Here is a 57,671-nt window from a genome sequence, read left to right on the forward strand (position 1 = left end):
CGGGGTGTCCAGCAGCACCCGGCAGGCCTCGACCTGGGCTTCGCGCAGGGAGTCCCATTGTTTGCGGTAAATATATTCCTGTATGAACGGAGCCAGCCTGGAAAAAGAATGGTTTCCGCTCATAGGTCAAACTCCGCCAAAAAGTCGTCCAGTTCGTCCTTCGCCTCTTTGCGCGAAGCCCCACCGCCCGATGCCGCAAATTCCTGCTCCCGCTCTCCCATCAACGCCTCGAAGGTCAGCGACTCATGCTGGTGCAGCATATGCAGCACGTCCATGAAATCGCGGACGACTTCCCGGGTTGTCAGCAGCTCCTCGGCGCCCAGCCGGCCAACCGCCGCCTGCATAAACGCGATCAACTGCTCATCCGTTAGCTGCGCCGCATAGCCGAAATGCATGGCATGGATCTCCCGGAGCTTTTGCAGCAGAATCAAAATCTCTTCGTGCGACAGCATATCGAGCTTCAGGATCGGCGAGGTGTACGTCCGCCGCGTGCCGCTGCTATATCGCCCGTCCATGAGCCGGGAGCGCAAAGCGTCGTAGCTGAACAGTCCCCTCCGCTCATCCTCCACGAACTGCGGCGTCCCGCCGAGGTAAATGCCGAGGTACTGTGCCTTCCCCTGCATCGTGTCGTTGAACATCGTCAGCAATTTCTCATAGTTGCTTTGGCGGGAGATGCTGTTGGTGATTTTGTACAAATTCACGCCTTCATCGATAAAAAGCAGCAGCCCTTTATACCCGATCCGCACGGCAAACTCAGCCCACAGCTTCATATAGTCGTACCAGTTGTCATCGTCAATGATTACGCCGACGCCGAGCTCCTTGCGGGCTTCCGTTTTGGTCGGAAATTCGCCGCGCAGCCAGCGCAGGGCCGCCGCTTTCCGGTCATCGTCCCCCAGTTTGTAGCCGCTCCAGTAAGCCGCCAGCACCTTGGCAAAATCAAACCCGTGCACCAGGCTCTGCAGTTCCTGGCTCACCGCGTAAATCCGCAGCTCCACCGCTTCGAGCAGCTGCGGATCGCCGGGCCGCAGGCCCGTCGCACGCATCTCTTCCTGCTGGAGCGCGGCGATCCATTTCTGCAGCATCGGCTCCAAAGCGCCGCCGTCCGGCCGCGTCCGGGTGGACATATTCATCATCAGTTCCCGGTAGGTCGCCAGGCCCTGCCCCTTCGCACCGACGAGACGCCGCTCCGGGGAAAGGTCGCCGTCCGCGACCACAAACTCTCGGTCCATCGCATAGTTGCGCATCATTTGCAGCAAGAAGCTTTTGCCGCTCCCGTATCGCCCGGCAATTAACCGAAAAGCGGCTCCGCCTTCCGCGATATTGTCCATATCCTGCAGCATCGACGCCACCTCGGCCTTTCGCCCGACCGCGATATGCTCCAGCCCGACCCGCGGCACTACCCCGGCCGTCAGGGAGTTCACCAAAGCGGTGGTGAGCCGCTTCGGAATTTGCACCTGTTTCATCGAGATTTCACCTCATTGATCTTCTCTTCTTCGCACTTTCTTTAATCAGCCGCTCTCCCAAGAAGCTTGCCGAGCTCCGGCCGATATTCCTCCGGAATGTCCTCGCCGTCCACCAGTAAATCGCCGATTTCTTCCATCGCGATTTCATTGATTTCGTCGAGCAGCAGCTCGGGCATCGAGCCGGCCTGTTCGGCGATCGCATACAAGGAGGACGCGTCTTCCCCATTCAGCAGGGCCGACAGCATCTGAAGATGCGCCCCGCCAAACCGCGCATACATCCCCCGCCAAACCGCCGGCAGCCCTTCCGCTTCCGGGTTTCGATCGGAGAAAGGCGCCGGCGGTTCGGACATTTCTATCGCAGCCGCGGGGAACTCCCTCATTTCCGGCTCCGTTACCGGAATTTCGGACTCGGATTCATCCGCAAAGGCCAGCCAGCCCCGCTCGAAATCAAGCTCCGCCTGCTCCGGCCCGGCCTGCTTGCGCTTGCCCGGCTTCCGCCGGCCCGGCTCGCTGCCCGCGATGGGACCCGCCACCGGCGCAGGCTCACCCCACGGCGCTTCCCCGGCACCAGCCAGTTCCTCCGCCAGCAGCAGATCCCGAACCTCATCGGATTCCTTCTGCAATTTGCGCAGCTTAACCGTGTTGATTTTGACCTTGGGAGCCCGGGCCTTGGCTTCTTCGGCTTTGCGCTGTTCCAGTTCCTTCCGCAGAAAACGGTCGACAAGCTGCTCGACGTCCGGCTCCACCGCGATCCCCCGCAGCTTGCCTTTGAATCCCGTCAGCTCGCGGAGTTTGTTCTCCGTGAGCCGGACGAGCTGGGTCACATAATCGCGCAGCGGCGGATGCTCGCTCACCGGCAGCACGGTGACCGGCACGCTGCGTCCGTGCAGCTCGAAATCGTAGACGGCGCTGCGGAACAAATGACGTTTGACTTTTTTCTCCCGCGGCTTAAACCGGGCCAAAAGCCGATTTCCCTGCGCCTTGCTCATGTAGCCGTCTACCAGGGACACCACTTTCGGGGCATACTGCTGCAAGTCCTTCCGTCCTTGCCCCGTATAAAAACGGCTCTTCTCCACTTCGTAATCCAGGAGCGGCGTCAGCATGTCCCAGGAAAGCCCGAGCGGTTCGGCGGTAAATCTCCGGTACCATTCCAGTTCCCTCAGCTCGGTCGAAAGGTTCCGGGGAAACTTCAGCAAGGGTTCCATCCTAGGCAAATCCAGCCCGAACACCAGCGCAAAATCGTACAGCCATTCCCGCGCGTACAAATCCAGCTTCGGATACCGCTGACGGTATTCTTGCCAAACCCGGCGGATGAGCTCAAACCCCTGCGACGGCTCACGCCAGCCGATTCCGTGAATCAACTCGTACAAGTATACAAAAAGATACGACAGATCCGTATCCGGGTACCTTCCCGCACGAACCTCACCGCGCCAATGCAAATACCATTTCAGCTGAGCCGGCTGCATTTCCTCATAGGTCGGCCAATAATGTTGAAAAGGAACGAATTCGGCCGACTCGACCGTCTCTCCTTCCAATTCTTTAGCCTTCCGGACAAATTGCTCCTCGCGGGAAACATACCTGAAGTTCTCCCTCCAGTCGATTTCCCGTTCCACGCTTTCCGGCATCACAATCCGGCTGTACGCTTGCGGCTCCTCCCGGGCCACAGGCCTCGCATAATCCGCATGGTCCGCGAAGTCAAGCTCCAGTTCGGCGAACGTAAGACCCTGTTCCCGGGTCGTTCGCGGGTTCTTTTTTTCTTGAGACATGCCGTGCTTGTCCGCTCCTTCGTTCATCGTCCAACGTCCTCCATCACGACTCCATTATACCATCGAAGCGAAAATTTGTTCGCTTTTTTGAATGCTTTTTTGTTCTCTATTATAATTGAGTGGCAACCGGGTCTTCCAGGCTGAAAGATGGGAAGATTCAACTTCCGTTAAGTAAAGTAAAAGTGAAGGGAGCCCTTTATGAATAAATGGCTGAAAGCCTTGTTGTTTTTGCTGGGGGCTGCGTTTTTGACCCGGCTGATCCCTTTTTCCGACTGGTTTCGCATGCTCGACACGATGGTGCATGAGCTCGGTCATGCGGTGGCGACGCTGTTGGTCTCCGGCCGCGTGCTGCGCATTGAACTGAATCCCGATCACAGCGGGGTCACCTACTCCATGCTGGCTTCCGGATGGAGCCAAATTGCCGTCTCCTTGGCCGGTTACGTATCGGCTTCGTTGTTTGCCGTCGGCCTGTTTTACGGCTATGCCAAACAAAAGCAAGCCCTGGGGCTTGCCGTAGTCAGCGCGCTGGCGCTTGCGATGATCGTCTTTTTTGTGAGATCGGGGTACGGGTTAGGTTGGCTGATCGTCTTTATTTTGATCAACGCGGTAGTTTACTTTATCGGCGGAAAGATTCGAAACTTCTATTATTTACTGCTCGCGTTCCTATGTCTCGAGGAGTCCGTGATGGGGCCGGTCACCCTGCTGCAGCGCTCCATCATCGATCCCCGGCAGGCCGGGGACGCCGCCAATTTGGCCGGCCTGACCCTGGTCCCCGCTCTGGTGTGGTCGATGATCTTCATCGTCGTTTCCCTTTGGTGCGCCCTGTTCGCGCTGCAGCTGTACTGGAAACGGGACCGGGCGGCTAAACCGGGAAAGTCTGAAATGATGCCGAGTATGCGCTCTTGATCACGACTTTCGGGGAACGGCATCCGGGGCAAATGACAGCCCCTTCTCCTCTAACTCCCGGCGTAGAATCCCCACTGCTTTGGGGCCTACGCCATGCAGCTTGAGGAGTTCTCGCTCACTGATCGAAGCGAGCTGGTCCAACCGCCCATATCCCGCATGGGCAAGGGCCCGCGCCGCCGGTTTACCGATCCGGGTCGGAATGTCGCTTTCCATCACTGCCCGGTTCACGGAAATTCCGTTAAAATAGGCGCTAAACACCTCTTCCAACCGGTCCACCCTATCCGGAAAACGTCCTTCATCGGGAAGGCCCCGGATCGAATATTGGTCGTGAGGGCAAAAATTCCACATAAAACTGCGGTAAATATAAGAAAACACCTTACTCACCGTAGCGCTGATGCCCCGCTCCAGATACGGTTCCTGTTTCGTCGCTTCAATAAGATCAATCATCGCGTGATACAGCTCCCAGTAGGAATCCTCATGGAACGTATCTTTTTCGTGCAAATAGTAAATAAAACTGCCCTCTTGTCCATTACCATTAGCTTCCAGTACGCGGACGGCTTCACTTTTCACCGCTTTTCCCCCTCTTCTTGTAACTCTCCAACCGGTAATCCTCAATAAGGTCGATATTTCGCCGGTTGTGCGCATAAGCTTGAATCTGTTTGCTAATGTTCGGATACAGCGTAACCCCCGCAAGCTCGCTCAAACCGATCCACCTTACGCCAGTCCGCATCGGATCGGAAACATCGGGCAGCCTCGGACGGAACCCCTCTTTGGCCGCAATCATAGACCGAAGAGGCGCTCGACAATTTAGCTGGTTTAGCTGGAATTGTTCCCGCTAATTTACTCATTCAGGCTTTCTCCCAACAATTAGCGGGAAAAGCTCCAGCTATTCCGGGGCTCCGAGACACATCTAGCCGCTTTAGGCAAAATTAGCGGGAGGATTTCCATCTAATTGAACTGCCCTTGGCAAAATCTCAGCAATTAACAGGAGAATTTCCCGCTAAGCGGTAGGCCGCTTTACCTCAAGAACCCAGCCCGTGCATTTTCTTGAATTCCTCGGGACTCATCCCGGTATGCCGCTTAAACACGGCGCAGAAGTAGCTGGAGTTCTCATAACCCACCTTTTGGGCGATCTCGTAGATCCTTTTGTCTCGCTCGGTAAACATTAACTTTTTACTCAGATTGACGCGTTCTTGGTTGATATAGGCCAAAGGCCGGAGTTTCAGCGTTTTTTGAAAAAGACGGCACAAATATTGCGGCGAAACGCCCGCGATCTCCGCCAGTTCGCCTAGCGGCAAGGGTCGCGGCAGGTTATGCGCAATGTAGGTAAGCACCGGGCGCATGCGTTCCAGCTCATCGTTTTTTGCCTCAGCCGCGATCAGTTCTCTATTTAAGTCCAGCAAAAGGTTGTACAACTGCTTGGAGCATTCCGTTTCGAAATTCTCGTCCCCGTGTTCCTCCGCCTCGAGCATGCGTTGAAGGCCGTCCATCAAAGTCCGGGTGCGCAGCCGACCAACGCCTGAACCATTTACCCCGGCATACGCGAGCAGTTGGCTCGCCTCCCTGCCCTGGAATGAAACCCAGGCCAGCTCCCAGCGCTCACTAACCGGCATGTACCTGTGTGGAATATCCGGGAACAAAAAGAACACCTCCCCCGGACCCACGAGAAACTCCTCCTCGCCGAGGACCAGCTTCCCTTGCCCTTGAATCACCTGATGCACCTGGTAATCGGGAAAGCCTGCGGGACGGTGCGTTTCGTTCTGATGCTCCCAATAGCCCAGCGTCGTCATAAAAATAGGCAGCCGGGACGTCTCCTCCGTCTTTCCGAAGATGATCCGGGACTTCATCGGAAAATCCTCCTCTTGTTTCATATTTTAATACACAGGGCGAATATTCTTTTATTTTCTAAAGGCCAATGGAAACTTATAATGTTAATATATTATAACATAGCAAGAGGAGTTGTTACGTTACATGCGCAAAAAACTCGTTTACACGCCCCCGGCCAACGGCTATCCCGAGTGGAACAACAATCCGGAGCTGTTTCAATTGGGGCGGCTCGAAGCCCATGCGACCATGATGCCTTTTCCCACCGTTTCGGAAGCGCTCTCATCAGATCCGGAATCTTCCCCCTACTACCGATCGCTGAACGGGGTGTGGAAATTTGCGTTTGCGGAGACGCCGGAGCGGCGGAGCCGGGATTTTTATCGAACCGATTTCGACGCCAGCGGCTGGGAAGAACTGCCGGTCCCTTCCCATTGGCAGCTTCAAGGCTACGATTACCCGCAATATACGAATGTAAGGTATCCTTGGGCGGTCTCCGAGCCTGAGCTGAAGCCCCCCTTTGCGCCGGCCTTGTACAATCCGGTGGGTTCTTATATCCGCACCTTTACCGTGCCGCAGGACTGGAATGGGCGCCCCGTGTTCCTCAGCTTTCAAGGCGTCGAATCCGCGTTCTACGTGTGGGTGAACGGCGAGCTTGTCGGTTATAGTGAAGACACCTTTACCCCTGCCGAATTCGACATCACCCCCTACCTGGTGGAGGGAGACAACAAGCTGGCCGTGGAGGTCTACCGCTGGTGCGATGCCAGTTGGCTCGAGGACCAGGATTTTTGGCGGCTCAGCGGGATTTTCCGCGACGTGTACCTCTATTCGCCGGGCCCGGTACATCTTGCCGATTTCTTTGTGCGCAGCGACCTGGATGCCGATTATCGCGATGCCGAACTGCAGCTCGATATCAAAATCACGAACTACAACGCGGAAAGCACCGGGGAAATCACCGTGGAAGCTCAACTGTACGATGAAGACCGGCGGGCCGTTCTCGACGCGCCGCTGTCCTTCACCTCCATCCTTCAAGGCGAGGAATCCCACACTTTGAAACTTTCGGCGGCGGTGCGGAATCCGCTGAAGTGGAGCGCGGAGACGCCCCATTTGTATACGCTGATTCTGACCCTGAAGGACAAAGAAGGCCGCGTCCTCGAAGCGACCCGCTGCAAGACCGGATTCCGCAAATTCGAACTGAAGGACGGACTGATGAAGATCAACGGCTGCCGGATCGTATTCAAGGGCGTCAACCGCCATGAATTCTCGCAAGACTCCGGCCGGGCGATCGGGAAGGCGGAGATGATCCGGGACATCGAGCTTATGAAAACCCACAATATCAACGCGGTCCGGACCTCCCATTACCCAAACCAGTCGCTTTGGTACGAACTATGCGATGAATACGGACTTTACGTGATCGATGAAACCAACCTGGAGACGCACGGATCCTGGCAATACGGACAGCAGGAATTGAATGAATTCAATGTACCGGGCAGCCGGCCGGAATGGCGGGACAATGTGCTCGACCGCTGCAATTCCATGTTCCAGCGGGACAAAAATCACCCGTCCGTCATCATTTGGTCGCTCGGCAATGAATCCTTCGGCGGAGACAACTTTATCGCCATGTACGATTTTCTGAAACAGACCGACCCGACGCGGCTTGTCCATTATGAAGGCGTCTTTCATTACCGCCAATCGGAAGCGGCCAGCGATATCGAATCCACCATGTACGTCAAACCTCGCGATGTCGAGCATTACGCGCTGAACCATCCCAAAAAGCCGTATATCCTCTGTGAATACAGCCATGCCATGGGTAATTCCTGCGGCGGACTTCATCTCTATTGGGAATTGTTTGACAAGTACGACATTTTGCAGGGAGCCTTTATCTGGGACTGGATCGACCAGGCCATTCGAACGACCGCGGGGGACGGTACGGAGTATCTTGCCTATGGCGGGGATTTCGGCGAGTCGCCGCACGACGGCAATTTCTGCGGAAACGGGCTTATTTTTGCCGACCGGACCGTGACTCCAAAGCTGCATGAGGTAAAAAAATGCTATCAGGACGTCCGCTTCGAAGCCGTGGATTTGCGTCAAGGGCTCATTCGGATTCGCAACAAAGCGTTATTTACGGATCTGAGTCAATACGCCTGCGTATGGAGCGTAGCATTGGATGGCGTGCCTGCGCAGAGCGGCACCTTGGAAGCCACAGCGCCTCCCGGAGGAACGGCGGAGATCCGCATTCCGTTCCAGACCGCTTTCGCGGATGAGCGGGAAGCCGTCCTGACGGTTTCTTTCGTCACAAAGACCGAACATAAATGGGCCAAGGCCGGACACGAAGTCGCCTGGGAGCAGTTCGTATTGAAACCTCGCATGGTGCCGTGGGGTTCCCCAGAGGCTCAAGGACTTTCCCCGCTGAAAACGGAAACCGTGGCGGAGGAGCTTAGAATCACCGGGGACAACGTCTCGGTTACTTTTGACCGAAATTCAGGAAACCTGGTCTCCTATAAAATAGCGGGCCAAGAACAGCTCGCCGGGGACGTACGGCCGAATTTCTGGCGCGCGGTTACCGACAACGATCTCGGCAACAAGCTTCATGAGCGCAGCGCTTTTTGGAAAACCGCTCCGTTCAACCTGAAGCTAACCCGGTTCGAACACCGGACAGAAGGCGACGGCTGGGCCGTCTGTGCGGATTACGCGTGGGAGAATCAGCCTTCGTGTACCCTCTCCCTCGTCTATCGCGTATTCCCGGATGGAGCGATCGAGGTGGAACAAACCTTAGTGCCGGACGGCAGTCTGCCTGAAATGCCGGAGTTCGGTTTGCTGTTCACCCTGAACAAGACCCATGATACCGTCAGCTGGTACGGCCGCGGCCCCCACGATAACTATTGGGACCGGAAGACCGGGGCTCGCCTGGGTTACTACACCGGAAGCGTCCGGGACCAGTTCGTTCCTTATTTGCGCCCGCAGGAATGCGGCAACAAGACCGATGTCCGGTTTGCCGAAATCTCGCGGAGCGCCGGCGATGCGGCCATTCTTCGGTTCGACAGTCCGATGCCTTTCGATTTCAATGCGCTGCCTTGGTCCCCGGAAGAACTGGAAGCGCATGACCATGTCTATAAGCTGCCCGAAACCGGCCATACGATCGTAAGAATCAACTTCAAACAAATGGGCGTCGGCGGCGACGACAGCTGGGGAGCCCGGACGCATGAAGCTTACACGCTTCCCGCGAACCGGCCTTACTTCTTCAAGTTCCGGGTTCGCCCCGTGTAACGGGGTTGCTCTTGAGGTGATCTTGATCGGCCAAATGCTTATACAAAAAAACCTGCATATCTGCAGGTTTTTTGATGTTAAGATGCCGCTTTCTCCGTAATCACAATAAATTCTTGCACATTTGCGTGCCTTGTTCCCCCGATGCGAGCCCCAATTCGAGATTCGGCACGACTTCTCCAGCAAATAAAGTCCCATAGGTCAAGGTTGTATGATGAGGGCTAAAAGCTGCTCGAGAACTGCCGGGTCAGACTAATCAGCCTGTCTGCGGATGGCAGCAAATCTTCCGGCTTCCTCATCTCCAGCACCCAGGAGCCCCGGTATCCGCAGGCCACCAGCCAGGCCGCCATCGCCTCGACCGGCACGGTGCCGCCGCCCAGCCCCAAATGGTCATCCGCCTCCCCGGCGTTGTCGCTGAAGTGCAGCGCCACCAGCCGGGGCATCGCCTGCTGGAGCATCAGAAGGCAGCGGCCGCTGCCCGTCATATGGGCATGGCCGCAATCGAAGACGAGGCCGACCCGCGGGGAATCGAGCTCGTCGGCGATCGCCCGCAAAAAGGGGACCTCCGCGCCAAGCAAGCCCGGATAAGGCGGGACATTCTCCAGCGCAATCACCGTGCCGCTGCCGGCCGTTCGCTTTAGTACCCGGGCGAGAAAGCCGACGATCCGGCGCTTCGCATCTTCGGTTCCCGCCTCTATCCCGGTTCCGGTTTCGGCCGCGGCCCCCGCGAGTTCCGCCCCACGCCCAGGCTCCGCTTTAGCCTCGCTCACCGCCTTGGGGCCCGCCCCGGGAAGCTCCTCCGTGCCAGCCGGCTCCCCTCCCTCGCTCCCCGCATGGAGGACGACATGGCTACACTCCAAATGCTCCGCGACGAGCAGCGTTTCCACGAGCAGATGCTCGGATCGGGCCGTCTCCGCCTCGTCCCCGGCCGCCGGGTTGCAGCCGGTGATGGGCGCATGCAGGCTCCACCGGATGCCGTAAGCCTCGCCGATCCGCTTAAACTCCGCAAGCTGCGCTTCAGGCCAGACCAGGATCTCCTCATGGCCGCCCTCGCACATTATTTCAATCTGCTTCCAGCCGGCCTCGGCCAGGAGCAGCACCGCCTCTTGAAGCGGACGGTCGATGTAAGCATAAGTGGAAACGGAACAGTCTTCGCGTGTGATCATCCGGATCTCTCCTTCACATGGGGATGGTCCTTCTAAGTTAAAACCTCCTGAACATGCCACTTGGGATGAAATAACTCTCCTTTGACAGCTCCCGCGGGGTGGCTTTGCCCTATGGAACGATCCGGTGCCTGATGGAAGCTACTTAATCCCGGAATGAATGAAACTGTCGATGAACTGACGCTGAAAAGCCAGAAAGATCGCCAGCAGCGGTACGATGACGAGCAGCGTCGCCGCGCTGACTTCGGTCCATTGAACCCCGACTTCGAACGACTGGGCGAAAATCGACAGCCCGACCGTCAGCGGCCGGTTTTCCACGGAATTCGTGACAATCAGCGGCCACAAGAAATTGTTCCACTGATAGCTGATCGACACAAGCGCAAAGGCGACATAGGTAGGCCGGGACAGCGGGAAATACACTTTCCACAACACCTGCCACCGGTTGCAGCCTTCCATGAGTGCCGCCTCCTCCAATTCCAGGGGGATCGTCTTGAAAACCTGACGGAGCAGGAAAATCCCGAAGGAAGAAGCGAGATAGGGCAGCATAATACCCAGTTTCGTATCGAGCAGCGAGAACTGCTTCAGAATATTGTAGTTGGGAAAAATCAGCACATCGGCCGGAATCATGATCTGTGCCAGAAACACCAGAAACACGATCCCGCCCCCAGCGAACGGCACCCGCGCAAACGCGAAGGCGGCCATCGTCGCCGTCAGCATCTGTACGGCGAATACGCCGAACACGATAAGCAGCGTATTCAGGTAATACACGGTGAAGGGAGCCGCCGACCAAACCGTGGCAAAATTGTCCAAGGTGAAGTCCGCCGACCAGAATCCCGAAAGCGCCGTCTGCCTCGAGCGGAACGCGGTCGCCGTCATCCAGACGAGCGGCATCAGCCAGATAACGGCCAGCAGCAGCATGAGCAAATTGCAGATTTTAGAGACATATTTCTGCGGCATATCCTAAGCCTTGCCTTTCCTTCCGGACGATCCGTCCGGAATCAATGATAGTGAATTCGTTTGTCGAGCCCGAAAAATTGCACCGCCGCAAACAACAGCAGCAGCCCGATCATGACCACCGTCAGCGCGGAAGCCATACCCTGGTCCCAGAAGCTGAAGGCCGTCTCGTAAATGTAGTAGAGCAGCAAGTTGCTCGAGTTGTTAGGGCCCCCGCGGGTCATGATCATCAAGTGATCGACCAGCTTGAACGCATTCGTCAAGGCTACGATACTGACAAACAGCGTGGTCGGCATGAGCAGCGGGAATGTGACTTTTCGGAACACGGTAAAGCTCCCGACCCCGTCCATCTGGGCGGCTTCATACAGCTCTTTGGGGATATTTTGCAGGCCGGCCAGATAAAAAATCATAAAATAGCCCGCTTCCTTCCAAATGATCATAATGATCATCGCCCACAGCACTAGACCCGGCGTACCGAGCCAGTTCAGTTCGGCCTGTCCGGTCCAGGAGAGGAGCCGGCTGACCATACCGTATTCCGGCGTATAAATAAACAGCCAGATGTTGGCTACCGCGATCATGGGGATCAGCGTCGGGTAAAAAAAGGCCGTCCGCATAAACCCTCTTCCCCGCATGACTTTATTGGCGAACACCGCCATCAAGAGGGCCAGGGCGATCCCCGCAGGAACCGTCCCCAGCGCAAAAATCGTATTGTTGCCCATCACCTTTTTGAACACTTCGTCCTCCGCCAACCTGCGGAAATTATCCCATCCGGCAAATATGGGCTCCGGCGCAGCGAGGTCGGCCTGATACAGACTTAGACGAAGCGTCAGGAAAATCGGATAAAAGGTAAACAACGCCAAAACAACCAAAGAAGGCAGCAGCAAGATCCAGGCAAAGGCGTTGTTTCTCCAGCGGCTTCCGGCCATGCTATTTATTGAAGGAAGCCAGAGCCTGATCGGCTTCCGTCTGGGCTTTCTTCAGGGCCTCGGCAGGAGACAAAGCGCCGGTCAATGCCGCCTGGACAGTATCGTTCAAAATTTTCATCACCTTGCCGTTATTGTGTGTGGACAGCTCGGCTGCCGCGTATTCCAGCTGTTCGCGGGCTACCAGTGCCGCCGGGAACTCGGACGCATACTTCTTCATCCGCTCCGTTTCATAAGCGGACTTGCGCACCGCGACATAGCCGGTGTCGATGCTCCACTGGGCCGCGCGCTCCGGCTCGGTCATAAATTTGACGAACTCCCAGGCTGCCTGCTGCTTTTCCGGACTGATATCTTTGAAAATATAGAAGTTGCCCCCGCCCGTCGGGCTGCCAAATTGCTTTTTGGCCGGCAGGAAGCTGACGCCAAAATCAAAAGTGGCGTTTTTCTTGACATTCGTCAGGTTCCCCGTCGTATGGTACATCATCGCGGTTTTGCCTTCCAGGAAGTCGGACGGCACCGTGCTCCAATCGGTCACGCCTTCCGGCATCGCTTTGTGCTTGGCCGCAAGATCAACCCAATATTGAAGTCCCTCCACGTTTTCCGGCGTGTCGAACATCACTTTCTTCCCGTCCTGGGTCATCAGGTTTTCCCCGTTTTGCAGCGCGAAAGTCTGCATCATCCAGTAGGCGAAGCCCGTGACCGGAATTTCCAGTCCGTAGCGTCCGTCTTTTTTCAGCTTGATCGCGTAATCCTGCATTTCCTCCCAGTTCTTTGGCCCTTTTTCCGGATCCAGTCCGGCTTCCTTGAACATTTCCTTGTTGTAGTACAGGACGATCGTGCTGCGCTGGAACGGGATGCTGTAGGTATGGCCGTCCGTTTGCGAATTCGCCATGAAGGCCGGATAGAAATCCGTCAAATACGCGTTGCCTTCCTTTGCAATGAAGTCGTCCAGCGGAACGATGGCGTTCATATCCAACAGGCTGAACAGCTCCGTGGACTGCAGTACAGCCACATCCGGCGGCTGCTTCGCTTGAACGCCCGCCTGCGTTTTCACCGCGGTATCCGCATAACTGCCCGTATATACGGGGGTTACATCGATTTCGGGATGCTCTTTTTCAAAATCCGCAGTCATCGCTTCGATCGTAGTGGTCAAAGGTCCGCCGACCGCGATCGGATAGTAGAAGGTCAGCTCCGTTTTTTTTCCGCCGTTTGCCGCGGATGCCGTCTGAGCCGTCCCTTGCGAAGCCGCCGCGTTGTTCCCGTCTCCATGGCCGTTGTTATTTCCGTTCCCGTTTCCGCTTCCTCCGCCGCATCCCGCAAGCAGCGACAACCCTAGCGCCGCCGCCAGTACTTTCGAACTCCATTTCCGCATAGCTCCATCTCCTCCAATTTAGTTAAGCTGATGTTTCGGAACAATTCCGTGCTGAGAGACCGGCATTTCTTCCACTCTACCAAACCCGTATAATTCTTTCGTAAGCACGGGGTAAAAACGCTGTTAAATTCGCGCGGTTAAACTACGGTTCCAGCCCGCTTTGATCGCGGAAGCATTTCGTCCATCGTCGCCCAGATATAATCCGGTACAACCTGAAAACGGTCCAGGTCCTCGAGTGTCGAAACACCTGTCAGTACAAGCGCCGTGCGCATCCCGTGACTGGCACCGAACAGGATGTCGGTGTCCAGCCGGTCGCCGACCATCAGGCAGCGGTCCCCGCTCGTTCCGCTCCAATCCAGCACCTTGGCGGCGAAATAGGCGGACGGCTTGCCGAGGATTTCCTCCACCGTCCCCATGCTCGCGGCTTCGATCGCTTTGACCATGGACCAGGTGTCGGGAATCAAATCGCCGGCTACCGGGCAGTTCGGGTCGGGATTCGCGGCGATCAGCAGCGCCCCGTCCCGGACCGCCTTCATCGCCCGATGCAGCTTCCCGTAGTTGAACTCCCGGTCCATGCCTACAAGCACATGCGTCGCTTCGGACGGATTCTCCGTCGTATCCACACCCCCGGCGGCAAGCTCGTGGACGAGCGCTTGTTCCCCGGCGACGAGAACCCGGGCCCGCTCGGGCCGTTCCCCGAAATAAGCGGCCGACATCGACCCCGCCGTGATGATTTCATCCTCGTGGGCCGCCAGTCCGAGCCGCCTAAGCCGGTCACGGCATTCCCTTCTTGTCCTGATGGTCGTGTTGCTTAAGAATCTGACCTTCTTCTCCTGGCTCCTTAAAAAACGCAGCGTTTCCCGCACGCCGGGCAGCAAGACGTCACCCAGAAAAATCGTGCCGTCCAAATCAAAAAAGTACGTCTCAAATGACAGCGTGTCCGGCAATGATTGAGCAGCCTCCTTTGGTGCGGTGCGGACAACACAAAAAAGCCCGTTATGCAGCCGCCCCGGAAACGGACATGGCGAACCATGCCGTTTCCGGCGTTCTGCATAAGGGCTTTCTCCTCGTCTCCGACCCTGAATTATAAAATTGAACTTGAAGAGTTCTTGCTTCTTTAATTTAGCTCCGCATTGTCAAGGGCGTATTAACGTCGTGTTAAGCCATTGCAAAAGAATGCCACAGGCTCTTGTTCCCCATGGAGACCGCGGCGGCCCCGGCACGCAGGGCCGTTTCGATTTCCTCATGGTCTTTGATCAGCCCTCCGGCAATGATCGGCAACGACGTGCTTGCCCGCAGCTCGCTGATCACTCGCGGAATCAAGCCGGGCATGACCTCTAGCGCATCGGGCCGGTTTTGGCGGACCGTATGAATCCCGTGCTCCAGCGCGGAGGTATCGATCAGGAACAGCCGCTGAATCGCCTGGAGTCCGCATTTTTTGGCCTGCTTGACCATATGGCTTTTGGTCGAAATAATGCCTGCCGGGCGAACCTTGTCGGCGATATACTCCACGGCGACGGGATCACTGGCCAAGCCGGCCAGGAAATCGACATGAAGAAACACCCGTTTTCCCGCTTCATTGGCCTGTCGGACATAATCCTGCACCGTAAACAAATCCCCGGTCAGCAGGAACAGGATCGGCCAACCGCTGTCGCAAGCCGCATCCAGATCCTCGGGCTTTCGCACGGCGGGAATAATCGTCCGGCCCCAGGTTCCCGTGAATAGTCCATTTTTCATTCTTACGCCTCCTTGTTGTTTGTCCCTAGTATAGAGGCCGTTTATCAGCGCTGGATTAACATTTACTCCAAATCGCCGCTCCATTGAAGGAACCGATAGAGCAGCACCGCGGATTCCGCGCGTGAGGACGCAGCGGCGGGATTCAGCCGATTCCCGGCAACGCCGTTGAACAGACCGGCCTCAAGGACCGTTTCCCAGTCCGCTCGCCCCCATCTGATTTCCCCGGCGTCCTTGAACCCGGCCAGACGCCCGGAGCCGTCAGCAGGGCCGGATACGGCAGCCGATCCGGAGATTCGCATCGCTCTGGCCATCATCGCCGCCTGTTCCCCGCGCGTGACTTGAGCATCGGGGCGGAAGGTTCCGTCTCCGTAGCCGCCGACGAGCCCGGACCGGACCGCCGCCCGCACATAAGGCGCGAACCAAGCCGCCGTGGCAACATCCTTCATGGCCGGAGGAGCCGCTTCCCCGTTCCCCGCCGCCAAAACGGCTTCGGCTTCGGCATCCAGCCCCAGGGCCCGAACCAGCATCGCCGCGAACTCGGCCCGCGTCACGGCACGCCCCGGTTCAAACGCGCCGCTGCCGGTTCCCTCCAGCAGCAGCCGCTCCGCCAGTTTGCTGGCTTCGGTTTCAGCCCAATGGCCCTTCATGTCGGCAAATGCCTTTTGCTCGGCCAACACGGTATAGATTCCGCTTTGGCCGCGCGTCAATATCACTTCCGAAGCTTCGGAGACATAACGGCTCGGCGCATAAACCAGTTTCTTCCCGGCCCGATCAAAACGAACGCCTGTCCAAGTACGGCTCTTCGCATCGCCCAAGGCTCCGATGTACTGCACGGCTCCTTCGATGGAGAAGGACACGCTGCGCTGTGGCGCAGATCCGTCGCCGGAGGAAAGACGAAGTCCGAATTCCACCGCCGGACCGCCCAATGTGCCTCCGGCACGCCCGGCCGCTTCCGCCACAGCGGCTTTCTCCGATTCCTTCAGTTCGCGGACGGTGACGACAAGCTCCGCCGTATCGGCAGCGGAGCCGCCAAGGAGCCGCGTGGCCACCGCCGGGTCGATCCGCCGCAGCGGCAATCGGTAGCCGGCTTGCAGCTCGCTGTTGACCAGCGTAAGCACAGCTTCGTCCCGCTTCAACGATTCCGGCTTCAGACCGGCTAATGGAATCCTAACGCTCTCCCCCTTGAAGCGGACCTCGATAGGTTTTTCCGCCTCAAGAGCTTGCTTTAAGTCTTCCGCCTTGACGGCCCCATTTATCGCTTCAATTACGGTAGTATCGGCGCTTCCGTCAGGCTGCTCTGCCTCATTCCCTACAGGCTTCCCGGGAACACCTTGCGCTCCACCATGATTATGGCTGCCAGAGTTCCCGCTGCCTCCGTTTCCGCCACCGTTGCCCGGCGTTCCACCGCCGCCGTCATTACCTCCATGAACCGTGATCTCAACCGGCTTCGAATACAGGTCATAGGTACCGCCCCCTTCGATCGAAGCCGAGTAACGCAGCAGCGCGTAGGCTTTTCCGGATCCGACCGCCTTGATGGTGTTGCCGTCCGCCCGCACCAAGTTGTCCCCCTCGATGATCACAATGTCGGGCTGAACCTCTTTTTTATCGCCCCGATAGGTTTCGGCCACTCCGGTTAAAGCCCGGGACTCTCCTTTGTTCAATACCATCGCCGGTTCCTTGGCGGTCAGCGCAGCCGTCCAATCGGAGGCATAGTACGTATAGTCCGTCGTAATCGCGAAGGCGCCCATCTTGAAGTACTTGATGATATCTTCGCGCTTGTTCAGGGTCCACGGGGAGATCAACAGCCCGCGGTGCTTGGCCGCTTCCATGAATTTCGGCCCCAGGCCGTTATAATCCGTATTATAAGTCCAATTTTGCCGGGACAGCGCTTTGATCGTCTCCCGCAGCGAACCTTCCACATTCGCTTCGCTCGCCATATACCCGGTCAGCAGACCCGCGTTCATTTCCGGCATCAAGACAGCCAGCCGCTCCAGTTGGGCCGGATAAAAAGACATCACATTGACGATATCCTCCGCCTTGTATTTTTTGACCGTGCTCACGAACGCATCTACCGCCTCCGGGGTTTGGGTCTTGATCTCCGCATAAACCAAGCGCCCCCGCTCCCGGGCCAACTGCAGCTGCTCGTCCAGGGTCGGCATCCTCACCAGCGGAAAACCTTGCGGATAAGGCTTGTTGGCGTTCAGAGCTTTCAGCTCCTCGAGCGTGAAATTCTCGACCTGTCCGCGTCCGTCCGTCGTTGTTTCCAGCAAAGTATTGTGGGTGATAATGAGATATCCGTCCTTGGTCAGGAACATGTCGTTTTCAATGTAATCGGCACCGGCCTCAATCGCCAAAATATTGCTCTCGATCGTATTCTCCGGAGATACGGAAGGCATGCCGCGATGCCCGATCATGTACACCTTGCGGATCAGCGTCGTGTCGCGGCCGTACAATTCCAGCGCTTCACGGGCCTTTTCCGGGTCGGCCGTCACAAGCCCGTTAACACCGGCCGTGATCAAGCGGTGAGTCGGCAGCGACCCTCCGGTCGTATCCGGGGCACTCTGCACCCAGACCATCACCGCCAGCTTTTGCAGGAACGCAACGTTGTCCCGGGTCGCCGCTCCCGCCGGCAGCAGTGCAACCCTGGCCTGGCTCGAAGCCGTTTGTCTGCGGATGTCCAGCAACTGCTCCGGTGTTGGATTGATCATAGAAGTGAAGTCCACGATCCCGCGGATTACCGGATAAGCCGCTCTGGCCCGCCGGATCAAATCCGGACGGTCGGAGATGACGAACGCATCCTCCAGACCGCGCTCGCGCAGCTCGTGAACCAGCCGGTCCACCGCCAGCTCCTCTGTGACGTAAAAGGCGGGGATCACCTTTTCGCCCGTGGCGGCGAGCACCTCATCCAGACGGGAAATTACCTTGCCGCCGTTCTTTTCCGTAACGGCCAGATCGGCATTGACATGAAAAATCGCCGTCGCCGGCAGGTGCCCGTCCTCGAGCTTTGCGAGGTCTTTGCCGTACACCACCTCGGTTACGACCGTAGGAGCCATCGCGATCCGCGTAGCGGGCTCCGTCACCTTGACAAACGGTGTGATGTCCGGCACCGGAAGCGGCTGTTCAAGCAGAGTCACCCGGATATTATCGATCCGCATGGTGCTGCCGTCTGCCTGAAAACCGATATGTCCCTTGCTGTACGCTTCAGCCTTCGCCGTATCGAAAATCAACAAATCGTTGATCCATTCCTGGACCCGATTGCCGTAGGCTTTCACCGTATACCGAAGCGGCTTTCCTTCCTCCATCGGCTCGGGGTAGGAACCGCGCTCCATCACGTTCCATTGATTGGAGGCTGTCCGCTCCGCAAATTCCACCCCATTGTAAACGGAAGGATCCTTGCGCACGGCCATCTGGTAATAGGGGGAATCCCCGTTTTGAACCCGGAACATGATCGAATTCCAACGGCCGGAGTTGTTGGCCGCCGTATTCGTAATGTCCGCTTCGATCGCATAGTCGCCGAACAGGCTTAAGTAATCCGGCAGGAGAACGCGTGAGGGGTTGTCCGGCGAAGCCGTGGCCCGCATTTCGAACGCCCCGTCCCGCACGCCCGCCGCACTCTCGGAAGCTCCCTGCTTACGGGTCCAGCCTTCCGGGAACGCTCCGTCCTCCATGCCGTCAAAATCCTCCGCAAACAGGACATATTCGCGCTGATCCGCAGCCTTCGCTACCAAAACCAACCGGAATTCCGCGCCGTCTTTCGCCGCCTTCACCTCATAGACTCCGGGGCTTTTCACCGTTAAGTCCATACCGTCCGCGGTGACCTCACCGCTGTCCGCGCTCCAGTTCAGCCGGCTCCCATCGATTTCCGCCGAGGTATAATCGCTGGATTCCGCCGTGAACCGGATGTCCTTCAGCGGTACCGGTTTGCCCGCCTCCATCAGCAAATAGCCGGGATCATGAGCCAGCTTCAACACCTTCGGCCCGGTCAGCGACGGCGTCACCGTGACATTGACGCGGGATTCCGCCTGGTGGTAACCCCCCGTGATCACCGCTTCGCCCTCCTTCACCGGTACGGGCCGGTTGTCCACGATCTTGACGACGCTCTCATCCGAAGAATACAGCTTCAGGTCCTTGATCTGGGCGGGCTCCACCACCCCGTCGGAGTAATACACGGTAGCGGTCACCGTCAGCGGTCCGCTCAGCGCTTCCGCCGAATTCGGCAGAAGGAGATCCAGCCGGTCCGCCGTTAGGCGGGTCACCTTCAGATTGTCGAAAGAAACAGTCGCCTGGTCCGCCTGGAAACCTACTTTCCCGCGCTCCAGAAGCCCGCTGTCCAGCGTTGCGTCCACCAGCAGGGCGAACTCCGCTTCGTCCTTGGGCTTGATGTACTCTTTGACATGATCGCCGAACACCCGCACTTTCAGCGTGTAGTCCTTGCCGAGCGTAAGCGGCTGCCAAGTCCCGCTTTCCGGTACGGACCACTGGTTGCCCGGATTCCGATAGGCCAGTTCGTAAGCGCCGTTTTGCCTTACGGCCATTTGATTGTACGGCGCCTTGCCGTTCGCGGGAACGCGGAACATCAGCGCCGCCCAGCGCGCCGGGTTCAGCACGCTTTCAAACCGGACATCCGCTTCCACGGTGTAATCGTCGGCTTGCACCGGCGCGGTGATCCGCGCCCGCCATCCGGAACCGTTGCCGTCAAAGCGCAGTCTTTTGCCCGAAAGGGACGGATCCGCAGCCTCGCCATAAGTGTCTCCCGTCACGGAGGAGTACGTGTCCCGGGTCACCGTAAACGCCGGGCTTCCTCCATTGACGTCGGACACCCAGCCCGGCGGAATCGTTCCCTCGTTATAGCCTTCAAAGTTCTCCTCCAGGAGCACCGGATCCACAAAGCCGGAGACCGGAGCGTCATCCGAGAGGTGTACCACGCCGTACCCCGTCGTATCGTTCCAGAAGCTGGATGAATTGTAGGCGCTCCAATAGTTCGTTCGCTGTTTGGCCGTATCCGCCGCATCGTAGCGGTTGGTAACGCCCACTTCGAGGCCGAGCTGCTTCTGAAGCCGGGGGTCCATGTGGAGCATGTCCCATGGCACGGCAAGTTCCGAGCTCCACCCTTCGGGTGTGGTGTGGATGGACCGAAGCACTTTCTTCTCATCCTTGTCCGCATGATTGTTCAGCGCCGCGCCGAACCGGAACTCCGGCGTGCTTCCGTCTTGCCCGTAAAGCAGGCCGATCTGCATATCCTCCGGGGCAAAGGGAGAGGACCGGTGCAAGGTAGGATCGAAAAACAGGTTGAGACTGTCCTGGTCGAACCAGTATCCGCTGCCCCCGGTGATCGGCGTCTCGTCCGCGATCCGCACCCCGATATACAAGTAAGTGTCGTCCCACAGCAGCCCGAACCGATGATCCTCGTTTGAAACCGGGTCGGTGCGCACCGAAAGGGGCTCGCTCACGCTCCAGAAAGATTCCTCCAAACGTCCGTCAATGACCGGTGCCGTCAGCGTCCGTACCGCCTGCATCTCTGCCCTTCCCGGTTCCTTCTCCGCGGCCGCGGCCGTTGAAGTCCCCGCTCCAATATTCGCAAGACCGGCCAATAGGGACAAAACCGTGATAAGATGCAGCAGCTTTTTCGCTTTTTTCATGCGTTAGGTATCCCTCCTAGGAATAGGTTGAAGGATGCGGCAGACTCCCCTCCCGGTCACGGCCAGAGCCGAACCATTAGCCTCAGCCATCCGCTTCGTTGGGCAGCACAAAAAAAACCGTCCGTCCGCTTCGTTAAGCCCGCCCCTAAAGGGCCTCCGGCTTTCCGTAGCGAAAAGAGGGTTTTCTCCTGGTCTCTACCCGGTATTCGATTGGGTTTTGCAATCCGGCATGATCACACATTCGCCGCCTGGATCGCTAAAAGCATCGCCCTACTCGCGCAGGGGGCTGTCTGTCCTCATCCCACGATACCTACACTTTAAAACGGAATTATTTTCACCGTATCTGATCCAAGTAAAGGGATTGTAAATAACGGAAATAAATTTTCCGTCCGCTCGCCCGGAAAGTCCGGTTCAGGAATCTCCGGTCATTTGTAGCGCCTCTTTAATTTGGGAAATGGATAATCCTGCCGCTTTTTTCTCACGGATCCAATGAATGCGGGCAATCGTCTCCTCCCTTTTATATCGGCGCGTTAAGTTTTCCTCCGCCTGCTCGTAGGGAAGCAAACCTTCTTCAGTGTAAAATTTAAGCGTGCTGTAGCGGGAATCTGTCAACCTGACTAATTCTCCGATAGATACGTATTCTGACGCCAGAATCGCCTCCATCGATCGTTGTCTCGACATGTAGGGTTCTCTCCTCTAAATAGAGCGCTTGGGAAGCAGGCGTACGCCATGAATAGGAACTCTGCCGTAAATAGCCTGCGGGACCGCCTCATACTCTACATTATCGATTTTCAGCGTCGGAATTGGCCCTGTCCTTAGATGGAGTACGAATGGCCGTTGGATTCCAGCCGTCTCGTCACATCGCTCAGCCTTTCCTGGGGATTGGAGAACCAGGCTTCCGTTTCGATAAATACCGATTGCGCCCGCTCCATGACCGGGAATATGAAGTTTACCCCGCTGCCCACCGGTGTTTTAACAAACTGCGTTTTCGCCCGAAGTAAGCGCTTGACCGTCAATTCCCAGCCGTGCCGGATGCGAATCGGATACACAAGCCGGGCAAGCGGGTTATTTTTATGCAGTTCATTCATGCGGACAGCAACCCGTTCCAACTCGTTTCTCGAAAAAAGATCATGCATGCATCCGCTTTCCTGGAGCAGCCACAACATACAGATCGTCTTCTCATCGACCGCTCCCTCCTCGAGAATCTCCGCTCGACAGTGCTCGGTAATTCTCGTGTACATCTGCTTGTGACACCGGTATTCTTTGATGGAAAGTCCCGCCGAATGAAAATAAAGATCGCACCCCATCAGATGCGGAATTTCTTCCAACAGCCCCATTTGAATTAACGATGCGGAGACGGCCATCTCTAATCGGTTTAGTTTTCTTTTGGACAACCCTGAAGCTCTTTTTAACCACCCGCCCAGGCTTCCTCTTTTTTTTGCAAAATAAGGGTCTTGAAAAAACACTTCCCGGTAAGGAACGGATGAAAAAGTGGCCTGAATCTCCTTACTCACACCAAGCTGATCATCGGGCCCCGTCATGAACCCTTCCATATAAGCTTCCAAAATCACCGCCGCCGCCATGCAGCGCAGCGCGACTTTCTTCGCTGTGGTCATATGCCGGCTTCGCTGCGCATTTAGCGAAATCATTGAGAACTCCTGAACCAGACTAAAATCGTGCATGGACTTGACCTCCCTATTTGCGATTAGGGCATGCTAATTACTCAACTACTTACTACTTACTACTTACTACTTACTACTTACTACTTACTACTTATAATATTCCAATTTGATCAGGCCCGCAACACTTGCATATAAAAAAGACAACAGCTCATCCGCCATTGTCTTCGTCTGCCATTTAAATAACGCCCCCGAACTCCCGTTTGATGTTCTCATAATGCCTGCCGTACCTGCCGGCGAGTTCCTCCGACAAATCTTGTTCGATCCGCTCCATGACGATGTCGTGGAAAAAGGCGGTATGCAGCAATTCCAGCACCGACGGGTGATCGCTTTCCAGCGCCGTCAACTGAACGGCTTGCCCGAAGCTCCCGAGCAGGGCCGTCTCATGGTCGCACAGGAGCGAAAATCTGCGTGATCCGAGTTCTCCCCACTCTTCCAGCCGCTGGTGGGCGATGATGCGTTTTAATGGCGAATGGGCTTCTCCGATCACGACGACCACGACGGCGACCCCTCGGCTTTCGGCCTCCAATAACGGCGTCTCCACCCAGTGCAAGTCCTCCGCCCAAATATCGACCAGAATATTCCTCTCGGCATTCGCGATCAGCCGCCGGATCGTCGTCTCCACCGCCTTGTCCCCTTTCCAGCTTCCGAAGGAAGCTGCCCGTTTGGGCGGCGCTTTCAGTTCCCCCAACAGCTGCTGCGTCGTCCGCTCAAAATCCGACCGGAGCAGAGCAACAACCTGACCGATCGGAACGGGCTCATAAAGAACCGGATCGGACTCGATCGTCCGGCAAATCCCTTTCTCGCCGAGCACTCGGAGGGCGGAGTACACATTGGTCCGGGACACCGACACCCTTTTGGCCACCTCGTATCCCGAAATTCCCGGCTCTTCATGCAGCGCCAAATAGCATCGGGCTTCCAAATCGGAGAGGCCGATGGCTCTAAGCTGCTCGATCACTTGGCTCACCTCTTGTTTTTTAATTATAGTGTTATTAAAAAATACTACGTTCAATAAGCTGATGTCAAACGCTTAGATGCTGAAATCTCAAAATGTGACCGCGAACTTCCCTCCTCTCTGGCAAATTCCTGCAAATCTGCAGGCTTTTCTCCTCCGTGCGGCCGGAATTTAATAATTCCTGCAAATCTGCAGGTTTTTTGGGCAAAGTCTTCCCCCTTCAAAAAAATCTCAATAAATTCCTGCAGATTTGCATCAATTTCTCGCATGGCCCTTTCAATCGCTGAAAATTCCTGCAGATTTGCATCTTTTTGACTCGGCGGCTCCCACCTCCCCCTGATTACGGACAAACGAGCGAATCCGAGAAATACCATCCTCCCAAAAAAGGAAAATAACGCCCCAAAAAGGCGTTATTCGCGGAGAACAAATAGTGCCCTGACCTGCTTGTATTCCCGTGCGTTATCGTGCGTTAGACCGGTTCATTCATGTCCGGCCGTCCGACGACGCGCCTGAATCTCGCGCTTACGGCTACTTTGCCTGCCCCAGCACCCCGGGCTTCGGCGTGACTCCGAACGCACGGGCCAGGTCCCAAAGCTGCGTTTCCGTAATCCGCTGTTTGATTTCATGCGGAGCGATCAGCATGTAAATCTGCGCCGCCTTCTCGACCGTCTCAATCAGGCCGAAGGCCTCATCCATCGTGTTGCCGGCGCCGTAAATCCCGTGCTGGGGCCAGATGACCACACGGCTGGTGCGCATTTTTTCCGCCGTCGCGCGGCCGATCTCCGTAGTGCCCGGCACGATCCACGGCACGATGCTGACGCCGTCGGGAAAGACGACGAGACATTCCGTGCACATTTCCCACAGCGTTTTGGTAAAAGCATTCTCGTCAAGATCATGGATAAAGGTCATCGCTATCACATTCGTCGCATGGGTGTGGAGGATTACGCGATGGCCCGGGTCCGCCTGAAGCCGCTCGATATGGCTCATGAAGTGGGCGGCCAGTTCGCTGGTCGGCACCGCTCCATCCTTGAAGCCCCAGAGCAGCTCCAACCGCTCGCCGTCCGCCGATACGCGAAGGACACCCAGGTTCACTTCCGGATCATCGCTTACATTTTTGAAGTATTTGCCCGATCCCGTCACAATGAAGTACCTTCCGGCCAAAGCATGCACCGGAAAAGAAGGCTGGATCACCCGCAGCACACGGTGAATATCGATGTATTTGGCAACCTCGGCCTCGTCCAGCAAGTAACTGACGTTCCCTCCGTTTCGCTCATCCCATCCGTACTTCCACATATTGGAGGTTACCTCGGACATTTCCCGGATAAAAGGCGCTTCCCCCGACCCGATATAATTTTGCGACTCCGTGACATAAGCTGTCATGACCATCCTATCCCCTTTATAAAAATTCGTTTATATTGTTAAACTATCAGCCCATTTTTTAACGGGAATTCCTTCCGTTAATTTGATGCCTGCGCGGCTGCAGAGGCAAAAAGCTGGAAAACCTCCCGCTAATTCGCCTGAAATTGCGTATATCGGCCGTTGGACTTGTTCCCTACCTTTTCAAAAGAACATCCCGCTCGTACGCCTTGACCTCCGAAAGCCATTGCTCGCGTACGGGGACCCCGGACATAGCGCAGTAGTAATCCCAGACCGCTCCGAACGGATACGCTTTAAACTCTTCGGTCAGAGCGAGCCGCGTCGTGTAGTCCTTGTCCAGTTCCGCTACCTTCAACTGCTCGACCGGCTCCAGCATGGCCCGCAGGAGCGCCCTGATCGTATTGCGTGTCCCGATGACCCACGCGGCCACATGATTGATGCTGCCATCAAAGAAATCGAGGCCCACGTGGGTTCTCGGCAACAGCTCGCCCCGCACCAGCTCCCGGGCGATCTCCAGAAGCTCGTCGTCCATAATGACGACATGGTCGCTGTCCCACCGGACCGGGCGGCTTACGTGCAGAAGAAGCTGGTCCACAAACATCAGAACGGACGAAATTTTGTTGGAGATCACTTCAGTCGGGTGAAAATGCCCCGCATCCAGACAAAGGGCTTTCCCCGCAGACATGGCATATCCCATATAGAACTCGTGCGATCCCACCACATAACTCTCCGACCCAATCCCGAACAGTTTGCTTTCGACCGCATCTATATTGTAGCGGGGATCGATATCCTCCCGGAAAATCTCATCCAGGGATTCCTTCAGCCTTCTGCGCGGCGACAGCCGGTCCACCGGGATGTCCTTGTAACCGTCCGGAATCCAGAAATTCGTCACGCAAGTCTGGCCGAGTTCCTTGCCGAAATGCGCCGCGATCCGGCGCGAGGCTTGGCAATGGGCGATCCAGAAATCGCGGATCTCCCGGTCCGGATGGCTCAGCGTAAACCCGTCCTCCGCCTTGGGATGCGAGAAACAAGTCGGATTGAAGTCCAAACCGAGCCCCTGTTCCCGCGCCCAGTCCACCCAGCTTTGAAAATGCTTGGGTTCAAGCCGATCCAAATCCACCTTCTCGTCGGTGTCCGCATAGATGGCATGCAGGTTTACTTTATGTTTCCCCGGGATCAACGAGAGCGCTTTTTCCAGGTCCTGACGAAGCTCGCCAGGAGTCCCGGCACGCCCGGGATAACTGCCGGTAACCGCGATTCCGCCGCTTAAGTCTTTATCCCGAAAAAGGAATCCGCGAACATCATCCCCCTGCCAGCAGTGCAAGGAAATTTTGATATCCGCAAGCTTTTTCAATACCTCATCGACATCAATCCCGTGCTTGCTATAGAGATCTTTGGCATATTCGTAATTTCCGACGATTTTGGCATCCATCTGGTTCTCTCCTTTTTCACATGAGATTCAAGTTCCTTCCAACCGCCGCTAAAACACCGGGCTTGCTTTCACCCGTTCCCACCGCTCCAGCAACTGCTTCCGGTTCTCGACGGGACGCGGCACATAGCGGGTAACCGGAAAGGATTTGGCGATGGCTTCGCGCGCTTCCCTTACATTGCCAAGGCGCCCGCACGCGATCATTTGCACGGCGAGATTGCCGATGGCCGTGGATTCGGAAGGCCCGGCACTCACCGTTTTTTCCATCAAATCCGCGGTACATTGATTGAGCAGCCCGTTATTGGCTCCGCCCCCGACGATATGAAGAACTTTGAACGTGCTGTCCGTTAACCTTTCAAGCTCCTTCATATAATCGCAGTACGTAAGCGCAAGGCTTTCAAAGATACATCTCGCCACTTCTCCAAGCGTCTGCGGCACCGGTTGCCCTGTCTCCTCGCAAAAGCTGCGAATCTCCTCGACCATATCGACCGGGTTTAAAAACCTCTGATGATTACAGGCAACCAGGCTTTGGAAGGGAGGAGCCTCCTCAGCCCATTGCACCAGCTCCGCAAAGCTGCAGTCCATCCCCGAAACCCTGCGGGTTTCCTGGATCATCCACAGCCCCATAATGTTTGTCAAGAACCGATAAGTTCTGTAAGCTCCCCGTTCATTCGTATAATTGCATGTCAGCGCGGACTCGGTGTTTAGCGGCTCCGTCAACTCCGCCCCAAGCAGGGACCAGGTCCCGCTGCTCAGAAACGCCCATGGCCGATCGTGGGCCGCCGGGACCCCGACGACCGCGGAAGCCGTGTCATGGGTCGGTACCACGATCAGCTCGCATTCCGGGAGGCCGTAAGCTTCCTTCAATTCGGGGAGGAGAGGTCCCAGTCTTATCCCCGGCTCCGTCAGCTCCGCAAACTGCGTCCGGTCAAGCCCCAGAATGCCCAGCAGCTCTTCGTCGAACTCTCCATCCTGCAAATTCAGCAGTTGCGTGGTGGACGCATTCGTCAGCTCGTTGATCTTCCTTCCCGTCAAGCGGAAATATAAATAATCCGGCACGAGAAGAATCGAATCCGTTCGCTTCAATTGTTCGGAATCGTGGACAAAAAGCTGGTACATCGTGTTGAACGACAGCTCCTGGATCCCGGTTTTGCGGTAGACCTCCTCACGCGGGATCACCCGGTGAAAATCATCGGGCGCTCCGTTTGTCCGGGAATCCCGATAAGCATACACTTCGTGAATCCGGTCCCCCGCCCGGTCAAGCAGGACGTAATCCACAGCCCAGGTATCGATGCCGAGTGTGCAGTGGGCGATGCCCTCCTGCTTGGCTTTGACGAGGCCGGCCAAAATCTCTGCAAACAAATGATCGATCTCCCAATAATCATGGCCCTCAACCCTATGAAACCGGTTTTCAAACCGGTGCAGCTCCCTGATAATCAACTGTCCGGCAATCAAAGCGCCATGCACCAGCCTTCCACTGGAGGCTCCGATATCCACCGCGATATGATTTAACATAGGTTTTTCCCCTTATGGTCAAATAAAGTGAACGATTTTCCTTCATCCTAATGGCTGAACTTCCGATTGTCAACGAAATTATGTTTGTTTATATGTTTTTATGTTTGTTTTTAGATTGAATATTTTTGAAATCGATTTTATAATCAAAAACAAAACAACATATTGGAGTGTGGTTTATATGCTAACCGCCCGCAAATTGTATTGGCCATCGATTAACCTGATCGGTCCCGGCTGTATCCAAGAGATCGGTCAAGAAGTGAAAAAAATAACAAAGTCCAAAGTCCTGCTCGTTACCGATCCAACGCTCCTGCAGCTGGGTGTGGTCAAGAAGGTGACCGACATCCTGGATGCGGAAAAGATCGACTACGTGATTTTCTCCGACGTGAAGCCGAACCCGACCACGCAAAATGTCTATGACGGGCTGAAGGTCTATCGGGACCATGCCTGCGGCGGACTCATTTCCGTCGGCGGAGGTTCGCCGCAGGATGCGGCCAAAGCGATCGGCATCCTCTCCACCAATGGAGGCAAGATTACCGATTATGAAGGCATCAACAAATCAGCCCACAAATCGGCGCCGATCATAGCGATTAATACGACAGCGGGAACCGCCTCCGAGGTCACCATCAATTACGTCATCACCGACGAGGAGCGGAAAATCAAAATGGTGATGGTTGACCCGAATTCCCTGGCCGCCGTTGCCGTTAACGATCCGGAGCTGATGCTTAACAAGCCGCCCGGCCTAACCGCGGCAACCGGGATGGATGCGCTCACCCACGCCATTGAGGCTTATGTGGCCGCAGGCTCATTTGAACTTACCGACAGTTTGGCCGAACAAGCGATCCGGTTTATCTCGCGTTCTCTACGCGAAGCGGTGAAGAACGGGTCCAACCTGCAAGCCCGCTCCGAGATGGCGTGGGGCTCTTATGTCGCGGGCCTCGCTTTTTCCAACTGCGGCCTCGGCATCGTTCACAGCATGGCCCATCAACTCGGTTCCGAATACGATCTCCCGCATGGGGTTGCCAACGCGATCTTGCTCCCCTATGTCATGGAATACAACCTCGATGCCCGCCCCAAGAAATTTGCCAAGATCGCCGAAGCGTTGGACCTGGACACCTCTTCGGCACCTTCGGTTCACGAAGCGGCACGGATGGCCCTGGACGGTTTGAAAGCGCTGTCCAGGGATGTGGGTATTCCTCCTTTAAAGGAAACGGGCTTCCATCCGGACGATATCGGCAAGCTGGCCCGCCAAGCGATGCAAGACGTTTGTACGGGCGGGAACCCGAAGCCGGTGACGGAACAGGATATCATGGATTTATATATGAAAGCTTACCGCGTGGAATGACGATCCGCGTTGCGATATGGAAACGGCGGCCTCCGGACCCGGAGAACCGCCGTTTAGTAATTTTTCGGCACGGCGTCAACCGGAAACCAACACGGCATAGACCACGCCCGGGCCATGCACGCCGATCGTGAGATCGTTCTCGATATCGGCGGAACGGCTCGGCCCCGAGATGAAATGAATGCCGGCCGGCAGGCCTTCCCGCCCGACCCGGTCGAACTCCGTCAGCACCTCGCCAAGCCTGGTGACCAGCGAAGAAACCGGGATGACGGTGAAGAGGAGCATCGGCAGAAGGCTGACCGAGCGGCCTTTTTCGGGGCCGGAGAGCACGGCGATGGAGCCGGTGTAGGCAACCGCGTAATCCGCCAGGACGATGCCGATATCCGCTTCGGCCGCACGGGCTTTCCAGTCCCGGGACGATCCCCGGTTCCACACGTGCACTTCCGCCTCCGGCAGAGACGATTCCAGGCCCAACTCCGCCAATGCCGGCCGGTCATGACGGAGAATTCGCTTTGCCTTCAGCTCCAGCGCCTTCTCCGTCATGAACCGGCCGGCGTCCTGCAAGCTGTCCGCCCGAATCACATCCCCCCCGGCCGCCTCAAAGTTCCGCGTAAACAGTTGAATGTTATCGTCCTCGGAACCTTCGTAACGATTCCAAAATTCGGGAGCTCCCCGGTACGGCTGCCGCGGCTTTTCCGTCAAACGCGGACGCTGCAGCCGTGAGGCAATCTTGCCCAGAAACTCCTCCTGTTTAGCCCTCGAGCGTTGATTCAGGTGATCCAGCCACTCCCGGTGGCCTTCCGCCATGTTCCTCACCTCCTGCGCTTTTCTCCCGGCCGCGGATCCGTTCCCGCATCCGCGCCTCGATTTCCGGTACCAGCTCCCGAAGTCCTTGCCGCAGCTCGGCCTCCAAGGTTGGATAACGTTCCCGGAACGGTTCGGCGGCCAAGCTTGGGGCCACTCTGTAGCGGTTCCAGCCTTTCAGCGGCCCCAGTTTCAGCCGAATGCCGCCGTCCCGCACGATCAACTTCTGTCCAAACCTCCCCAGTCTCAAAGCCCCGTGGTAGCGTTTGGAGCGGGACATCAGCGAGCCGAAAGCTTTCATTCCCGCCGTCTCGAGCGCATTGCCGTATCCCTGCTCGACCTTTCTCCGCCGCAGCGAGACGAGCATAACATGCAGCGGGATCTTGACCGGGCAGGCCTCGTAGCATGCCCCGCACAAGCTGGAAGCACCCGCGATATCATCCCAGTCCGCAACGTTCCTCTTCAGTGCCGGTGTGAGCACCGCCCCGATCGGCCCGCTGTAGGTACCGCCGTAGGCGTGACCCCCGATATGGCGGTACACGGGACAAGCGTTCAAACATGCCCCGCACCGGATGCAGTTCAGCAGCTCTTGGAATTCGGGATCGCCCAACTGCAAGGACCTGCCGTTTTCGAGGATGATGACATGCATCTCCTCCGGGCCGTCCGTGTCGCCAGGGCGTTTCGGCCCCGTAATTCCCGACATGTAGACCGTCAGTTTCTGACCGGTCGCGGAACGGGGAAGCAGCGTGGCCATCACTTCGAGATCGCTCCAGGAGGGGATAATCCGCTCCATGCCCATAAAAGAGATTTGCGTCTTCGGCAGGGTGGTGACCATACGGGCATTCCCCTCATTTTCGAACAGGACGATCGAGCCGGTTTCCGCAATCGCAAAATTGCAGCCCGTAACGCCGATGTCGGCGGCCAGAAATTTTTCGCGCAGTTTTTTCCGGACATACCCCGCCAGTATCGTCGTTTCGGGAGCGAGCCGTTCGCCGGCGTCCTCGGACAACAGGTCCGCAATCTGATAACGGTTTTTGTGAATCGCCGGAATAATGATATGAGACGGCGTTTCTCCGGCCCGTTGAATAATATACTCGCCCAAATCCGTTTCGACCGCCTCGATCCCGGCCGTCTCCAGAGCCTGATTCAGGTGAATTTCCTCCGTCACCATCGACTTGGATTTCACTGCTGAAGCCGCCGCATGTCTGGAAGCGATTTCAAGAGCGAGTGAAACGGCTTCCTCAGATGTATCGGCAAAATGGACATGCGCGCCGTTCTCCCGGGCCTGGTCCGCAAACAGGCCGAGATAGTAATCCAGATGGGCGATCGTATGCAGCCGGATCTGCCTGCCCCGTTCCCGCCATGCCTCCCAATTCCCGTGTTCCTCGGCCGCTTTCCGCTTGCCGCTGCGAAGCCGTTCCGTCGTAAAGCGGACCGCCTTCCGCAAAAAATCGTCGTTCAAGGCGAGGCCGGCCCGCTCCTGTACCGTTTTCTCCGCTTTGCCCGTCGCACTCATACCAGCTTCACCCCTTCATAGAGCAGTTCCGCGAGGTGCATCACCCGAACCGGCTCGTTACGGTAACGCAAGTGACCGGCGATGTTCATCAGACAGGCCATATCCAGCCCGACCAGAACCTCGGCCTCGGTCTCCTTGAGATGATCGACTTTCTCCGTAACCATGGCCCCGGAAATATCCGGCATTTTCACGGCGAAAGTGCCCCCGAAACCGCAGCAGTCCTCAGCAAAAGGGAGCGGAACGAACTCCAGATCCTTAACGTGACTCAGCAGCTCCATCGGCTCGTTTTTCACACCCAGCAAACGGCTCCCATGACAGGAGGGATGGTACGTGACTTTATGGGGAAACCGGGCCCCTACATCGGTCACGCCAAGCACCTGGACCAGAAATTGCGTAAATTCAAACGTTTTAAGCTGGAGCTGCCGCACTTTCTCACGCCACTCCGGCTCGTCCTTGAACAGCTCTTCGTAATGGTGAACCATATAGGTGCAGGAACCGGAAGGGGAAACGACGAAGTCGCTATCCTCAAAAGCGGCAAGAATCGTCTTAGCGGCCGCCTTCGCTTCCGCCCAGTACCCGCTGTTATAGGCCGGCTGCCCGCAGCAGGTCTGCAGCTTGGGGAAGTCCAGCAGGATCCCGTACCTGGCCAGCAGCCGCATCATCGTTTCCCCGACCCGGGGATACACCGCATCGCTGACGCAAGTAATGAACATGGACACCTTCAACCCGTTCACCCTCTATCCCATGTAAAAGTTTGCGATGATCTGCCTTTCTTTAGACTCAGGCCCTCTTGACGGTAAGCCCGGCTGCGCCGAGGGATTCCACGACATCCGGTGCCAGGCTGGAATCGCTGATCACCGTGTCCACACTGGAAAAATCCGCCACCTGCGTAAAAGCCTGCACGCCGAACTTGCTGGAATCCGCCAGCAGAATTTTTTGATCCGCCATTCCCATCATCTGCTGCTTGAGCCGGGCCTGCAGTTCGCCGGATTCGCTGATGCCGCGTTCGAGGTGTACCCCTTTGCAGGAGAAAAACAGCTTGTCGACATGGAAGGACTCCAGCGATTTTTCGGCGAGCGGCCCGACAAAAGACAGCGAACGGGGGGACAGCCGGCCGCCGACGGAGATGACCTCCACCTTCTCCTTCGTGCTCAGTTCCGTGACAACCTTGATGGAGTTGGTCAGGACCGTCATCGGGAGATCCGGCATGATTTTCGCCATATACCAGGCGGAGGTGCTGGCGTCCAGCAAAATCCGGTCATGCGGCCGGACCAGCTTGACCGCTTCCTCGGCGATGCGTTTCTTCTCCTCCGACCGGGTTACTTCTCTCTCGAAGTAAGGGACCTCGAGCTGGGCTTCTTTTACGCTAACCGCTCCGCCGTGGGATCTTTTGAGCCGTCCCGCCTGCTCCAGCCGATCCAGGTCCCTTCGGATCGTTTCCTCCGTGACGGAGCAAAGCTCGCTTAACTCGGTGACCCGGATACTTCCCCTTTCATTCACAAGCTGAACGATTTTTTCGTAACGCTCTGCAACCAGCATCTGACATCCTCTTTTCGATCCGGATTTGATGAAACCACGTACGTTGTTCCAATCATGAAATAAATTATACCGTATGCGGCCGTAACCCATCAAAGCCTTAACGGGTAAACGCCGCCGGAACCCCTCCGTCGATCGTCAGCATGCAGCCTGTCGTTTTGCCCGCTTTGGAAGAGGCGAAGAAGGCGATTCCTTCCGCGATATCCCGCGGATAAATGTTGACCTGCAAGGTCGTCCGCTTGCGGTAATATTCCTCGAGCTGGTCCGGCTCGATGCCGTAGGCGGCCGCCCGCTCCTCGCGCCAGCCGGAGTTCCAAATCGCCGACCCTTGCAGGATCGCATCGGGCAGCACGGTGTTAACCCGGATGCCGTACTCCCCGCCTTCCGCCGCGATGCAGCGGGCCAGATGGGCTTCCAGCGCTTTAGCCGAGCTGTAAGCGGAGGCGTTCTTGCCGGCGTAGACCGAATTTTTCGAGCCGACGAACACCATACTCCCTCCCAGGGCCTGCTGCTTCATCGTTTTGAAAGCCTCCCGCGCCACGAGAAAATACCCGGTGCCGAGCACGTTCATGTTGAGGTTCCATTCCTTCAGCGACGTTTCCTCAAACGGGCTTGAAGTCGCCAATCCGGCGTTGTTGACTAAAATATCCACGCCTCCGTAATTCAGCGAAGTCTCGAGAAAAGCGGCCCGAACCTCCTCTTCGCGGGTCACATCCATGCGGAGGGCCAGCGCGCGCATCTCCCCGTATTTGGCGTTGATGTCGTCCGCGACCTTTCGCGCCCCTTCCAGGTTCAAATCCGCCAGGACGACATGCGCTCCTTCGGATACCAAACGGCGGGCGGTTTCACTGCCGATTCCGCCGGCACCGCCGGTGATAAAGGCGACTTGCCGGGAAAATTCCGCTTCCGGCGGAGCCAGGGAAAGCTTGTAGAGTTCCAGTGGCCAGTATTCCACGTTGTACGACTCGTTCTCGCTCAGGGAAACGAACCGGCCCAATGCCGTGGCCCCCCGCATCACCGCGACCGCCCGACGGTACAGCGCCCCGCTCACTTTGGAATTCGCCCAGCTCTTTCCGGTGTTGATCATGCCGAGGCCGGGAATCAGGATCACTCGCGGCGCCGGCTCGAACATGACATCGCCGGGAGCCTTGTTCCGCTCGAAGTAGGCTTTGTATTGTTCCTTGTAACGGCCGACCCCTTCCTTGATTTTGCTTAGGAGGCCGCTTGCATCCTCCGCATTCGGGGTCCAGTCGATGAACAACGGCCTCACCTTGGTATGAACGAGGTGGTCCGGGCAGGCGGCCCCGACTTGCGACAACGCTAAGGCATCCCGGCCGCCGACGAATTGGAGAACATCCTCTTCGTCATCGAAGGTTAGGATCATGGTGCGGTCGTCGCTGACGAATCCCCGTAAAGCCGGCAGCACTTGAGCGGCTAGGCTGCGACGGTCGTCCGCCGCCAGGGGGACGTATTTTTCGCCTCCGAACAGCGTCTTCGGATCGATCCGCGCCTCGATATAGGCTTCGGCTTCATTGATGATCTTGATCGTTTGCGCATAGCAGGTTTCGGAGGTATCCCCCCAGGTCACCAAACCGTGCTTCTCCATCAGAACCAGCTCCGCCTTCGGATTGGCCCGTACGCCTTCGGCGATCATTTTCGACAGCTTGAACCCCGGGCGAATATAAGGTACCCATACGAAGCGGTCGCCGTAAATCTCTTGGGCGATCTCTCGGCCGTTGTCCGCGCAGCAGATACTGATAATCGCGTCGGGATGGGTATGGTCAACATGCGGAAAAGGCAAAAAGGCGTGCAGCAGCGTCTCGATGGAAGCCCGCGGGTGCTTGCTGTCGATCATGCACTGGGCCAGGTAGGCCACCATCTCCTCGTCGGACATTTCGCTTCTCTCGAAGAGCGGAGCGATATCCTCCAGTCTTAGGCCCGTAAAATGGCCGGGACCCATCGTTGCGAGGTCGGAGCCGCTGCCTTTGACGTACATGACCTCTACTTCCCGCCCCCGAAAGTCGATGATCCGGGTTTTCGTGGAGGTATTGCCGCCGCCCCAGTTACAGACCCGCCGGTCCGTCCCGATCAGGTTGGAGCGGTATACGAGTTCGGCCAATCCGTTTTTTTCGGTTGGAGCTTGAGAGGATTGCCAGAGATTTTGTACCATGACTTACGTTGCGCCTCCTTTTTATTTTTATTTGTTTATGATTATATCGTTATTGTTTATTTTTGAATATACATAATTTCAAATAAAAACAAAGTAAATCTTCTTCTCCGGTAAATTCGCGCCTATGCGAATGAGGAGCCTAGCCACCGAAATAGCGGCGTGTAAGGTACTTAATCACTTGCCCTATATGTATGAACCGGCCAGTACCAAAAGGTGGCCCTTTATATTCAAGTTATATAGATTGAACTAGGAGATACGTTGCTAACATCCGCAAAATTTAATATAAAGCCCCACCGTCGGAGTCTACATCAATAACGGGAAAATCTCCCGTTAATGTACCGCTCTTGGCTTTTCGACCGAATTTAGCTGGAAAAGCTCCATCTATTTCGCGGCCCGATTGCCGATATGCACAACTTCAGGCGAATTAACGGGAGGTTTTCCAGCTAATTCGCCTCTGCAGCCGCATATTCACCAAATTAACGGGAGGAATTCCCTTTAATTCGAACCAAACAATTAGTTGCAGATCAAAAGTGCGAAAAGAACCTTCCGAACTCGATTTCAACACCAGCGCAGGTCCTCTCTTTCTTTCGGGCCGTGGGGCCGGATGGACTGATATCATGCTAAGCCAATGGAAGTTGACTCCTTCCCATGATCGGGCTCAATTTACCCGGCTTTTCAAACGATTTACCGGGCTGCTCCCAAAGGGTTCCGCGACTTAAGCAGGCAACACGTTCATTTGCTTTGCTTTACGGCGCGAATATTTCACCTATCCACTCCAAAAAGCTCTAAATTCGCGGGGTTTGACGAATCGCTTAGACCATGGTAGTATTTCAAAATAACACTAGTGTTAATTCCAACCATCTTTATTTTTCCGGTTTTATTAGTAGTATTCATGCATACCTCTCACACTCCATTAAAAAGAAAAGAAAGCGAGTGATTCACTTGATCCAAAATCAGCTTCTAACTAAACTCGATCCACGAAGATGGGGGTCGCTGGCCATCGTCCTTTCGGCGACATTTATGGTTATCCTGGATTCTTTTATCGTCAATGTGGCGGCGCCTTCGATTCAGCAGGATCTGGAGGCCACTTCGATTCAGCTGCAATTTATATTGGCGGGATACGTGCTGTCCTACGCGGTCTTTTTGATTTCGGGAGGACGGTTCGGGGATTTATTCGGACGGAAAAAGATGTTTATCGCCGGTATGGGCGGCTTTGTTGCGGCTTCGGCCCTGTGCGGATTCGCTCCCACGGCGGAAATGCTCGTTCTGGCCCGCATCCTGCAAGGGCTGGCGGCCGCGATCATGGTGCCTCAAGTGCTGTCCACGATCCAGGCCAGTTTCCCGGCCGAAGAACGGCCGAAGGCGCTCGGCTGGTACGGTGCGATCAGCGGGATTGCCGTAGTTGCCGGTCAAATCGCCGGCGGACTTCTTCTTCACGCCGACTTGTTCGGCCTCGGTTGGCGAACGGTATTTCTGATCAATCTGCCGATCGGTCTGATCGCGATGGCTCTGTCCCTGCCCTTTGTCCGGGAATCGATGGTGGAAGGAAGCAAAAAACTGGACCTCGCAGGACTCCTGCTATCCGCCGCAGGTCTTACAGCGATGACTTTTCCGCTCGTCATGGGGCGTGAAGCAGGTTGGCCCCTGTGGGTGTTCTTTTGCCTTGCCGCTTCTCTCCTGTTTCTGTTCGGCTTCGTTCGGTATGAGGGGCGGCTGATGAAACGGAACGGGTTTCCGCTGATGCCCGCCACGCTTTTTGCGGAAAAATCGTTCCGGTTCGGCGTTTTGTCCATCCTGGCGTACCAAGGCGGAAATGCCGCTCTGTTTTTGACCCTTTCCTTGTTTCTGCAAGAAGGCCTATCGTTCTCACCGATGACATCGGCGCTTTCTTTCCTATCCATCGGCGTCGGATTTTTTCTCGGATCGATGCTCGCGCCGCGCGGTGTTAAGAGATGGGGGTTCCGGCTGCTTCCCGCCGGTGCGGCGGTGATGGCACTCAGCTGCGGATATTTGTTCTATACGATCCATCATTTTGGGGAAAGCCTGCAATGGACGCATTTCATTCCCTCGCTCTTTCTGGCGGGAATCGGCCAGGGAATCGTCGGCGCGCCCTTGTTTACCGCCATTCTGTCGCGGGTTGGTCCGAACCAGATCGGCGCCGCCTCCGGCATTCTCAGCACGATGATGCAAACGGCCAATGTATTGGGCGTCGCGGTCATCGGTACGCTCTACTTCGCCGTGCTCGAGTCGAGCGGCGGGGCTTATCTTGCAGCCATGTACGCGGCTTTGGCCTGTATCCTAGGGGCGGCGCTGCTAACCTTCATCCAGCTCTTGCTGCTGTCCAAAGCGAAAGAGCCCGCCCCCACCCCCTCCAACTAAGACGGAATCGTGTTGAAATAACGAGAGGCCGCCCAGGAACAACCGGTAATGTAATGGTTGCTCTAGGCGGCCCTTTCCTGTTCATTATGTTAACGAAAGCCAAGCCCGCTCGTTTTTCCAGGTCACTTGAACCGGGGTTTCAAATAGAGCCGTTAACCGCTCGCTCGTAAGAACCTCCGTCGTTCTTCCGCTGGCAAACACGGTTCCCTTCCGAAGCAGCAAGGAATGGGTAAACTCCGGCAAAATTTCCTCCACATGATGTGTGACATATAGAAGCGTGGGCGCATCTTTTTCCTTCATCAAGTTAGCGATGCTCTGCAGCAGGGATTCCCGGGACAGGAGGTCCAGTCCGTTGCACGCTTCGTCCAGGATCAGCAGCTCGGGGGAAGCCATCAGCGCGCGGGCGATCAACAGCTTCTGCTTTTCCCCTTGAGAGCAGGTCTGATATTGGCGGTCGACCAGGTGTCCGCAGCCCAGCGTCTCCATAAGGTGAACGGCTTTTTGAACGTGCTCGTCCGTAGGTTTCTCGAACAAGCCGATGGAAGCGTGAAGCCCGCTGATTACCAAATGCTGCGTCTGCTCATTGGGATGAATCCGTTCTTGAAAAGACGAGCTGACCCAGCCGATCCGCCGCCGCATTTCCCGCAGATCCACTGTTCCATAACGTTCGCCCAACACGGAAATCTGCCCCTCCGTCGGCCAAATATACCCCGTAATCATATTCAATAACGTAGTCTTCCCCGAACCGTTAAGTCCTAGGATGGCCCAGTGTTCGCCTTTGGAGATCGTCCAGTTGACATCCTTCAGTATGACTTTCTCTTCGCGTTTCCAATAGACATCTTTCACTTCAACAATATTTGACATCACCTGTTTCTCCTCCTCATCGTCTGGGTTACAACAATCATATCATCTGCTGTTTACTGGCAGTTGAATGAATTACAACTCCGCCATGGTGCCCTCCAAAATTTTCAGGGTCCAGGATACGGCAACATCCGGATTCATGCCGCGAATCGCCTCATATAATTGCTCATGGCAATGGGATTGCGGATCGTGCGAGCTGTACTCTTGGTTTAGTTTACTCATAGCATCGCTTAATACGTGCGAAAACGTACGGAACATATCGATGATGACGCCGTTCTTGCTGGCGATTGCGATAGACAAATGAAACTCGATATCCGACTTCACGTAAAGGTCGCGATCGTTTTGCTGCAGGGCTAAACTGCGTGTGTCCAGGTGTTCGCGCATGTTCCGCAAATCTCCTTCATCACGGCGAAGGGCGGCCAGCCTGGAAATTTCAACTTCCAGCATCTTCCTCGCCTCGAACACTTCCATAAGTTCCGCCCGATGCAGACGATGAACCAGCGGTTCCTGAATAACGGGAGCGCTCTTCAAATATGTGCCGTATCCTTGTTTCTTCTCCAGCAAACCGGCGTGCACCAACACCCGGATCGCCTCCCGGATCGTGGAACGGCCGACGCCAAACAGTTCCATTAGTTCAGGCTCTATAGGCAATTTATCTCCCGGACGAATTTCGCCGCTGGATATTTTTTGCTGCAACTGATTGACCACCTCGTCCACCAGCTTAGGGTGGTTCAAGGCTTTAAACGACAGCTTCCCATTCATCTGATCATCTCCTGTTTTCAGAAGTTTAGCATATCCCGACTTCGCCGACAAGAACTAACCATCGCTTTGCCGCCTTTTCACCCTACGCCAAGGGCCGTTCCAAGCGAATGACTTTGCTCAGGAACGGCCCCTTTTTGCCTTTTATTTATTTTATCAAGAAGATGCCGGCGCTTCCTGTCGCCCCGGTTTACCCGTCCGAATGGACAGGAAGAAGCAAAGCAACAGAACCACAAACGCGAGCGTATACGGATAATTGATATCCAGATCGAACAAAAATCCGGCAACGATCGGGCCGACAATATTGCCCAAACTGGTGAAGGCCGAGTTGAGGCCGGCGACATAGCCCTGCTGATCTTCGGCCACCATGGACATTTGCGTACTGATGGCCGGACGCAGGATGTCGATCGCGAGAAAGATAATAAAGGTCACCGCAAAGATCAACCAGAATTTGTGTACAAACAGCGTCAGAAGAATAAACACGCCCGCAAAAAGCAGACAAACCGAGATGACCCGCTTCTCCCCAAAACGCTTGAGGATCCAGCTAAAGCCGGTAGCTTGAATCACCGCGCCCGATATGGAGCCGAAAGTAATGATAAAAGCGATATCCTGCGGCCCAAATCCGAACTTGTGGTCGACGAACAATCCAAAGACAGTTTCAAAGTTGGCCAGGCCGAATGACATGACGAAAACGATGATCAAGCTGAAAAAATAAGGCTCCCGATACGCATACCGCAGTTGTGTCAAAAGGCCTCTCGGCTGCTTAGCCACAGCCGGTGATTTCGAGCTTTCCTGCTTAACCGGCTTGGATTCGGGAAGGATCAACAAGTTGATTAAAGCCGCAAGCACGCCGGCGATCGCCGCAAAATAAAACGGAACCCGCAGCCCCAACTCGGCGACATACCCGCCAAGGCCCGGTCCGATAATAAATCCCGTCGTGATGGACGCGTTGATAAATCCCATCCCCGCGGCCCGCTCCTCATTGGTCGTGATATCCGCCGCATAAGCCATAACGGCCGGCATAATCATGGCCGCGCTGATGCCGCCGAGCATTCTGGACGCAAACAGCAGTACCGTGGAGCTCGTGAAGCCAAACAACGCTTCCGAGAAAGCAAACAGAAGCATCCCGAAGACGATCAGTCTTTTCCGTCCGAACAAATCGGCCAAGCGGCCGGCCACCGGCGAAAACAAGAACTGGGTGAGCGAGAAAGCCGCCACCAACAGACCGACGATGCCCCCGGTAATGCCTAAACTTTCGATGAACTTCGGCATAATCGGAATGACAAGTCCGATTCCCGTAAAGACAAGAAACAGATTGAGCATGAGGATCAGTATAGCTCCCCGATTTTTAAGTAATAGTGCCATTTCTCTAACTCTCCTTCAACAAACCTAAATACTGAATTTTCATTCTATATCTTTGTAAAAAAATTAGCCTGACGGCTAAACAATCCCATGCAAAAATACATCCATCGCCAAACGGTAGGTCGCCAGCGCTCGCTCGCGTCCCATTCTCAGCGTATGCTGGTTCAAACCGAGCACCAAGCTGTCCAGGATAATGGCCAGTCCGGTTACATCCCTATTTTTAAACTCACCTTTATCGATACCCTGTTGCAGCAACTGCTCATTAAAGGCGATGTATCCCTTGACCATTTCGTTCATGCGTTCCTCAATGTCCGAAGCCTTCTCCGCATTGTTGTAGAATTCATCAATCGCCTTGGTCAATGGATGGTTGATTTGGTCGTTCGCCAAATGTTCAGCCATACCATACAATTTATCGACCGTGGTGGAATAGAGCGGTTCCTTCGTCAGCCAATTCTCTTCCCATTCCCTGTTCCAATCTTCGATAAGATAGAAGAACAGCCCTTCCTTGCTTTTGAAATGATAATAAATGTTGCCGGCGCTGCATCCGGTGGCTTTCACAATATCTTCGATCGATGTAGCCTTATAGCCTTTGTGAACAAATAAATCCTTGGCCGCATCGGCGATTCTCTTCTTGGTCTGCTCGGTCTGCTGTTTCTTTTTGTTCACCCGCTCACCCCTTTCTAAAGCAGTTCATTAGGACCCCGGGCATCAAGAGTCGCTCAGAAAAAAAATAATACTGAACGTTTCTTCAGTATTATACGGGATAGAAAAAGATTTCGCAATTTTTCTTAAACGTGCCATCAAGTAGCCGATTCCTTACCGATGAGCCGAATTCGACAAAATAGCGGCGCAAAAGGCACTAGCGTTGCCTTAACCCTGACACATGATTACAACGGAGCCTTGATGCCTTAATCGCTTTTAAAGAGCTTCGCAAAAAAGTACCGGCCTTTTAAACAAGGTTCTGCAGTTAGGAAGTCTAACGGCCGTCAGAGCCGTATGTTGCGATTGAATCACGTATTGGGATTTTAACGGTCGTGTGGACCGTTATTTACCATCACTTCGACCAAAACAGCCATAATTATATGAAATAGGGGCCGTGCGGCCGTTAGAATTTGGAGTCAGCGCAAACCGGGCAAATAACGGCTGTGGCGACCGTTAGCATGGTTTAGAGGGGGAGACGACGATCTAAGTTCGACATGTTGCTTGCCGAAGCGGCGGATTGGCCCCAAATGGACAGCATCAAGGTAGGTTTGATGCAACGTCATTGCCTCAAAGTCGGCTATTTCCCCCCCGTCCAGCCGAATTCGCCAAAACAGCGCCGCATAAGGCACTTATTCACCTGCCCGGCTTTCAAAGGGAGGCTGCTACAGCCGTTAGACCTCGCGGGTTAATGCAACGCTAGTGCTTTTTAAGGTCCTATTTTAGCGAAAAGCAGGCTAAAACCTGATTATTGGACCCGCGGCAGGAAATAAGACCTTTTTTGACCGCTATTTTCTCGGTGGAGGCGAATCGGGCTGGAATAATGGCCCAAAAGGCCGCTATTGCAGCGACAGCGACAGCAAGAGCCTAGGGAAATACCTGCAGATTTGCATCTTTTGGAATTGGAAGTGTTGGAAAGTGCGCTAAGCACCTTAATCGTCGTAAGCTAAAATACGATAGGGATGTCTTATCAAGCACCCAGCGTATTCCCATTTCCCCCTACTACGATGCTTGACGAGGCACTAGTCCAATTTGGGATATCCGAAAAACGTCATCTCTCCCTTTTCATTCTTGATAAAACGATAAGGTTCGATCTGGTCGCTATATCTGCGTGCAAATAGCCCGTCGCCTACCGGATAGATCTCGATATGCAAATTGCCGGAGAATCTCGTAAAATATAATTTTCCGTTAATCCGTTCAATCTGGATCTTATCTTGCAAATAAGTTCCACAGTACTCTTGTAGCCTGTTTTCGCCGATGGGAACCTCTTTGTGTTTAGCCGGTGACTCTACATTCACATGATACAGAAGTTCCGAAATGGCATCGCCCAGTCTATACTGATTGATGGCCTCGTTATTTGAGAGAATGAGGATGCAAATATCTTCATCGAAATTGTACTGCGTATAAGTGCTGATCCCCAGATGATCTCCTCCATGCGCATATCGGCTTGTACCGTGAAGTTGGCGATATTCCAACCCGTAGCAATAGTTGTTTTTATTCCTGTTGAAAAAGCGGGCGTATGTTTCTCGCGACAAGATCTTCCGGTCCCGCAAACAGGCATACCATTTGTACAAATCATCGCATGTGGAAACGACGGCGCCTGCACCTATGCTGAATTTCTCGTTATAATATGGGCTTTTAATCGTCGCATCAAAATCTTTTACATAATTGCTTGATTTGTTTCGGATCGGTTTGCAACCGTCATCCACATCGCTGTCCATCATCCCCAAAGGTAAAAATAATTGGTTGCGAATAAAATCCGCATAGGCCTCTCCACTGACATATTCAATAATCCAAGCGAGCAAATTATAGTTCGCGTTATTGTAATTATATACCGTGCCGGGTGGTTCGACAGGTTTATGATCGAAATATAGCCGAAAGAAATCTCTTTGCGAGTAATTCATTCGGTTGTATCCGGCAAAAAAGTCACTTTCGAAATTATAAAAATTATATAATCCGGAAGTATGGGAAAGTAAATGATGGATCGTGATCGAATCGTCGATGTTCAACTCGGGCGGGAGATACAATTGTGCGGATGTATCGATGTCGATCAGATGCCGCTCATGCAGAAGCAGGACCGCAAACGCCGTAAACTGTTTCGACACGGAAGCTAACGAGAAGCGGGTGTTCATCTCGTTCCTAATTCCAAATTCGAGATTGGCATAACCGTATGCGTTTTCAAAAAGCACTTCTCCTTTCCGTTTAACTTGTATAACACCGTAATAATCCCATAATTCCAGGTATTGATTGATATAGATTTCCAGTTTCAACCTCATTTTTTGCATCAACTCACTCCTTTAAGCCTATTTCTTCGTTCTCTCCATCATATCAGTGGAATTAACGATATCAAACATAATTAGCACACTATATTAGTCCAAACAGACCATTCGACAATTTCCACTTCTATGATAATCTGGTTTTTGATTAAGAAAATATATAGAGAATGGAGTGGAGGAATAAGTGAAAAAAGTGGCAACCATCTTGTTTTTATCCGTTTTTTTGTTGATGAACGCAGTCCCCTATACGGCCAACGCGGACAGCGGACGTACGAAAGCATTATGGGTTTGGGACTTTTATGAAGCGGCCGCGGATTCAAACAAGATCACCCAGTTATTGAGTTTTTTAAAAGATCATGAAATCAACTTATTGTTCATCGGTACCCGAAGAACGCTGCCGGATCAACCCGCTACTTATGAGGAGCTGATCCGAAGAGCTCATGACAGCGGAATCCGTGTTTTTGCGCTCGTAGGAAGAGCCAACTGGGCGCTCGAAACCCATCATAGCGAAGCCTTGGAGGAGCTTCGTCAAGTCCTTCTCTTTAATACGTCCCACCCTTCCACTAAATTTGACGGGATTCAATATGACATCGAACCCCATACCCTTCCCGAATACAAAACCAAAAGAGGCTCCGTAAGTTATCAATTTATTCAGGTTCTGAAGAAAATAGCGAATCAAATTGCCCTGAACGACCAAAGTCTGGAGTTCAACGCGGCGATTCCGTGGTGGTATGCCACAGGAGAAAACCCGGTCATTGTAGAGACGGGCGGGGAGAAAAAGCCGTTGAGTTATTTTGTCATAGATATCGTGGACACCGTATCCATCATGGCGTACCGCAATACGGCCGACCGGCAAATTCGGGCAACCCAGGCGGAGATCGATTACGCGGCGAAAATGGGTAAAAAGGTTTACATCGGCGCGGAGACCAACGCTCCCAACGGCGGTACTATCCCGGACGAAATCACATATTATCACGGTGGCCTGGATTATATGAATCAGCAATTAGGCACGGTTTCCTCTTTTTTTGCCGACCACTTCGGGTTTGGCGGAATTGCGATCCACAACTATCCTGCTTATAAAGATATGATGCAAATGAGTAGATAAATTCCCTCCGGGGTCGCCCTAAAGTAAATGGACGACCCTCTCACCAAAAATAAATAGGCGAATATAATAATTCATCCCAACAATGAAGGAGAGTTTTTATGTATCGCCCAACCAGTCAGTGCCCTTGGGGAATGCCCTATACCGTTCAGCCGGGGGATACCTTGTTAGCTTTAGTCGATAAATTTAATGTGTACTGGGAGGACATCTTATACTATAATCCGTCCATTCAGGATCCGAATATTCTATATGTGGGGCAACAGCTATGCATCCCTACCGGGACCTGTCCTCCAGGTTCCTTTACGTATACTATTAAGGCCGGGGATACCCTTTACCGAATCGCTCAGTTTTTTCAGGTGCCCTTACCCCACCTGATTCAGGCCAACCCCTTTCTAAATCCGAATAGGTTAATGATCGGCCAAGTCATCTGTATTCCATCGTATGAACTATCGCCGGCACGATACAACGGATATCCCTTTCCCAACCGCAGCCAGTGCGGTCTCCATTCTTGGAACTATACCATACAAAAAGGAGATACCTACTACGAATTGTCGCATTGGGTCAAAATCACCCCGGACAAACTGATGTCCGCAAATCCCGGCATCGCGCCTCAAGCTCTTGTTCCCGGACAAAACTTGTGCATCCCATTGCCCTATTGGAACGCCGCTCTACCACAATCCAAAGGAATCGATACCGGGTATGGCCTTGTTGAAACGGCCTATTACTTGAGCAGCAGTCAAGGTTATTACTTCTATGTATTACCTGAATATACTCCTCTAATCTCCATTAAACCCCGGGAAGATCATCTTGTTTCCTATGATGAACAATCCCATGTATCGATAAACCGGCTATTCTACGAAACACTGAACGTCCACGAAATGCGAGAGTTTCTGAGGAAAGAATTAAGCTCGCTGGGACCTGTTAACGAAATTCAAGAGAACGACCGCGATCCTTTTTTCAAAAAAGCAGCGATTTTCCTCTCAGCAGATGTGGAAGAGCGGGTCGAACAACGGATTGTGCTCTTTATCGGTGAAATGGTGCTTTATTTCAAGATTAGTCTGGCTCAACGTGAAGCTTATGACGAGCTCGCCCGGGTTTACGGTATGTTAAGAACGATTATAACCATTCCCGACCCTTCATTTCACGAATGAAACAATTGCAGGCAAAATTAAGGCCTTTATCCCGTTGGACAAAGGCCTTCTGACTGCATTTTATTATTGCACTACCTCCTTGACGGGACGCAGATCCGCTCCATTCGCCCGCCGGATCATTTCCTTTAGCGGGACCGGCATCCCCAGCTTCTGCAATTTGTTATAAATCCAATTTACGTGGTAATCATAAACGATGGCTATACTGCTCCGAATCTCTACATCCGTACGTTCCGCCTCCGCTTTAGCTGCGGTTTGGATCTGACCGGCACGAGCGCAATCCGCGTTGCAGGCCGCAACTTCCGTGCTTGCCGCGAGCTCCAAGCGATGCTCATCCATGAGCCGCCGCAAAATAATCAAATGCTCGTAAATATGCCGGTAGGATTCAACTTCCTCGCCGATTTGTTCCATCGTTTCACTGACGTCTTTTTTCAGGTGAAACTCGTCCTTACACAGCCGGTAATATTTCTCCAGGTTGCCAAGTTCAGAACGAAGGCTCTTTAAATCGGCTTCTTCCCCGCGCTCGGCGATCTGCTCAAATACGTCGGCCATCCGCCTGGCCAGCGCTTTACGCTTTTTGTGCAGGCTGATTTCATGTTTGGGCGGAAAGACGGCATAATTGACGACCACGGCGACAACGATCCCGATCAGCGTATCCGTAATTCGGTTAATCCCATAGAATAGCGGGCTCTCGCCCGGCTGAAGATTCAGCATGATCGCGAGAAATACGATGCAGCCGATGGAAACCGATTTGTTCCATTTCAGCAGGTTGCAAATATAGATCACAATCATGACACCGAGGGCGCAGTACACCGCGTTTCCCGGCTCGACAAACGCGAAGCCGGCGCCCACAATCGCCCCGACTATCGTGCCCATCGTCCGGTATTTGCCCGCCGTAAATGAATTGGTCACCGAATTTTCCATCGAAATGATCGTGGCGATCGCCGCGTAGAACGGATATTCCAGCTTCAACATCGCCGATATTAAGACACAAATGCAGATGGCCAGTCCTGTCTTCATATTGCGTAAACCAATGCCCCATTTCACATGATCCACCCCATAATTCAAACTCAGACCCGTATTATATCGAATGTCGTCTCAGCCCTTCAACTACAAATCGCCGCCGAACGGCTGTTCAGCGGCGATGATCGGGAAGTTTCACGAAAACTCCATATTATTGCGCATGGATATGTTTGGTGAACTTAATTCGAGAGCCCGCCTTGTTGCCGTAAAGCTATAAAAAACCTGAAGCCAAAGCAAGGATTTCCCATTGCCCGGTTCAGGTTGGATTTAAGTGAATAACTCTCTAATATTTGAAATCCAGCGTTTTACTTCCAAGCGCTCTTCGCTTCTGAGGCAGGCGATACCGTAGATCACTTCTTCAGTATGGCTTAAAGGAACGAAGACGATTTCATGATCCTCTCCAATTACGAAGTCCGGCAGAACCGAAATGCCAAGATCACTCTTTATCATGGTATGTACGGTATTGATGGTATCTCCGTAGGTATAAACGGAATCCGGACAATTCTCAATGATTTGCCTGTGCAGCCTTTTTAGGGTTGGGGGGGATTGGTGATCATCAAACAAAACGAGCGATTGATGATTTAATTGTTCGATGGACAACTCACTTTCCTTCGCAAAAGGATGATGGGGGGGCAGTATACAACCATAAGACCCTCGATGTACGGGGTAAAAACAAAAATCAGTATCCTTTCCCAAATTATCTTCTGTAGTAAAGACGATATCAAACTTTTGGTTCAAAAGGTCTTCTTTCTCTCTTGTCAAATTAGACTTTTTCAACTGGATTTGGATCTGCGGATATTGTTCCTTAAATCGCTTAATAAGGTCCGGCAAGAAATTCTTTTCAAAAACCGTCTCCGTGTATCCGATGATCAAGGTACTTTCATATTTCTCCGAAAGCCGCTGTGCTTTCTTAATGGATTGGTCCAATCGGAATAGAAGTCCTTCTAAATCTTCGTAGAAGCTATGGCCGGCTATCGTCAAATTTACGGTTCTTTTGTTGCGAACAAATAAAGTGATTCCCAGTTCATTTTCTAAGCTTTTAATATTATGGCTTACAGCGGGCTGGGTCAAATTTAATTTCTCCGCCGTTGTCGAAAAATTCAGTGTTTCAGCAAGAGAAACAAAACACTTGAGTTGCTGTATATTCACTCGAAACACCCTTTTTAATATATAAATCCTTTTTATAACTCATAACATAGGGTAATTTCACTCAAGTGTCAACCTGTGCTACTCTTTAGTTGTGAAAATAATCACTAGAGAGAAGGAATAAACATGCGTTATATTGTAACAGGCGTAGATGGTCAACTAGCAAGCCGTGTGGCGGAAACAGTGCTCGCAGAAGTGGATGGTCGCAATTTAACCTTCACCTGCATGAAGAAAGACAGAATTCCCAAAGATACGGTTCAACGTTGGGAAAATGCGGGCGTCAAAATCTTTGAAATCAATTATGATGACATTCCATCCATGGAACGGGCTTTCAAAGATGGGGATCGTATCTATATTGTCTCTGGCCTTGAAGTAGGCAGAAGAGTCCAACAACACAAAAATGCGATTGACACGGCAATCAAAGCAGGAGTCTCTCACATCACGTATAGTTCATTTATCGGTGCGACAGATCCTAATTACGCTCACGTTTTTGTAACTCCGGACCATACGGCGACTGAAAACTACTTAAAGTCGACAGGCATTGCCTACAATGCAATGAGAAATAACTTATATTTAGAAAACTATCTGACCATGTATACGATGTTGGCGCTGATGTCCGACAATAAATGGTTGAGCACAGCCGGTGAAGAGCGGGCTACTCTCGTCCACAAAGACGATTGCGCACGGGCCGCAGCCGCAGCGCTGCTCGGAAAGGGCGAGAACAACAAGGCTTACAACATCGTCGGATCAGAGTCCGTTTCCGTAAGGGATCTGTGCAACCTCATCAAGGAAGTTTCCGGCAAAGACCTGGAGTATGTCCCTGTGAATGCGGAGCAATATTACGAGCACCTGGAAAAACTGCACATTCCCAGAGAAATTAGCGGAGATTTCTCCCGCTCGCCTGTTCCTTTCTGCGGCGATGATCTCGTGACAACCGATGCCAGCATTAAAGAAGGGCTATTAAACGTTCATTCCGATGCCATTGAAACTTTAACTGGACAAAAGCCAAAAACGGCAAGAGATATTATCGATAAATATAAATATATTTGGGAGAACAATATCCAAAACTGGCGGGATATGAAATAGAAACTCGGTCAAATAGAAAAGAACAACAAGCGGCCTCTTCGCAAACCCTGCGAACTGAGACCGCTTTTTGAATTGGCGTTCCTATTCATCTCCAAGTAACGTAAACGAGGACAGGCTTGCGCCTCCCGAGCCTCTATATGTAAAATATAACGCTTGTATGCCGTCCGGTATGGCGAGATCGGCAGAATACTCCGTCCAGATATTCGTAAAATTAACCGGTATATTTCCGAGAGCCGGGCCGTCCCAAGCTGTTTTCACCTCAAAGACACCGTGGCAGTAGCCGCGCACCTTGATTTTAATCTTCCGGATTCCATGGCAGTCAAAATACTTGAAACCGGCCGTAGCGGAATCCGTCATATTGGCGATGTACCCGATTTCTTCATCTCCGTCTTTTCCATCCTGGGATATTTTCGGGAATCGGCTATCCAGCCATGCCCCCGAGCCGAAACCGCCGGTATACAGCGCCTCGTCTTTGCAAAACAGATTACATGCCAGGTAAGCGGGATATTCCCCGCGCCCCGCAAGCGGTCCGCCATTCGGACCGCAGGAGGTCATCTCCACCTGAGGGATCGTTCCGTCCTCCCGGAAAGCGATCGGCTCGAGACAGCCTTGCCGACAGAAAGCTGTGCCGTTGGTATGTCTATGGTAAAAAACAAACCAATTCCCGTTGATTTGAACGATGCTGCCATGATTATTGCCGCCGTAATTCATCGGTTTGTCCGCCGGCTTGTAGGAATCCATATGAAGGTCGTTGTTGCTTACGACAACCCCTTGGTAGACAAATCCTTTTGTCGGAAATTGGCTGGTGGCATAACACAATTCATGCATGGCGATCGAGGAATAGACAAGATAATAGGTATCGCCCTTCTTCCTTATGGAAGGAGCCTCAAAAAACTCATGTCCTTCAAACCCGCTGCCCTTGCTGTAAGGTTCGCTCGGCGCGACAAAGACAGGTTCTTCCACGATCGTCAGCATATCGGGACCAAGCACCGTGGCCATGGCCCCGTGTCTGGATTTGTCTCCAATTGCACAGAAACCGGTATACAGATAGGTCTTCTCTCCTTCCGTCAACACGCCCGGATCAAACTGGGGCTCGTCGCCTTCTCTTTCTCCCAGGCGTGTTCCGTCCGCATACCTGACGTAACCGTAAAATTCATATTTGCCGGCCGGTGTATCGCAAACGGCTACCGAAACAATAGAAACCTTATCCAGAACATAGTAGAGATAATACCGACCATCCGGGCCGACGGTAACGTCAGGCGCATAAAGGCACATTCTGCCGTCCGGATTAAGCGGGTCATCCGTTTTCTTGTAAATCACACCTTCATATCGCCAGTCGCCCAAATCGTCCACGGGTGCCGACCAGCACACATAATCGTTAATACAAAACACATCTCCGTTGAAACGATCGTGCGAGCCGTACACATAAACCCTGCCGTTAAAAACATAGGGTTCTCCGTCAGGTACATATTCCCATGACGGCAGGTAGGGATTTAATCCTTGCTTTTTCATTTCATGACGTCCTCCTCATCAACTGAAGCACTCTCTTCTCATTTTGTAACTTTGAATAACCGCTGGGAGAAATGATACAAATCGTTTTTCCACACGGACCAATCGTGGCCTCCGCTTTCCTCAAACCATATGTGAGGTACACCATGATCCGCCAAATAAGCATGCGTCCGTTCGCTGAGATGCTTGAGATCATCCTGATCTCCACAGGAAAGCCACAGCAGTCGGAGAAGAGCCGCAGCTTCCCGCGGATCGGGAAATAGCTGATCGGGAGCTTTGGTATTAGGCGCCGGGGAAAAGGCTCCGATCCAGGCAAACCGGTCGAGATGGTTCGAGCCGATGTTCAGGGACTGCCCGCCGCCCATGGACAAGCCTGCGATCGCGCGGCTCTCCCGGTCTGTCGATACCGAGTATTTCGACTCGATCCACGGAATCAGATCCTGGAGCAGGTCGGATTCGAATCTTTCGAACGCCCGGATCTTCTCCGGGTCGAAAATATCTCCAACGGGACGGTCGTCCGGCATGGCTCGGCCGTTAGGAAACACGACGATCATGGGCTCCAGCATGTCGTCGGCGTAAAGGTTATCCAGGATGATCTGGGGCTGCCCATGGTTGAACCATTCGTTTTCATCCCCTCCAATACCGTGCAAAAGGTACAATACGTTATAAGTTTGGTTTCGGGAATATCCTGGGGGCATATATATCCTCGTTTTACGGGGATTCCCTACGGTTTCGGAGAAATACTCCACCATCTCCACGTTTCCACGGGCAATATTTTCCCTGTACTGATCGTAGCCTTCTGGAGCTGTTGTTCTCATTCCGTTCTCTCCTTTCGTATTTTCCTCCAAAATGAATTCATTACGGTGAATAGCCGAATCCCAGGATCGTAAACCGCTTATCCTTTTGTCCATCCGCCATTTTAATCTCCAAAGTGTGTTTGGCAGACTCCCGTTCATTTTACGCCTTTCTCGTAATGGAAATAATCGAAGTCGGCAATGCCGCCGATTTCCCCGGTCGCATAGTAATACAACCCGATGCGATAACCCATAAAATGATCCAGGGTATACCGCATGTTCAGCGGGCCGCCGATCCTCTTCCATTCCGACCCGTCGACGGAGTAATAAAAGGTTGCCAAGTCCACGCTGTTCTCAAAATTAAAATGAATCTTCAAATACACCTCGTTGCCGTAAATTCGCACGGTTTCCAGTTCCTTTTCTTTGCCGTCCCCCCCGTTCACGCTCATGGTTATGAACTTGTCGCCACTCTGCCCCACCTTGACGCCGATGGTGCCAAAACGGCTTTGCAGGGCAACAAGTCCCGCATGATCGCCGGGCTTCATGCCGGCCGTGTCCAACAAGGTGACCCCCTTGCATGATGGACCTTCCGTGCGCTGGGTTAACGTGTTGCGGGCTTGAAGGACGCCTGTTGCCAGGCTGCCCGTCGTAAGTCTCAAGAAACCGGGGCGTTCCGTCACCGACCACAGCAGGTTATTCGGGTTATGGTTCCACTGCCAATTCAGAACCAGCTTATCCTTCTCGTATTCAAATTCATCGCTGATCACGAGCGGCATCGTAGGCACGGAAGGCAATTCGACCTCAAGTCGTTCCGGCACCTTGCCTCCTTCCATGCCGAACACAGGCCAATCCTCTTTCCAAGCTACCGGGACCAGGTACGGGATTCTGCCGACAGCATCATGATCTTGGAACAACATCGCGTACCACTTGCCATCCGGCGTATCGAATATGCCTCCTTGAGCGATTCCTTTGTTATGGTAACCGAGATCGTCGTCCAACACGATCCTCCGTTCATAGGGTCCAAGCAGTTCCCGGGAGCGGTAACAGATTTGCCTGCGCTGGCCGTTACCGATCCCAGGCTTTGGCCATTCAATGAACAGCAAATAATAATAACCGTTGATCCGATAGGCATGGCAACCTTCGCAACGCAATCCGATACCCTCCCGCTCCGTTTCGAACAGAAGTTGATGGATTCCGTCAGGCTTGAGTGCCATTGCATCGGCGGTCAGCTCGGTGATGTGAATGTCCCCGTTGCCGTATATAACGAACACCCGGTCATTATCGAAGAGCAGGCCTGGATCATGCCGCAGTCCGTCGATGACCGAGCGCCGCCAAGGCCCCTGAACCACATCGGCCGTGCTGTACACATAAAAACGATCCGTATCATTGCTTGAAAAGCAAACATAGAATTTGCCCCGATGATGCCGCAGGCTGGCAGCCCAGGAGCCTCGCGCGTATATGTTTTTACCGTTTTCCATTCGATGCGCGTCGTTGTCTTCGAACGTCTCGTATACGTAACCGACGATCTCCCAGTGCAGCAAATCTTCGGATCTCATAATGGGACAGCCCGGCATCGAATGCATGCTGGTGCTGACCAAGTAATAGGCGTTCTCGACCCGGATGGGATCCACGTCCGGCACGTCCGCCCATATAATCGGGTTGATGATCAACGTCTTGTTCATACGATGAGATCCCCAAGCCCAAGCAGCTCGCTGACGGTCAAAAACCGATAACCGTCAGCAGCCAGCTCATCGACCAATACCCGGACGGCTTCAATCGTTTGAGCCCGTTCGCCATACCCGTCATGAAATATAAATATACTGCCTTCCCTGCATGCTGCCCTCGTCTGCTCCAGTATAAAATCGACGCCGGGCTGCTCCCAATCTTTGGCTTGGCCGTTAACACATCCGATCGAGCGGTACCCGAGCTTCGCGGCAAGCGAAAGAAGTTCATCATTCACGGCAAAATACGGGGGCCTGAAATTCGACGGAGACTGCCCTGTTACCCGGCGAATGATCTCGTCCGCCCGCTTTATTTCCTCACGCGCTTCCTCAAGCGTAATCTTTGTCAAATCAGGATGCGAGTAAGAATGATTGGCAAGTTCATGCCCGGCGGCATGAACTTCCTTTGCAATGTCTTCGAACGCTTCGATCTCCTGGCCGATCATGAAAAAGGTCGCTTTGCCGTTGGCCTTGCGGAAAATGTCCAGCAGTTGTTTCGTGTACAACGGATCCGGTCCATCGTCAAACGTAAAGGCGACGGCCTTTTTCTGGGTGGAGACTTGATGGACCAATGATAATTCGCCCACGATACCATTCCTCCGATTCATAGGATATTCCATGGGTCATTCCCTCCCTTAGGAAAATGACAGCATGACGACAGACATCGGCGGCAGCATTGCCGTCAAGCCGTCCACACTTACGTTCGCAATCCCGTCAAACGCCCGCGGCTTCACCGTCTCCGGCTGCTCGAACGTATTGTGCGCGGTCATGTCGGCATGCGTCAGCACTCGGCCGGAGACATTCGCGATTCCCGCCAGTCCGCGCAACGAAAGCGATACCGCGGCCTCGCGATGCGGATCGACATTGACCGTGATCCTTGCTTTCATCGCATGTTCTCCCTTCACGTCTTATCCTTTGACTGCGCCCGCAATCATGCTATTTTGGACTTGCTTATTCAGCAGCAAATAAATAACTACCGTAGGGACGGTCGTAATCATCAGCCCGGCCCCGATAATTCCCCACTGCGTAATATAAGTTCCGACCATCGACATCATCCCGACCGTCAGCGTCTGATAGTGAGCGTCATTGATGAAGGTCACCGCAAACATCAACTCGTTCCAGCAGGAGAGGAAGGTAAAGATCGCAACTGTAGCGATCGCAGGACGAATCAACGGCAGAATAATGTGAAAGAAGGTTTTGTAGATGCCGCATCCGTCAATAACCGCGGATTCCTCCATCTCGCGGGGGACACCCTTGAAGAAGCTGCCTAGGATAAACACGGCCATCGGAATCCCAAAAGCCACGTAAGGAATAATCAACGACCAGTAGGTGTTCAGCAAATGCAGATTTTTCAGAACCATAAACAACGGCAGCAGCGCCGCGTGAATCGGAACCATCATCCCGAGGAGGATCAGCGTCATCGTCAAATTGTTAAGCTTCCAGTTCATTCTCGTGATGGCATAGGCCGCCATCGAGGACAAAATCAAAACCAGAATAATGGAGGCCGCGGTCACCAACACGCTGTTATTGAAGTAATTCATTACGTTGCCGTCCGACAACGCCTTGGCATAGTTGCTCCAGAGGAGCTTCTTCGGAAATCCCGCCACATCGCCGCTGAAGATTTCGCTATTGTCTTTCAGCGAGAAGAACGCCAGCCAAATAAGGGGATAAATCTGTACAATCGCCACGATGACTAAAAAGGCTTGCAACAGGAACTTCCCTATGAATGACGGCTTCTTGGGCAACCTTGCTTCTGCAGTACTCAACATGTTCACCCCTATTCGGTCTTGAAGAATTTATTGATCATTACCGTAAATATCAAGCATTCCAGGATAATAAAGACGGATACCGCACTGCCGTAGCCATATCTGTACGTATTGAAAATCGTCGTGTACATCAAAGTGCTCGGCACCTCGGTGGCGAACAAGGGGCCGCCGCCCGTAAGGACATACACCAGATCGAATACCTTGAAGGCTCCAATGACCGAGAAGACGAGACAGACTTTAAGGATGGGTTTCATGAGCGGGATGGTAATGGCGAATGCCGTCCGGATGCGAGAAGCCCCGTCAATTTTGGCCGCTTCGAAAATATCCTGCGAAATCGACTTCGCCCCGGCATACATCAGCAGCATATGGTAACCGACGTACTGCCATAAGGTCGGAATAAAAGAGGCAACAAGCGCGGTTTTCTTCTGTCCAAGCCAGTCCTGGGCCAACCCGGAAAGGCCTAAGTTCTCGAGCAATGTATTTAAAAGGCCGTAATCCGCATTGTAGATTTTGGACCATAATTGCGCGATAACAACGGTGGAAATCAACACCGGGATAAAATACACCGTCCGATAAAAGCCTTCGCCTTTCACCGAAGAAGCCAGGACCAAGGCAAGCAGCAGGGAAATCGGCAACTGAATGAAGATGGAAGCCGCGGCGAACAGGAAGGAGTTCCGGATGGAATGCAAGGCCCTGGCATCCGTGAACATCTCTACATAGTTATCCAGTCCGATAAAAACACCTTTACCGACGCCGTTCCAATCCAATACGCTATAATAACTCGAGACGAAAATCGGAACTAATACAATCCCGCAAAAAATAAGTAAGGTAGGAAGAACAAATATCGCAATCGCTGCCTTATTCGAAAATACTGAATTCATCGTGAGTTCTCCTCTCAAAGATGTGGCCAGGGATTCCTCTGGCCACATCCGGTTTGAGATTATTCAAGGATCAAAGATCGAGTTCCGTCGGTTTAAGCTGCGCCATCTGTTTGCAGAACTCTTCAGGCGTAATATCGCCTGCCAGGAGCGTGGCAATCAGGTTCTTATGCGTTTCCGCAGACTCGGCGGGAAGAATGTTATCCCACCATGAAATGAACGATGTTGCCGTTTTCAAAATTTCGGCAGCCGATTTATCCAGTGTGGAAAGGGTTGATGTATCCAGCCCTTCCGTGTTCCAGGTTGGAAGTCCGGCACCGGCTAAATAACCCTGGGTACCAAGCTGCTCACTCAAATAAATCAGGAACTCAGCCGCTTCTTTCGGATGCTTCGTCGTGCTGTTGATATAGTTCCCGTCAACGGCTACGCCGAAAATTTCGCTGGCTTTGCCCTTACCGTCTTCAAAGACCGGGAAAGGAATAACTTGAACCTTTCCTTTCGTCGCCGCCGACGGATCTTCGATCCCGGCATTTACCCAGTTGGCTTGGAACATCATAGCGCCGCTGCCCGCATTGAACGCGCCCAGCATTTCATCGTAGCTCATGCTCAGCATGCTGCTGTTGAATGCGCCCGCTTTTGCCAACTCCTGCAATTTGGTCGCTGCCGCAACAAAGTCCGGCGAATCCCATTTGGAAGGATCCTTAAACGCCTCGATTACGGCGTCGCGTCCGGCTTGGCGCATCGCAATCATGTCGTACCAATACATGCCCGGCCAGCGGTCTTTCTCGCCGATGAGTGCCGGAGTAATTCCCGCCGCCTTCAATTTCTCTACCGCATCGAGCAGTTCCGTATATGTCGTCGGGATTTTCGCTCCCGCTTTTTCAAACAATTCGGTATTTACATAAAGGTTGGCAATATGGGTGAACACCGGAAGCGTATAGATTTTCCCGTCCGTTTCGATGGCTTCTAACATGCCCGGTGCCATTCTCGACTTGATTTCATCTGTCAGATAGCCGGAGATATCAAGCACGTTTCCGGATTCGATATAAGGCTGCATGAAACTGCCGCCGCCCATGCCGTAAAAAATGTCGGGCGCTTCGCCGGCGGCGAGCGATGTTTTGATTTTGGTTTTATACTGTTCGCCGGTCGTACCTGTCCGTTCGACTTGGATATCGGGATGCTCGCTGTTCCACTTCTCAATGATTTGCGGCAGCAATTTGGCCGACGGGTCCGTATTGCCTACGGATTGATCCCATAGGGTCAACTTAATGGAACCGCTTCCACTTTCACCCGAGGATTTCCCCCCGGAAGATTCGGATGAACATGCGGCCAAGCTGCCTGCAAGCCCCAACGCCAATACGATACTCATCGATTTTTTTAGTAACGCTTTCATCTTTTGACCTCCCTGATAAAGTTTGATGCATCTATCGTTATTTTAGGGAAGCCGCCAGATATACTCCATTCAAAATAAGCACATTCCCTTGTAAAATTCGAGCATCTCTTCGTTAATCATTTCACGTTCCTATACTCATTCATGGACCTGCCGGTCGTCTTTTTGAACAAGATACTGAAATAATGCGGATCCGGGATTCCAACTCGTTCGCCAATCTCGTATCCTTTCAAATCGGTCGTTTTCAGCAGATTTTCAGCTCTTTTCATACGTAAATGGGTCAAGTACTCCACAAAGGTCTGGCCCGTCTCTTTCTTCATCAGCCGTCCCAAATGGCCCGGACTGACGAAGAACGCCGCGGCGGTACTTGCCAACCCCACCTGGGGGTCGCTCATGTTCTTTTCAAGATACGCTTTGACTTGACCGATCAGGTTGCCTTCCTTG

The 57,671-nt window shown here is 53.8% G+C and carries 48 protein-coding genes (2 of these 48 running past the window's edge); 7 read left to right on the plus strand and 41 right to left on the minus strand.

What is annotated here, in order from left to right:
• The 3 genes in view from V4U88_RS10165 to V4U88_RS10175 are tightly spaced (at most 41 nt apart) and all read right to left on the minus strand, a layout consistent with a single transcriptional unit that may run on beyond the window.
• On the minus strand, positions 1-123 hold the start of the coding sequence (locus V4U88_RS10165) for a DEAD/DEAH box helicase (RefSeq protein ID WP_334073143.1). It extends 2,088 nt beyond the left edge of the window; the window shows 123 of its 2,211 coding nt (coding positions 1-123); the start codon lies at positions 121-123; the stop codon falls past the left edge of the window.
• Entirely contained in the window at positions 120-1,463 is a 1,344-nt protein-coding gene (locus V4U88_RS10170) for an ATP-binding protein (protein ID WP_334073144.1), read from the minus strand. The genes V4U88_RS10165 and V4U88_RS10170 overlap by 4 nt, the downstream gene beginning before the upstream one ends.
• 41 nt (positions 1,464-1,504) lie before the next feature.
• Positions 1,505-3,256 carry a TerB N-terminal domain-containing protein gene (locus V4U88_RS10175; RefSeq protein ID WP_334073145.1) on the minus strand — a complete coding sequence of 584 codons (1,752 nt, stop codon included), beginning with the start codon at positions 3,254-3,256 and terminating at the stop codon, positions 1,505-1,507.
• A gap of 171 nt (positions 3,257-3,427) precedes the next feature.
• Between V4U88_RS10175 and V4U88_RS10180 the strand changes: the two genes are divergently transcribed.
• Positions 3,428-4,135, plus strand: a complete 708-nt coding sequence (locus V4U88_RS10180) for a M50 family metallopeptidase (protein WP_334073146.1) — start codon at positions 3,428-3,430, stop codon at positions 4,133-4,135.
• Here V4U88_RS10180 and V4U88_RS10185 read toward each other — a convergent pair whose 3' ends face one another.
• The 3 genes from V4U88_RS10185 to V4U88_RS10195 all read right to left on the minus strand — a co-directional run bounded on the left by V4U88_RS10185 (position 4,136) and on the right by V4U88_RS10195 (position 5,982).
• Positions 4,136-4,705 carry an Imm41 family immunity protein gene (locus V4U88_RS10185; RefSeq protein ID WP_334073147.1) on the minus strand — a complete coding sequence of 190 codons (570 nt, stop codon included), beginning with the start codon at positions 4,703-4,705 and terminating at the stop codon, positions 4,136-4,138.
• Positions 4,695-4,919, minus strand: a complete 225-nt coding sequence (locus V4U88_RS10190) for a hypothetical protein (RefSeq protein ID WP_334073148.1) — start codon at positions 4,917-4,919, stop codon at positions 4,695-4,697. The genes V4U88_RS10185 and V4U88_RS10190 overlap by 11 nt, the downstream gene beginning before the upstream one ends.
• A gap of 238 nt (positions 4,920-5,157) precedes the next feature.
• Entirely contained in the window at positions 5,158-5,982 is an 825-nt protein-coding gene (locus V4U88_RS10195) for an AraC family transcriptional regulator (RefSeq protein WP_334073149.1), read from the minus strand.
• 124 nt (positions 5,983-6,106) lie between these two features.
• Here V4U88_RS10195 and V4U88_RS10200 point away from each other — a divergent pair, with 124 nt between their 5' ends.
• The gene (locus tag V4U88_RS10200; protein WP_334073150.1) at positions 6,107-9,223 is read left to right on the plus strand and encodes a glycoside hydrolase family 2 TIM barrel-domain containing protein; all 3,117 of its coding nucleotides are present in this window, start codon (positions 6,107-6,109) and stop codon (positions 9,221-9,223) included.
• A 218-nt stretch (positions 9,224-9,441) separates the two neighbouring features.
• Here the strand turns inward: V4U88_RS10200 and V4U88_RS10205 are convergent, their stop codons facing one another.
• From V4U88_RS10205 to rhaB, 14 genes are all read right to left on the minus strand, one after another.
• Positions 9,442-10,386: a sugar phosphate isomerase/epimerase family protein gene (locus V4U88_RS10205; RefSeq protein ID WP_334073151.1), complete on the minus strand. Its 945-nt coding sequence runs from the start codon at positions 10,384-10,386 to the stop codon at positions 9,442-9,444.
• 138 nt (positions 10,387-10,524) lie between these two features.
• Positions 10,525-11,340, minus strand: a complete 816-nt coding sequence (locus V4U88_RS10210; RefSeq protein WP_334073152.1) for a carbohydrate ABC transporter permease — start codon at positions 11,338-11,340, stop codon at positions 10,525-10,527.
• Positions 11,341-11,381: 41 nt separating this feature from the next.
• Positions 11,382-12,263 (minus strand): carbohydrate ABC transporter permease, encoded by an 882-nt coding sequence (locus V4U88_RS10215; RefSeq protein ID WP_334073153.1) that lies wholly within the window; start codon positions 12,261-12,263, stop codon positions 11,382-11,384.
• Between the two features lies 1 nt (position 12,264).
• Entirely contained in the window at positions 12,265-13,632 is a 1,368-nt protein-coding gene (locus V4U88_RS10220; RefSeq protein ID WP_334073154.1) for an ABC transporter substrate-binding protein, read from the minus strand.
• A gap of 137 nt (positions 13,633-13,769) precedes the next feature.
• Positions 13,770-14,579, minus strand: a complete 810-nt coding sequence (locus V4U88_RS10225) for an HAD-IIA family hydrolase (protein ID WP_334073155.1) — start codon at positions 14,577-14,579, stop codon at positions 13,770-13,772.
• 211 nt (positions 14,580-14,790) lie between these two features.
• Positions 14,791-15,369: a glycerol-3-phosphate responsive antiterminator gene (locus tag V4U88_RS10230; protein ID WP_334073156.1), complete on the minus strand. Its 579-nt coding sequence runs from the start codon at positions 15,367-15,369 to the stop codon at positions 14,791-14,793.
• Between the two features lie 62 nt (positions 15,370-15,431).
• Positions 15,432-21,008: a glycerophosphodiester phosphodiesterase family protein gene (locus V4U88_RS10235; RefSeq protein WP_334073157.1), complete on the minus strand. Its 5,577-nt coding sequence runs from the start codon at positions 21,006-21,008 to the stop codon at positions 15,432-15,434.
• 411 nt (positions 21,009-21,419) lie between these two features.
• Complete coding sequence (locus V4U88_RS10240; protein WP_334073158.1) at positions 21,420-21,689, minus strand: helix-turn-helix domain-containing protein; 270 nt, start codon at positions 21,687-21,689, stop codon at positions 21,420-21,422.
• Positions 21,690-21,823: 134 nt separating this feature from the next.
• Complete coding sequence (locus V4U88_RS10245; protein WP_334073159.1) at positions 21,824-22,690, minus strand: hypothetical protein; 867 nt, start codon at positions 22,688-22,690, stop codon at positions 21,824-21,826.
• A 175-nt stretch (positions 22,691-22,865) separates the two neighbouring features.
• A complete protein-coding gene (locus V4U88_RS10250) occupies positions 22,866-23,645 on the minus strand; it encodes a TrmB family transcriptional regulator (protein ID WP_334073160.1) in 780 nt (259 codons plus the stop codon).
• Between the two features lie 50 nt (positions 23,646-23,695).
• Positions 23,696-24,016 (minus strand): hypothetical protein, encoded by a 321-nt coding sequence (locus V4U88_RS10255; RefSeq protein ID WP_334073161.1) that lies wholly within the window; start codon positions 24,014-24,016, stop codon positions 23,696-23,698.
• Positions 24,017-24,170: 154 nt separating this feature from the next.
• Positions 24,171-25,022 carry a rhamnulose-1-phosphate aldolase gene (gene rhaD, locus V4U88_RS10260; RefSeq protein ID WP_334073162.1) on the minus strand — a complete coding sequence of 284 codons (852 nt, stop codon included), beginning with the start codon at positions 25,020-25,022 and terminating at the stop codon, positions 24,171-24,173.
• A gap of 172 nt (positions 25,023-25,194) precedes the next feature.
• Positions 25,195-26,451 carry an L-rhamnose isomerase gene (rhaA, locus tag V4U88_RS10265; RefSeq protein ID WP_334073163.1) on the minus strand — a complete coding sequence of 419 codons (1,257 nt, stop codon included), beginning with the start codon at positions 26,449-26,451 and terminating at the stop codon, positions 25,195-25,197.
• Positions 26,452-26,499: 48 nt separating this feature from the next.
• Positions 26,500-27,963: a rhamnulokinase gene (gene rhaB / locus V4U88_RS10270; RefSeq protein ID WP_334073164.1), complete on the minus strand. Its 1,464-nt coding sequence runs from the start codon at positions 27,961-27,963 to the stop codon at positions 26,500-26,502.
• Between the two features lie 178 nt (positions 27,964-28,141).
• Between rhaB and V4U88_RS10275 the strand changes: the two genes are divergently transcribed.
• Complete coding sequence (locus tag V4U88_RS10275; RefSeq protein WP_334073165.1) at positions 28,142-29,305, plus strand: iron-containing alcohol dehydrogenase; 1,164 nt, start codon at positions 28,142-28,144, stop codon at positions 29,303-29,305.
• 75 nt (positions 29,306-29,380) lie between these two features.
• On the opposite strand, the gene V4U88_RS10280 is transcribed toward V4U88_RS10275, so the two are convergent.
• From V4U88_RS10280 to V4U88_RS10300, 5 genes are all read right to left on the minus strand, one after another.
• Positions 29,381-30,109, minus strand: a complete 729-nt coding sequence (locus V4U88_RS10280) for a LutC/YkgG family protein (protein ID WP_334073166.1) — start codon at positions 30,107-30,109, stop codon at positions 29,381-29,383.
• Positions 30,054-31,622 (minus strand): LutB/LldF family L-lactate oxidation iron-sulfur protein, encoded by a 1,569-nt coding sequence (locus tag V4U88_RS10285; RefSeq protein ID WP_334073167.1) that lies wholly within the window; start codon positions 31,620-31,622, stop codon positions 30,054-30,056. The genes V4U88_RS10280 and V4U88_RS10285 overlap by 56 nt, the downstream gene beginning before the upstream one ends.
• Positions 31,619-32,347, minus strand: coding sequence for a (Fe-S)-binding protein (locus V4U88_RS10290; RefSeq protein WP_334073378.1), 729 nt, complete (start codon positions 32,345-32,347; stop codon positions 31,619-31,621). Before V4U88_RS10290 ends, V4U88_RS10285 begins: the two co-directional genes overlap by 4 nt.
• A 55-nt stretch (positions 32,348-32,402) precedes the next feature.
• Complete coding sequence (locus V4U88_RS10295; RefSeq protein ID WP_334073168.1) at positions 32,403-33,161, minus strand: DeoR/GlpR family DNA-binding transcription regulator; 759 nt, start codon at positions 33,159-33,161, stop codon at positions 32,403-32,405.
• A gap of 97 nt (positions 33,162-33,258) precedes the next feature.
• Positions 33,259-35,328 (minus strand): bifunctional aldolase/short-chain dehydrogenase, encoded by a 2,070-nt coding sequence (locus tag V4U88_RS10300; protein ID WP_334073169.1) that lies wholly within the window; start codon positions 35,326-35,328, stop codon positions 33,259-33,261.
• A 933-nt stretch (positions 35,329-36,261) separates the two neighbouring features.
• Here V4U88_RS10300 and V4U88_RS10305 point away from each other — a divergent pair.
• The gene (locus V4U88_RS10305; protein WP_334073170.1) at positions 36,262-37,707 is read left to right on the plus strand and encodes an MFS transporter; all 1,446 of its coding nucleotides are present in this window, start codon (positions 36,262-36,264) and stop codon (positions 37,705-37,707) included.
• An 84-nt stretch (positions 37,708-37,791) separates the two neighbouring features.
• On the opposite strand, the gene V4U88_RS10310 is transcribed toward V4U88_RS10305, so the two are convergent.
• From V4U88_RS10310 to V4U88_RS10330, 5 genes are all read right to left on the minus strand, one after another.
• Positions 37,792-38,571: an ABC transporter ATP-binding protein gene (locus V4U88_RS10310; RefSeq protein ID WP_334073171.1), complete on the minus strand. Its 780-nt coding sequence runs from the start codon at positions 38,569-38,571 to the stop codon at positions 37,792-37,794.
• 72 nt (positions 38,572-38,643) lie between these two features.
• The gene (locus V4U88_RS10315; protein ID WP_334073172.1) at positions 38,644-39,330 is read right to left on the minus strand and encodes a FadR/GntR family transcriptional regulator; all 687 of its coding nucleotides are present in this window, start codon (positions 39,328-39,330) and stop codon (positions 38,644-38,646) included.
• A 153-nt stretch (positions 39,331-39,483) separates the two neighbouring features.
• Positions 39,484-40,692: an MFS transporter gene (locus tag V4U88_RS10320; protein WP_334073173.1), complete on the minus strand. Its 1,209-nt coding sequence runs from the start codon at positions 40,690-40,692 to the stop codon at positions 39,484-39,486.
• 75 nt (positions 40,693-40,767) lie between these two features.
• Positions 40,768-41,355, minus strand: a complete 588-nt coding sequence (locus tag V4U88_RS10325; RefSeq protein WP_334073174.1) for a TetR/AcrR family transcriptional regulator — start codon at positions 41,353-41,355, stop codon at positions 40,768-40,770.
• A gap of 1,055 nt (positions 41,356-42,410) precedes the next feature.
• Positions 42,411-43,664: a serine hydrolase domain-containing protein gene (locus V4U88_RS10330; RefSeq protein ID WP_334073175.1), complete on the minus strand. Its 1,254-nt coding sequence runs from the start codon at positions 43,662-43,664 to the stop codon at positions 42,411-42,413.
• 184 nt (positions 43,665-43,848) lie between these two features.
• Between V4U88_RS10330 and V4U88_RS10335 the strand changes: the two genes are divergently transcribed.
• Both V4U88_RS10335 and V4U88_RS10340 read left to right on the plus strand, forming a co-directional pair.
• On the plus strand, positions 43,849-44,769 hold the full coding sequence (locus V4U88_RS10335) for a hypothetical protein (protein WP_334073176.1): 921 nt from the start codon (positions 43,849-43,851) through the stop codon (positions 44,767-44,769).
• Positions 44,770-45,176: 407 nt separating this feature from the next.
• Positions 45,177-45,917: a LysM peptidoglycan-binding domain-containing protein gene (locus V4U88_RS10340; RefSeq protein WP_442951880.1), complete on the plus strand. Its 741-nt coding sequence runs from the start codon at positions 45,177-45,179 to the stop codon at positions 45,915-45,917.
• Between the two features lie 63 nt (positions 45,918-45,980).
• Here the strand turns inward: V4U88_RS10340 and V4U88_RS10345 are convergent, their stop codons facing one another.
• Complete coding sequence (locus V4U88_RS10345; protein WP_334073177.1) at positions 45,981-46,961, minus strand: FUSC family protein; 981 nt, start codon at positions 46,959-46,961, stop codon at positions 45,981-45,983.
• A 243-nt stretch (positions 46,962-47,204) separates the two neighbouring features.
• The gene (locus tag V4U88_RS10350) at positions 47,205-48,086 is read right to left on the minus strand and encodes a LysR family transcriptional regulator (RefSeq protein WP_334073178.1); all 882 of its coding nucleotides are present in this window, start codon (positions 48,084-48,086) and stop codon (positions 47,205-47,207) included.
• A 123-nt stretch (positions 48,087-48,209) separates the two neighbouring features.
• Between V4U88_RS10350 and V4U88_RS10355 the strand changes: the two genes are divergently transcribed.
• Positions 48,210-49,169: an NmrA family NAD(P)-binding protein gene (locus V4U88_RS10355; RefSeq protein ID WP_334073179.1), complete on the plus strand. Its 960-nt coding sequence runs from the start codon at positions 48,210-48,212 to the stop codon at positions 49,167-49,169.
• An 81-nt stretch (positions 49,170-49,250) separates the two neighbouring features.
• Here V4U88_RS10355 and V4U88_RS10360 read toward each other — a convergent pair whose 3' ends face one another.
• The 9 genes from V4U88_RS10360 to V4U88_RS10400 all read right to left on the minus strand — a co-directional run.
• Positions 49,251-50,681: a family 43 glycosylhydrolase gene (locus tag V4U88_RS10360; protein WP_334073180.1), complete on the minus strand. Its 1,431-nt coding sequence runs from the start codon at positions 50,679-50,681 to the stop codon at positions 49,251-49,253.
• Between the two features lie 38 nt (positions 50,682-50,719).
• Positions 50,720-51,496: an alpha/beta hydrolase gene (locus V4U88_RS10365; protein ID WP_334073181.1), complete on the minus strand. Its 777-nt coding sequence runs from the start codon at positions 51,494-51,496 to the stop codon at positions 50,720-50,722.
• A 134-nt stretch (positions 51,497-51,630) separates the two neighbouring features.
• A complete protein-coding gene (locus V4U88_RS10370; protein ID WP_334073182.1) occupies positions 51,631-53,154 on the minus strand; it encodes a glycoside hydrolase family 43 protein in 1,524 nt (507 codons plus the stop codon).
• A complete protein-coding gene (locus V4U88_RS10375; protein ID WP_334073183.1) occupies positions 53,151-53,780 on the minus strand; it encodes a polysaccharide deacetylase family protein in 630 nt (209 codons plus the stop codon). The genes V4U88_RS10370 and V4U88_RS10375 overlap by 4 nt, the downstream gene beginning before the upstream one ends.
• Before the next feature lie 48 nt (positions 53,781-53,828).
• Positions 53,829-54,080: an alpha-L-arabinofuranosidase C-terminal domain-containing protein gene (locus tag V4U88_RS10380; protein ID WP_334073184.1), complete on the minus strand. Its 252-nt coding sequence runs from the start codon at positions 54,078-54,080 to the stop codon at positions 53,829-53,831.
• Positions 54,081-54,101: 21 nt separating this feature from the next.
• Positions 54,102-54,902, minus strand: coding sequence for a carbohydrate ABC transporter permease (locus V4U88_RS10385; RefSeq protein WP_334073185.1), 801 nt, complete (start codon positions 54,900-54,902; stop codon positions 54,102-54,104).
• A 68-nt stretch (positions 54,903-54,970) separates the two neighbouring features.
• Positions 54,971-55,840, minus strand: a complete 870-nt coding sequence (locus V4U88_RS10390; protein WP_334073186.1) for a carbohydrate ABC transporter permease — start codon at positions 55,838-55,840, stop codon at positions 54,971-54,973.
• Between the two features lie 70 nt (positions 55,841-55,910).
• Complete coding sequence (locus V4U88_RS10395) at positions 55,911-57,230, minus strand: extracellular solute-binding protein (protein ID WP_334073187.1); 1,320 nt, start codon at positions 57,228-57,230, stop codon at positions 55,911-55,913.
• Positions 57,231-57,346: 116 nt separating this feature from the next.
• Positions 57,347-57,671, minus strand: the final stretch of a protein-coding gene (locus V4U88_RS10400) for a response regulator (RefSeq protein WP_334073188.1). It continues 1,256 nt past the right edge of the window; 325 of the gene's 1,581 nt are visible here — the last part of the coding sequence; its start codon lies off the right edge, out of view; its stop codon occupies positions 57,347-57,349.

The sequence above is a fragment of the Paenibacillus sp. A14 genome, from assembly GCF_036864815.1.
Lineage (GTDB): Bacteria > Bacillota > Bacilli > Paenibacillales > Paenibacillaceae > Fontibacillus > Fontibacillus sanfengchensis.

Excerpts from the sequence above, each read along its gene's own strand:
- V4U88_RS10170 (WP_334073144.1), bottom strand. The coding sequence starts at position 1,463 with ATGAAACAGGTGCAAATTCCGAAGCGGCTCACCACCGCTTTGGTGAAC.
- V4U88_RS10175 (WP_334073145.1), bottom strand. The coding sequence starts at position 3,256 with ATGAACGAAGGAGCGGACAAGCACGGCATGTCTCAAGAAAAAAAGAAC.
- V4U88_RS10180 (WP_334073146.1), top strand. The coding sequence starts at position 3,428 with ATGAATAAATGGCTGAAAGCCTTGTTGTTTTTGCTGGGGGCTGCGTTT.
- V4U88_RS10190 (WP_334073148.1), bottom strand. The coding sequence starts at position 4,919 with ATGATTGCGGCCAAAGAGGGGTTCCGTCCGAGGCTGCCCGATGTTTCC.
- V4U88_RS10195 (WP_334073149.1), bottom strand. The coding sequence starts at position 5,982 with ATGAAGTCCCGGATCATCTTCGGAAAGACGGAGGAGACGTCCCGGCTG.
- V4U88_RS10200 (WP_334073150.1), top strand. The coding sequence starts at position 6,107 with ATGCGCAAAAAACTCGTTTACACGCCCCCGGCCAACGGCTATCCCGAG.
- V4U88_RS10205 (WP_334073151.1), bottom strand. The coding sequence starts at position 10,386 with ATGATCACACGCGAAGACTGTTCCGTTTCCACTTATGCTTACATCGAC.
- V4U88_RS10210 (WP_334073152.1), bottom strand. The coding sequence starts at position 11,340 with ATGCCGCAGAAATATGTCTCTAAAATCTGCAATTTGCTCATGCTGCTG.
- V4U88_RS10215 (WP_334073153.1), bottom strand. The coding sequence starts at position 12,263 with ATGGCCGGAAGCCGCTGGAGAAACAACGCCTTTGCCTGGATCTTGCTG.
- V4U88_RS10220 (WP_334073154.1), bottom strand. The coding sequence starts at position 13,632 with ATGCGGAAATGGAGTTCGAAAGTACTGGCGGCGGCGCTAGGGTTGTCG.
- V4U88_RS10230 (WP_334073156.1), bottom strand. The coding sequence starts at position 15,369 with ATGAAAAATGGACTATTCACGGGAACCTGGGGCCGGACGATTATTCCC.
- V4U88_RS10235 (WP_334073157.1), bottom strand. The coding sequence starts at position 21,008 with ATGAAAAAAGCGAAAAAGCTGCTGCATCTTATCACGGTTTTGTCCCTA.
- V4U88_RS10240 (WP_334073158.1), bottom strand. The coding sequence starts at position 21,689 with ATGTCGAGACAACGATCGATGGAGGCGATTCTGGCGTCAGAATACGTA.
- V4U88_RS10245 (WP_334073159.1), bottom strand. The coding sequence starts at position 22,690 with ATGCACGATTTTAGTCTGGTTCAGGAGTTCTCAATGATTTCGCTAAAT.
- V4U88_RS10255 (WP_334073161.1), bottom strand. The coding sequence starts at position 24,016 with ATGGTATTTCTCGGATTCGCTCGTTTGTCCGTAATCAGGGGGAGGTGG.
- rhaD (WP_334073162.1), bottom strand. The coding sequence starts at position 25,022 with ATGACAGCTTATGTCACGGAGTCGCAAAATTATATCGGGTCGGGGGAA.
- rhaA (WP_334073163.1), bottom strand. The coding sequence starts at position 26,451 with ATGGATGCCAAAATCGTCGGAAATTACGAATATGCCAAAGATCTCTAT.
- rhaB (WP_334073164.1), bottom strand. The coding sequence starts at position 27,963 with ATGTTAAATCATATCGCGGTGGATATCGGAGCCTCCAGTGGAAGGCTG.
- V4U88_RS10275 (WP_334073165.1), top strand. The coding sequence starts at position 28,142 with ATGCTAACCGCCCGCAAATTGTATTGGCCATCGATTAACCTGATCGGT.
- V4U88_RS10280 (WP_334073166.1), bottom strand. The coding sequence starts at position 30,109 with ATGGCGGAAGGCCACCGGGAGTGGCTGGATCACCTGAATCAACGCTCG.
- V4U88_RS10285 (WP_334073167.1), bottom strand. The coding sequence starts at position 31,622 with ATGAGTGCGACGGGCAAAGCGGAGAAAACGGTACAGGAGCGGGCCGGC.
- V4U88_RS10295 (WP_334073168.1), bottom strand. The coding sequence starts at position 33,161 with ATGCTGGTTGCAGAGCGTTACGAAAAAATCGTTCAGCTTGTGAATGAA.
- V4U88_RS10300 (WP_334073169.1), bottom strand. The coding sequence starts at position 35,328 with ATGGTACAAAATCTCTGGCAATCCTCTCAAGCTCCAACCGAAAAAAAC.
- V4U88_RS10310 (WP_334073171.1), bottom strand. The coding sequence starts at position 38,571 with ATGTCAAATATTGTTGAAGTGAAAGATGTCTATTGGAAACGCGAAGAG.
- V4U88_RS10315 (WP_334073172.1), bottom strand. The coding sequence starts at position 39,330 with ATGAATGGGAAGCTGTCGTTTAAAGCCTTGAACCACCCTAAGCTGGTG.
- V4U88_RS10320 (WP_334073173.1), bottom strand. The coding sequence starts at position 40,692 with ATGGCACTATTACTTAAAAATCGGGGAGCTATACTGATCCTCATGCTC.
- V4U88_RS10330 (WP_334073175.1), bottom strand. The coding sequence starts at position 43,664 with ATGAGGTTGAAACTGGAAATCTATATCAATCAATACCTGGAATTATGG.
- V4U88_RS10340 (WP_442951880.1), top strand. The coding sequence starts at position 45,177 with ATGATCGGCCAAGTCATCTGTATTCCATCGTATGAACTATCGCCGGCA.
- V4U88_RS10355 (WP_334073179.1), top strand. The coding sequence starts at position 48,210 with ATGCGTTATATTGTAACAGGCGTAGATGGTCAACTAGCAAGCCGTGTG.
- V4U88_RS10360 (WP_334073180.1), bottom strand. The coding sequence starts at position 50,681 with ATGAAAAAGCAAGGATTAAATCCCTACCTGCCGTCATGGGAATATGTA.
- V4U88_RS10365 (WP_334073181.1), bottom strand. The coding sequence starts at position 51,496 with ATGAGAACAACAGCTCCAGAAGGCTACGATCAGTACAGGGAAAATATT.
- V4U88_RS10370 (WP_334073182.1), bottom strand. The coding sequence starts at position 53,154 with ATGAACAAGACGTTGATCATCAACCCGATTATATGGGCGGACGTGCCG.
- V4U88_RS10380 (WP_334073184.1), bottom strand. The coding sequence starts at position 54,080 with ATGAAAGCAAGGATCACGGTCAATGTCGATCCGCATCGCGAGGCCGCG.
- V4U88_RS10390 (WP_334073186.1), bottom strand. The coding sequence starts at position 55,840 with ATGAATTCAGTATTTTCGAATAAGGCAGCGATTGCGATATTTGTTCTT.
- V4U88_RS10395 (WP_334073187.1), bottom strand. The coding sequence starts at position 57,230 with ATGAAAGCGTTACTAAAAAAATCGATGAGTATCGTATTGGCGTTGGGG.